Raw genomic sequence first — 57,671 nt, 5'->3', positions numbered from 1 at the left:
TGCGTTTGACAACTCCTTCCGGAAGCAGAGTCCCTTTTTCTGAAATTGCAACTTATGAAATCATAAGAGGAACAGAATCTATTAGTCACTTGGACGGATTGCGTGAAATTCAGGTTAGTGCAGATATGGAGGATCCCAACGGAAGTTCTACTGAAATTCTAGCAGACATTCAGAATAATGTCATGCCAGATCTTTTAAACAAATATCAATCTCTTTCGGTGTCTTATGAAGGTCAAAACAGAGAAGCTGGAAAATTATCAAATTCAGCAAAAGGAGTTTTACCTATTATTTTATTTCTGATTTATGCAACTATTGCTTTTACATTTAGAAGCTATAGCCAACCACTTATTCTTCTGCTGTTGGTTCCATTTAGCATCATTGGCGTAGCTTGGGGGCATTATTTTCATGGTTTCCCTATCAATGTTTTATCCGCTTTGGGAATTATAGCTCTCATTGGTATTATGGTAAACGATGGACTGGTGCTGATTGGCAGATTCAATAATAACATACGAGATGGTCTTTCTTTTGATGACGCCATTTTCAATGCCGGCAAATCTAGATTTAGAGCTATTTTTCTTACTTCTCTGACAACAATTGCTGGTTTGGCACCACTTATTTTTGAGAAAAGCCGACAGGCACAATTTTTAAAACCTATGGCTATTTCTATAGCTTACGGAATTGGAATTGCGACCGTATTAACGCTTATTTTGCTTCCTATTTTCTTATCAATAAGCAATTACATCAAGGTAGGGGCAAAGTGGATTCCAAAAGGGAAAGTAGTAGATAGAGTGACTTTAGAAAGAGCTTATAAAGAACAACAAGGAGAAAAAGCACATGAAGATGAGAAGTAAATTAGTCATCTTATTAGTTTTATTGACAGCTTGTCTTACAGCACAAGAGGTTAGAAAAGATACATTACTGGATAAAAATCAGGCGATTGAATTGGTTCTTAGTAAAAACTTCGACATTGAAGTTTCTGAGAATAACCTGGAAATTGCAGATAATAATCAAGGTATTCTGAATTCAGGATATTTACCTACATTGTCTACAAGCTTTGGTTATGATTTCAGCCTTCAAGACCGACTCGCTGAGGTTGAAGGGCGTGAACCAATAGATCAAAATGATCTGGAGACTCGAAGCTATAGAGCAAGTTTAGATTTAAACTACACAGTTTTTGACGGCTTGGGGCGTCTTTACAATTACAAAAGCCTTAAGGAACAGTACGATCTTTCAGGATTGGAAGTAAGAGAAACAATTGAAAATACTCTTATCCAGATGTTCACAGTGTATTATGAAGTGGCTAGGATTTATGAGAACGTTCAGATCCTTGAGCAAACCATGGAAATTTCTAATGAAAGAGTAAAACGATCCAATTATCAATTTCAATTTGGTCAAAATTCAAAACTAGTAGTTCTTAATGCTGAAGTCGATGCTGCCAATGATAGCATCAACCTCATAAATGCAAGACAAAACCTAGAAAATACACGTCGGGACTTGATGTTAATTTTAAATATTGAATTTGAAAAAGAATTTAAAGTAGATACTCTGGTCAATTTTATTCCAGAACTTCTTATAGCTCAGTACATCGAAAAAGCTGAAGAGAACAATGTCTCTGTTCTTAAAATTGAAAGAAATCTGACCATTAGTGATTACGATATCAAAATCAGCAGATCGGGTTATTTTCCTCAAATAGACCTGTTTGGTTCTTATGGATGGAATAGGAACATAAGTCCAGAATCCCCTTTTTTTCCAGGTTCCACACAAACTTTAGAAGGACTGTCAGCAGGGGTGAGTTTGTCATGGAACTTGTTTGATGGCGGGCAGACTGCCGTTAGAGTACAGAATGCTAAAGTGGGCTACAAGACTCAGGAAGTCTTAAAAGATCAGATTAAGTTTCAGGTCAAACGCGATATCTCAAACGCGTTCAATAACTACAAAAATCGATTGTATATCTTTGAATTGCAAGAGCAAAATGTGATTACAAATAAAAATAACTTTGACCGTTCCAAGGAGCAATTCAGTATAGGTCAGATTACTTCTATCGAGTTTCGACAAGCACAAATCAATTTGATAAATGCACAAACAAGTCGTAATTTAGCTAAATACGATGCGAAGATTGCAGAATTACAGTTGTTACAACTGACAGGTCAACTATTAAATATCGACTTTTAATGTTTGAATATTACTTTCAATGTCCTTATTGCTGGGAAGAAATTAGTATGCTGTTGGATCCGTCTGTGAGGCAGCAAACCTATGTGGAAGACTGTGAAGTCTGCTGTAACCCAATTCAAGTGACAGTTCGTTTTGAAGACGAAGAACTTCAAGAATTCAGGGCTGAAGATATTGAGCAATAAAAGTTGAAGTTTTATTTTGTAGAATTGATAATTCGACTTATATTTGCAGTCCGATATTGACAAATACAACACAAACATATATCGCGGGGTAGAGCAGCAGGTAGCTCGTCGGGCTCATAACCCGAAGGTCACTGGTTCGAGTCCAGTCCCCGCTACTAGCTTAAATCAAGTAAATCAACGGATTGTCTACCACAATCCGTTTTTTTATGTCTTTAAATTTCTTGCTTTTCGAGCCGTAAACGCTAGAGTAAACGATTTGTCCTTGAAACTAGACTTTTCAGAATTCAAAATTTATACCGGTGGTGTCGATATTTCCAACTGGTCATTCCACCATGACTGCATGTGAAAATACCTGTGAGAGATAGGTGTAGAATTACATGAAGATTATCCAGATCTGTTTAAGGGATGAGGTATTAAATTCTATATCAGGTGCTTAATACATTTAGAAGGGAAGAGCATAAGCAGTTATTCGAATTGCTTTAGATTTTTTGAATCACTTTCTACATGTGTGATATACTATCCAGTATAGCTAATAATTTATCCTAAATTTGATTTAATTCAACGTCAGCATTTAATTTTGTAGTAGTAAAAAAATAGACGATAATCTAAGCAATACTTCTTCGGTAATAACAACCAGAACATGTTGCTAACTACAAATCAATGAAAAATTCACCTCAAAGCAGCAATAATGAAAACCATCTTCCTCTTTTACTTTCACTGTTACTCTTAGGCGGTATGGTAGCTGGTTATTTTTTTGTGCCCGGCCTGCAGCAATTTCTGGATGAAGCCTGGCTAGTTCTGACTAGCAACGATGAGCAACGAATTAAAAGCTGGGTGGATGATTTTGGCTGGTATGGCCCTTTAATTCTCGTCCTGGCCATGATAGCGCAGATGTTTTTAATAGTCATTCCAAGTGTAGCTCTCATGGTTGTTTCAATTCTGGCCTATGGTGCGTTTTGGGGTAGTGTTATTATTTTGATTGCTATTTTTGCGGCTTCATCGGTAGGTTACTTTGTGGGCCGCTATTTAGGCCAGACCATTATCATGAAGCTGTTAGGTCAAAAAACTGAAAAAAAAATTGAAGAATTTATAAGCGAATACGGATTCTGGGCGGTCGTCATCACGCGACTCAACCCCTTTCTTTCCAATGATGCCATTAGTTTTGTTGGCGGCATGCTAAAAATGGGTTACTGGCGTTTTATAGGAGCTACCCTGATAGGTATCTTGCCATTAACTGTTTTTATAGCTGTTTTAGGAGAAAACTTAGAGCGCTTGAAGTGGGGATCTTTAATCTTTTTACTTGGCTTTGTTTACTACGTTTGGTGGGATAAGAAACGGCGAAAGCTTAAAGAATAGTCAATTTCCGCTTATGACCACTTCTCATCCTAATATTTCCGACTTGATAAAGACACCGTGCCGGTATCGCTTATAGTTCTTTTAATCATTACCACTGTTCATGTATCGGAAACTTCATAAGCCTCTGCCTGCTAACCATTGTGTTTTCAATCTATCTAATTTCACGATTAGATATGGATACAAACACCCCTTATCAGGTAAAGAACGCGCTTTCAGAGGAAGAGTAAAAGCTATTATTTAACAGGTTTAAACAAGACTTGCATTTCGTTGACCTCAAGCAGAAAAAGCCAACTCATCTTCTGATTAAACGGAATACTTACGTCAAATAAACGTGTAATGGAAAGTCAATATTAAATATGTAATTATTGTATACATTGATTTCTTATATATTGCAGTTCACTACAGACCTGCTTTGTTAAAACAAATTATTCACAAAAATGAATTTGAAGGACAAAATGAAGAAAGCCTGGCCCACAAGGGATGCTATGGAGCAAATTTATACAATGAAACTCTGGGGTAACAACGACTCAGATTTTTATTCAGGGATTGGTTCTCATCATCCTGAAATCGTAAACCCCTACATTGACGTTGTGTCCTCTTATTTAGAGACTTTTGAATCTCCGCCTGTAATTTGTGACCTGGGTTGTGGCGATTTTAATGTAGGGGAAAATTTGGTGCAGTATGCCGATAAGTATATCGGTGTGGATATAGTTGAAGATCTTATAGAGTATAATTCAAGGACTTTTAATCATAACAATTTAGATTTTCAATGCCTGGATATAGCAACAGATGATTTACCAGTTGCTGATATTGTCATTTTAAGACAAGTTCTGCAGCATCTCTCAAATGACGAGATACAAGCTATACTAGACAAATTATACAATTACAGGTTTCTTGTTCTCACCGAGCATTTGCCAAAGGGTGAATTTGTGCCTAATAAAGAAATTATTTCCGGACAGGGCACGAGATTAAAAAAACAAAGCGGTGTAAATTTATTAGCTCCGCCATTTAATTTTAAAGTAAAGGGAGAAAAAAAGTTATTGACAATTACGTCTGAAGATAACAAAGGTGTTATTGAGACAACTCTATATAAAATTTATTAAGTCGGCTTTTGCCGATTTATTAGCTATTTACTGATTGTCTTTGTAATCGTTCAAACTCTTGAGTGCTGCCTTGCGTCCCATTTCTATCAATTCTTCGGCTTTATAAAAATCATATATCTCACAGAAATATCTTGGGGTTTCTATTAAAATATCAGGTGGATTTTTTTCAAGCGTATTCTTAACCATTTCATTCCTCATTAATTCGAATGAGATATTCATGATATCAAAATAGCTTAAATCATTAGGCGTATCGTCCGAGAATAATTTACTCAGATTTTTATTAAATTTATCAATAGTGCTTTGATAAAAAGACTGTTCCTCCTCCTTTTTTTCAAGCTTTTCAGGCTTTTCGGGTATGGGAAGATCTGCATTTACATTTACTGCAATCAGAACATCATTGTCATTTCGCGGAGCATAGGGAATAGGAGTATTATTGATAACGCCACCATCTACAAGGATCGAATCTTCATTTTTCAGTGGGGTTATGACATTCGGAATAGCTATGGAAGCCCGCATTGCCTTATACAGACTTCCTTCCTTGAAAATCACTTGTTTTTTGCTGATTAAATCGGTAGCGGTGGCGCAGAACCGAATGGGTAAGTCCTGAATTTGTTTATCAGGAATGAAGCTTGATAATTCTTCAAAGACTTTGTCTCCTTCAATAAACCCACTTTTAAAAAGCGTGAAGTCCACTAAATTGAAGACATCAATTTTATCGAGTTTTAAGGTCCATTCTTTAAATTCCTTAATTTTTCCTGCTGCATAAATTCCGCCAACCACAGCACCCATAGAAGTGCCTGTTATTGAGTGAATTTCATAGCCCTGCTGTTCCAGCTCCTCCAGAACTCCAATATGGACGAGACCTCTTGCACCTCCTCCAGATAAAACTAACGATACTTTTTTCATTTACTTTTTTGATTATAACCCTGATCACAACAAAATTTAAATTCAAATTTACTTTTAAAAAATTCTCAAATCATCAAAATGTCCTTTTTAAAGTTTAAAAGATTACCGACAGGTATAGAGTGGAGTTTGGATAAATTCATTGTTGTTTTTTTAATTAATCCCTGATAAAAAAGGTTTTAGCTTAACTTTGATTATAACTTTTTCATTTGTCCTGTAAAATCGTCTCCTTATAGCGCTTTGTAGATCGCTCTAAATTATCCGATAAAGATACAAGCCATCCCAGATGGTTAGAGATCAAGTAGGCTTCCTGTAAAGAATGTAGAGTTTCGGTATCCAGTTCTTCATTCCCTAGCTTGATGTTTTCATCTCTTACATGTGCTAGGCGCTTATATTCATTTAGTAATTTCTTATGAGCATCCTCAGCTTTAGTTTTAGCTATGTTTTCCTGTGTTGAAGTCCGTTCCAGACTATCCAGTGCGCCCTGAAGTGTATCTGAGATTCTGTTGATGAGCATATTAAATTCAACAGAAGCAGGAGTGGTTTGATGTTGAGTGATGAAGTTGCCAATAGACGCTATGGCAGAAATGAGCGTCTGGTGAAGCGTTACCATTTCATAAATTAACTGAAATTCTTTTTGCTTGGATTTAGGATCCTGAGTCAGTCTCTGAAAGGCAGCGTTCAATTGACTGATAGCCAGGAATGCCTCTTTTCTCGCAAGATTATAGGCTAATAATTTATCATCAGGGTTTTTATATAGATCCTGGGTAGCGAGAAGATAAGCTTTGTTCGCCTTTAATGCTTCAATAAGAACTTTTTTTAGGTTAAATACTTCCCAGCTGGGCAGCAGGCTATAATTAGCCACTACAGCGATGATCGCACCTATAAATGTATCTATCACCCTATACTGTATAACTTCTAAAGCTTTAGGGTTGATAAAAGAATAGACGAAAACAATACTAATGGTGATAAGGGCTGCAGCCGACTTATAGTTTTGCTGAATTAAGGCAAACGCAAAAACCAGAGATACCAATGCCAAAACCGCATATACTATTTCATTTTGAGTCAGTAAAACAATCCCTACGGCTATGACGGCCCCAATAAGGGTGCCTGTAATTCGATCCTTAGAGCGCTCCTTGGTCAACCCGTAACTTGGACGCATAATTACTATGATGGTAAGTAAAATCCAGTAGGTATTTTGAATTTCAAAAAAGATGCCCAGACTATAGGCGAATAGCATGGCAATGCTAAGTCTTAAGGAGTGTCTAAATAATGTAGAGTCTAAGCGCAAGTTTTGTAACATTACGTTGAACCTATACTCGTGTAAGGTCAAAAACTGACTAGCGTCTTGACGTTTTAAAGATACTTTTGAAGCCTCTTTCACATTATCCATAGCTCTTCTGATAGCTATAATTTCTTCCAGCAACTGTTCCTGGTAATCGTATAAGTTTTTCAAAATCAAAGCGCCTTCTCTGGCTTGAGGCAGTTTAACATTATCAAGGTAGTCGGTTATGGAAGCGTTTGCCCGAGCTAAAGCCGACGTTAAATTCTTTTTATCTGGTAATGGATTCTGCTGCATCAGCACCTCCGACAGGCGAATAAGATGGTTCCCCATAATCTTATTCAACTTCTTTGCTGGTTTTAAAAACTCTTTTCTATCCTTAAAAATTTTATCGATGGTTTCATAATTCATCTGCTCAGCTTCGATGAGTTCAAAAATTTTAATTGTCGAAATAAAAATCAATAATTGTTTCTCTTCGTATCGGGAGCGTCCGGACCGCTTTCTAGCTGTTAATAGAGTCTCTCGAAGGGTTTCGTGCTTATCGTTGATTTGATTTTGAAGACTAAAGTTTCGCTGAACGCGTTGGTCTCTATCTTTTGTACTGGTGAGTAGTTTGGCACGTAGCTTCAAATAATCACCAATCAAATGCAGTGTATCCGATAGCAACTGATTTTGATCTTTATTAGGAAAAATGATTTGAAAAATTAGAGATACTGATAAATACCAGAGACCACCTAAGCCCATCAGGGCCACCTGAATTAAAATAGCAGAAGTTGATGTTTTATCGATTGCAAAGGCAATCACCATGGCCAGTAAACCTGAGAAAGATACCAAAGATGCTCTAAAACCATAAACAGATAGGAGGGATACAAAAAAGGCAATCACTCCCATAGCGATTAATAATAGTGGCAGGTAAGGCTTTGTAAACAGGATGATTGTGGTGATCAGCATGGTTAACCCTGTACTGATTAAAATGGCGTTAACTTTACGTTTTCTACTGCCCGGCATGTCTCCTGGAGCATTTAAAAACGCACCTAACACAATGGGTAGAGCCAATTCGAAATAGCCTAAAGCGTAAAAAACAGCAAATGGTATAGCAAGCGCTACACCCACACGAATTCCACGATCAAAATTGGAACTCTTGAAGAATAATTCGAGCTGTTTGAACGTTTCTTTCAAATTGATTTTTTGATAAAGTTAATTTAATTCATAGTAACAGCCCTGGCTTTTTAATTGTTTTAGGAGTGTCTCTGGTTTTGCAACATTAGATATAAATTGTTGCAAAGCTGTTGCTGCTGATCTAGCAACTATATATCAAAACGGCTTTATTTCCTCCTGAAAGAAACTTCAGTTGGTGAAGATGTCTTTTTAGGATGGAGTATTGGCAGTTGGTCGTGATTTTATCCTGAGCCGTACTACTACCCAAAGGCCTCATTTTGTACAAGAAAATTTAAAACAAATAAAATTTAGCTTTTGGTCTAAGTTCAAGACAAAACGTGAATACTTGTATGGAAACTTAGATAAAGCAAGATTAAAACATGCATTATAATATCTAATCTAAACCCTTTTTTTCTTTTTGGTGGTTTACATTTGAAATTAAAATGATAGACAACTAAGATTTTAAAATTGTCAATGATTTTTGTAAACACTAAGGATTGGATATGAAAAATTACACTAATAAATACTTTGACATTTCAAAACCAGTATTTATTCCATCTGCTCTAATTACGGTTGTTTTCGTAACATTTACCATAATTTTCAACGAACAGGCAGAAGCAGGGTTTTCAACCTTTAGGGCATATATGTCCGAAAACTTTGGGTGGTTTATCAATATAGCTATCAATTACTTTTTATTCTTCGTTGTTTATTTGGCCTTCAGCAAGTATGGTAAAATAAGAATTGGAGGAAGCGATGCCCGTCCCAGCTTTAGTAAATTTTCATGGATTGCTATGTTGTTTTCGGCTGGAATGGGTATTGGTTTAGTGTATTTTAGTGTAGCAGAACCCATGTTGCATTTCAGTAATCCCATTGAAAGCGGTCTGTCCGGTATAGATAAATCTAAATTGGCGATGAAACACACGTTTTTTCATTACGGATTTCATGTGTGGGGAATTTATACTTTGCTGGGGATTGCTTTAGCTTATTTCACATTCAATAAAAATGCTCCTTTATCGATAAAATCAACTTTGAAACCACTATTTGGTAAATACATGAATTCCTTTATTGGTTATGCTATAGATGTCATTGCTGTACTAGCAACTTTATTTGGCCTGGCAACGACACTTGGTTTTGGTGCAGTTCAGTTTACAACTGGTATTTCAGAATTGTCGGGACTGTCGAATTCTGTAAATATTCAAATTCTATCCATCGTTGGAATCACCTTGATTGCTACTGTTTCTGTCCTTTCAGGTTTAAACAAGGGCTTAAAGTACTTGAGTAATCTGAATATAATAATCGCTGGAATACTGTTTATTTTTGTTTTGTTTGTTGCTTCAACAGTCTTTCTATTTGATGGTTTCGTTGAAAGCCTAGGTCTGTACCTGACTGATTTTTTTGAATTGAGCACCTACAGAAATCAATATGGGGAAGAAGGGAAATGGTTTAAATCCTGGTCGATGTTTTATTGGGTGTGGTGGATCTCATGGTCACCATTTGTAGGCACTTTTATAGCCAGAATTTCCAAAGGAAGAACGCTTCAAGATATCGCTATTTACGGTTTATTAGTGCCCTCCTTGTTTTCTATGCTTTGGATGTCTGTCATAGGTGGAACAGCATTGGATATGCAACTTAACAATGTTGCAGACTTAGCCCAAATCGTAACTGACGACAGCTCTTTGGGATTATTCAAAATGTTAGAAAACCTGCCGTATTATAAAATCACTGCAGTTCTGAGTATTTTTCTCGTGGGTACTTTTTTTATTACGTCATCAGATAGTGGCTCACTAGTGGTAGACTTTATGACTTCCGGCGGAAAACTGGACGCCCCAAAAGGTCAGAAGGTGTTCTGGGCATTTATGGAAGGTGCTATAGCGATTGCCTTGTTGGTAGGAGGAGGTTTGTCTGCTCTTCAATCGGCATCCATCTCAACAGGATTTCCGTTTGCTATTATTTTGATTTTTGTGAGTATCTCTCTGCTCAAAAGTCTTAAAAAAGATAAACAGTTAAAAAGTAAGTAGTCAGTGTTTTTAAATTTGAGAACTAAGTCATGCTTATATCTGAAGCGTTGTTGGGACTCACCTGTCTTGAAAATAAGTAGGGAGCTTTTACTAAGTCAGGATCCATCTTACGCCAAAAGAGAAATATGAGGAGTTGGAAACAGCCTATTAATTAAATTTGGTTCTGATTTAAAGTGATAATGAAAAGTAAGTTAATGGAACTGGAAAATTTTATCTATTGTCTTGAAGCCGTTCCTGATGTGGACAGAGTAGAAACGACTGAAGTCGTCAAGATCCTGGAGAATATGGCCTTAACACAGGAAATTTCAAGTATTTATAAGGCTTGTGATACTATTGAAGGTTTAGAGCAGAGTCTGAATTTTTTACTGTATGACGATCATCATTTTCAGGATTATGAAATCATTTATCTGGTTCTTTCAGGTGAAGCTAATACTATTTTAATCAATGGGTATTACTACAGCATAGAGGAGATTGCAGAACTTTTTGAAGGAAAAATGAAAGGAAAGGTTATACACTTCGCCAACCTAAAGGTTCTGGATTTAACTGATGAAGAGTGCCAGTATTTTCTGGACGTAACTGGTGCCCGAGCGATTTCCGGATACGGATTTCACTCAGAAAATATGTCGAGTGCTTATACCCTGGATCGTTTGTTTTTCAGTTTGTTTTATGAAAATGACGATTTGAGAGAGGTCGTTGAACAGATGTTTCAAAAGCATTATAAGCTCTGTAAGTTTTTAGACTTTAGATTGTATTATTAAAAACTTTTAATTCTCTTTACTCAGATATAAATCAATTTAAAACCCAGTCCACTGCAGCATCAAATGTACTAAACGGCTTTGAGTAATAGCCTCTATCTAGAGATTCAACCAGCATTGGGACTACAATATCTTTTGGATTTTCAGTGATTATTGCAATTTTATAATTTCCAAACACATCGATATGTTTTCTGTAAAAATCAGCTATTAAAGTATGTTCATCAATTTCGATATCAAAATTTGATTTCCGATAATCCAAAATAAACCCCTTTTTTTTCTCGGGTATTAAACCATTTTCAAACGCATATCTCCAGGAAGATTCTATATCCTCTATTGTAATAAGTCCATAATAGGTCTTAATTAAAATGCCGAGAGAATCATCAAATTTATATTCAAATTTCTTTTGCATTATTAAAACTATTAATCAGAAGGTTTTTTTATAATTTAAATATCAAAAAATAGTTTTAATAAAAATTGTAATTGATATCTTTTTTCAATGATTTATTCCTGTTTTTTTCCAGGAAAAGCTTCCTGGTGGGGTTTTCAATATTGCATTTAGTAATATTTAAAGCATGTGCAGCACATTATTTCTTCATTTCTCAGGTACTTCTGGAATGATTGTAAAGAGGCTCTGAAAAAAGCTTTTGAGCTTATAAAAGAATAATGTACATTAAATAGTTAATTAATGTACATTACTTAATAAAATAATGTACATTATATAGTTGTAAGTTCTTGAGGGTGATGATTAATCCTCCTTTTCTTATCGATTAATTCTCTTTAGAAAATATCTTATGTGACCAGTTATAGAATCGATATCTAAATAGATCTCAAAACTTCGAATGATGTACCCTTGTTCACTTCAATTTTATAGGAGTAATTTCTAGCCTAAGCATTTAATTACAGTTCAACAAAATGGTTGTAGTTGATTGAGCTTGATTGGGCAGAAGTAACTATCACCTTTAAAGAAATTGTGTTTTTACGAAGATTTAAACACTCAAAAACAGTTGCATAAAAAATTAAATTCTCAAGATTAGAATAATTTAAAAAAGCCATTAACAGGTACTTCAGTGGCATTAATAACCTTGAAACCGGCGGGTCATTTTCTTTTATCCAAACGTCTGGCTACTCTGTTGATAATTAGTAATAATAAGGTAGCCACAACGGAAATCACATATTGTTCTAAAGCAACGGCAATACCGATACCAGCCGAGAAAAGTACTGTGGCGGCTGTTGTAAGATAATAGACTTTGCTTTCTTCACTGGCTTTTAATATGGTTCCAGCCCCAATAAAACTAATTCCCAAAATGATAGCTTCAATAATTCTGGTAGGGTCTGGCTGGATTACGTTTTGCAATCCGCTTTCCATATAATTTTCAACAAGCACTTTACCTAAGGATAGAATCAAAGCTGAAGAGCTCCCAACAATCATATTGGTTCTGAAACCGGCAGGCTTATCTTTCGCTTCTCTTTCCAATCCGACAAATCCAGTTAATACCGCTGCAATAGTTACATTCATTAGTATCAGTAATTCTCCAGTCCAGTCAAATTCAGGCATAACAAAACTATTTTAAGACCCAGGGTCAAAAATGGGTTTAGATGTAATTATATCTAATATAAGATTTTCAAACTAATTTGATTGTTTTGGAAGTATTGAAAAGATCAAAAGTTCATCTTTAAATAAAAATTGAGAGTTGAAAATTCAATATCAAAAACGATTTATGAATTATTAGTTAAGTGAACTCAGGAATCTTTCCTACAACACCCTTATAAAATTTTTGTAAGTCTAGTAAATCCTTTTCATAGTTACCTGTGGCGTAAAAAGGTTTTGAAATCTTTACTGTTTTGGTAGAGTAGTCAAAGGCTACAGCAGTAATTGGCACGTTTGCATTGTAAGCGATGTAGTAAAATCCACTTCTCCATTTTTCCACTTTTTTTCTGGTACCCTCTGGAGCAATAGCAAGACGAAACTCTTCTTTAGAGTTGAATAGCTTTACAATTTGTTCTACTTTATTTTGCTTGGTGGTACGTTCAATGGGTTCACCTCCCATCCATTTGAAATACCAGCCAAAAGGAGAATCAAATAATTCCTTTTTGGCTACATAATGAATGGGTGTGTTTATAATTTTTCTAGTAAGCGCACCAATATAGAAATCATGCCAGCTAGTGTGGGGAAGTACAGTGACAACAGTCTTAGGGATAGCTTTGTCAAATTGTCCTTCTATCGACCAGCCTAAAAGGGATTGAAATATAAATTTTGATAAACGCATTATATAATGTTCTGTTTATAATAAAACATACTTTATAAAATTAGGAATGTTTTTTAATATCAGTATGAATACTAATTAAAAAATTACTGGAAGAAAGAGGTGACAGAGAATTTATGATGATCCTCATTAGATTCATTAAGATTTGCTAAGAAATCAATTAAAAACAATCGCTTTAATATTTCACTACTCTGAAGATTTCAACAGTGGAGTAGGAGTTACAATTGGTTGATCTCTTAAATTAACTCCAATAGCACGTTTGAGTAATTTTAGTAGTCGAGAGCTATTGACATTTGCAAATTTCCCCCGTCATAGGAAAATTGAGCTTCAGAAAATGAAGGAGCACTCATTTTGACTTCAGCACCACTGGAAAAGCCATAGCCCTAAGTAGGTATCCCAAACAGGTTGGTGTCAAGTTCGCCATTCATATTTTAGTCATGGATTACGGCAATGGCATATTTACCTGCTTTAATATCTGAAAATTCAAAACTCGCATCTTTACCTCTTATTTGTGTAATCATGATTTTAGAAGCAGATTTCATAAATTTATTAGGAAACCCTTCCTCAGATTCAAAAATTGCACAGGCGATAACCCCGGTACTATTACTTATATTTTGAATTTTCACATTTATTGTAGGGCATTCTGCTTGGGCAAATCCTTTTGATGGTAACCCTATTAAAATAAGAGCTAACCAAAAAACATGCTTTGAAATATTAGGCATTTTAAAATTTTCGATTTTTTGAAAAATAATAAAAAAGAGATGATTTGACATTTTCATATGTTTTACATCTATAATGTTAATATTTTATCCATTAATATAGTATCGGTAACTTATTTATCACAAATTTTTTGTAGTTCTGTATTGCTTTTACTCCTCTTAAAGTTAAAGAACAGGCGTGGAAGTGCCAATTTTATTTTATAATTTATTTTAGCTGGATAGAACCTTATAGTTCAAACCAAAATAAACTAAGTATGATATCGAAAGACGACCAGTATTGGATGATAAAGGCTGTGGAACAGGCAAAACTAGGGAATACACCTTTTGGAGCTGTAATTGTAAATGAAGAGGAGGAATATACTGAAGCTTATAATACTACAAAACAGGACGGTCCTGTGGCTCATGCCGAAATCAATGCTATTAACAAATTGAATAGTTTGGACTATACTAATGCTGCTAGACTGACACTTTACTCTACTGTGGAGCCTTGCCCCATGTGCATGAGTGCTATTGTTTGGGCCGGAATCGGAAAGGTAGTTTATGGCGCATCCATCGCAGATGCTTCTGAATTTGGAAGGCAAATCAATATTACCTCTGAGGAAGTAGCTAACAAATCCTGGTATAATATCGCTTTAGAATCTGATGTCGAAAGAGAAAAATGCATAGAGCTCCTTAAGAAGTAAGTCTAAATCCAAAAGATTTTCTCTAAAATCTAATCCTTAAGACCACCTACTACTCTTCATTATTTTATTTGAAAACATCAAGAGCCAAACGCTTCATAGGAACTCACCCGTCACTTGAATTAAAGCGTAATCTTAAGCAAAAATCGCTTCAGTAAATTCATTTAAGATACTTAAAATGATAGTGACAATTATGATTTCAACAGCGGGGATGAGGTGTTTAATAACTAACGTTCTTTATTGCGTCTATTTGTTATGGCCGCTTTTTAATAAGGTTTGACCCAATATTGAATAACTTCAACATCGTCTTCTGTGAAGGTGAAAGTTAGGTTCTCCCCCAGAATCATCAATTGAGAAGCTATAAATAACTTGTTCATTGTTGAAGTTGTCAAATATAATTTGATTCTCGGTTATGTCTATTGTAAATTCTCCGTCATATAAACCCGAGTCATCTGAATATTTATAGTCGCCTTTTAAATCATCAGGATTAGAATTGATATAAAAATCTAAAAACCGACAGCATTTTGGTAGCATATCAGAAATCCCGTTTATCGTTTCAGCTGAGATTTCCCAACCACCAATTAAACCGGTTTCATTCAAATTATCATTTTCAATAGTGTGCAATTCATCTTCATTACATTGAAAAGCTATTAATAAAGGAAGTATAATTATCAGTTTTAAATACTTCATAATCAAATCATTAGAATTTAAAAATAATTAAAATGAAATATTGAAATGGGAGGTGCGGTGTTTTTAAATGGTTATTTTATTGTAAAGAGTAAATACTATAACCAGGAGGTTCACAAAGCAACAAGGTCTTCTTAATACATTTCGTTAAACTACTTATTATAAAAATTCTCTGTCTTTTAATGAAGGAAGATTTCAGCTCTGTTTAAATAGGCATTTACTTTATTTCCTAATACAATTTGGATCAACCTAGATGAGCTTCTGAAGTTTATTCAGGCAAGCTTTTACTTGCAAATAATGGTTAATAAACATTATCTGTCACCGGTATATCTTTCAGATTATAATGGATGTCTGTTATTTTTAATTTCAACCACGTCCACTTTGCATTTTCCAGAGTCCAACTTGCCTCACACTCAACAGGTATTTTTATTCCATTTCGTTCTTCTGTTTTTGTGGCGATGACAGTCCATTCAGTAGGATTCAATGCATTTGAATCTTGATAGCGCATTGCTAAATTTTTTAAAATTCCCTTCCTTGTCGAAGTAAAATACACCAGAACCTTTCGTTCCGTTATATTCCAGTGTCGCTTTAGCGGAATAGTTGTCCAAAGTTTCCCAGGTTATATAAGAACTTAAAGATGCAGATGGAAACCAGACTGTTTCTGCCAAATACCTCTGTAAAGTTGCTTGATTTACTTTTTCATGATTTTGAGCATTTGCAACTGGAATAATCGAAAACAATTTTATTGTCATTTCGCCATTACCATTTTCAAACTTGTCTCGCCCCGTAACTTTTAGGCTCGAGTTCAACTGGGTAGTTATACTCCAATTGAATGCAGGGGGGTGAACTGTAAAATATTGTTCAGCTTTACCGGTGTTCCATTCTGTTTGTTCGGGCTTCATTTTAAGTTGTAATTCCTGAACTAAATACACATTTGAAGTATAATGACTGCCAATGACTCCACTGTGGGTCAGCCACCTTTGAACAATTACAGGCAAGCCAGCCAAGGCTTCTTCTGTTACAATTTCTTGGCTGACGTGTTGTGAGTTTTTAAACAGTGTTACCCTTTCTTCTTTGATTTTATTTTTAAAACTGAAGCTTGAATATGCTATTACTATAGCTATAAGTATAATGACATTTGCTAGTGTACCAAATTTCGCATCGCTCCAATAGTTAATAATTAGAAACTGTGAAATGATCACACCTATTATCCCGAATACCCACCAATGACTAGATTGTGTAAATAATAGGACTGTGGTAGTTGCAAACAAAACAAAGCCCAATAACCAGACTTTCCCGAATGTTTTGGAAATAGGTTCTGAAATCGCATTAAATTCAGATATGTCAAATGCTTTAAGAAATCCAAACAAATGGATAATCCCGTGTATCCCAATCAATATGGATAAAGCTATTCTCATCGTTTTCTGTCTTGTGGTAAGCGTTTTATAGCATGCTGTGGTGAGATTGTGAAAAGATTTACTACCAGTTGATAATTCCCTCCAGGTCTTCCAGTAACCGCATCCTTATACCTTTTATTATACTCCATTGCTTTACACATCAAATCTTTTGGTATTTTTCTATGGCATATCATAATATTGTAGGTTTAATATATTTGTTTTTTATCACATCTTCAAATATTTCGCTTGGGTCCACTTTTGGAGGCTTTTAGCATCATTCACATCCTTTTTGAACTAGATCATCTTTAGCCAAAAGTAAAGTACTTACAATTTCCATGATTTTAAAGAGTAACTTTCCTTTATTGGTGGGTATAACTAAGAATACAGATACAGTTTGATGCATTTACTATTTGATTTTGGACTCAGTAAGCTTGAAGTATTTCTCATTTAATTTATTCACAGTCAGAATCTCAACATTATATAATTTTATCTTTTCATTTAGAAAGTACTCTTTGGTTGTTTTTAGCGTTTTTGATGCTATTTTTTCTTAACGTTTTTTGAATTCCTTCAATAAATTTTTTAAAATCTATACTTATATGTATCTAGTTATCAGTTTTTAGCGCCTTAACAGAGGTGTGTTAAAATTAAATTTTTTTTGTTAAAATATTTTTAGTATAAGGAAACACTTCTTAATTTTAATACAAATCAAAAAACATAAAAATGATGATACCACAAATCAGATCACCCGTAACTAAATATAGGACAAGTAATTACTTGTACAGTTTGACCTATTTAATTAAAATACTAAAAACCTAATAAATAATATAATTATGAAAAATTTACTTAAAAATTTAAACTTACTCTTCGTTTGTACAGCGATGGTCTTTATGTACTCCTGTCAGGAAGATGAAATTGTTTCAGAAGAAACAAGCGGTATTGAATTTGTATTTACCGGTGATAGAGTTAGCAATAATGCTGGTGCTAAAGCAGGAGATGTCAAACTTGGTTCTGATGATGGAAAGGAATTCGAAGTTTGCGATATGAGCTTAGCTTCTTATGCGGTAGTTGAAATGGCTGGAATGAGCTATACCATCGACCTAAACGTATGGGGGGATAATTATAAAACAGACCTTGTTGAAGTTGGTCCAGGTAGTTATGAGATTACTAGCTGTATGCTTTATGACAGCGATGATAATCCGCTTTACGCTACACCTATAGAAGGTAGTGAATTTGCTAGATTTGTTGATCAGTCATTACCTTTTAGTGTTGAAGTAGAAAACTACAGAAAAATTGAGTACGACATAGACGTGCTTTGTGTGGAGAACTTCACACCACCTCAATTTGGCTTTGTTTTCTGGGACGTAAACATCAAAGAGGTAAAGAACTTATGTGTATTTGCTAACTTCTGTGAGCCTGAAGTCGGACATCAGGTAGCTACATTAGAGGCATTTGTTTATCCAAATGCAGATGAAACTTCTGAGACAGATTTAATCTGGAGTGGTTCTGCAGATGGTGATTATAATAGTGAAGATGTGTCTAACGAACTTCTTTGCGTAAAATTACCTTATGATTCTAGCTTACCTACGGAAGAGCAGTCTTACTTTATAGAGTTATTTGTAAATGGAGTATTGTTCCAGGGAACTATGCCTTTAGACAGAGTTGATATGATCAATGAAGAAGATGGTTACCTTCACCTGAATGAGGATTGTGATGGAGATTTTGACGTATTCAGTAACTCCTATAATATAGCTTGGGAAGACCTTAATGATGACGGTGCAGAGAACGATTGTGATTATAATGATTTCATTGTTAAAACAACAAGTTTCACAGATATCGCTACTGGTAACTTAAATTTCAGATTTGAGCCAGTTGCAAGAGGTGCTGGATATAGCCATGCCTTCAAATTTTGGTTACCTGGTACAGGTTATGTGATATCAGGAGATGCTGCAAGTGTTCAGGAAATATCTGGCAATACGGCTGTAACTGTATATCCAGATACAAATCAGGCCTTTACACCTAATGGAAATTTTGTAAATTCAGTATGTGGATCCACAACTGGTTTGGGTGAAGTGAGAACAGTTACAATTGAAAGTGCTCCATCAGATTTCGTTTTTTACCTGTTGAATCCTTTTGATGCTAACCTGAATGTGAACGGTGGTCCGAATTACGATTTGACTATAGGAAATCTTTTCCCGTCTTCTACTTTTATAAAAGATGGAGAAACGTTTCATAATGGTTTAATCACCAGTATGGACTGGAAACATGTTCAAGAAGGTGTTGATATTAGAACAGTTTACGGTAATAATTTCGAAACCAATTTTGTTCCTGTAAGTAATATTCAGGATTTATATGAAAACTGTCCATAGTGTTAGTCAATAACCATTGACTATGAGTATAGAGATTGATTTTAAAGTCTCTAAACAGTGAAGGCTGCCTTTTGGCAGCCTTCTTTTTTCTATGCATATTATCACCATCTTTAGAGTTAAAGTTCTGTGAGGAAGCTTATTTTGATGATTAACGATAAGTTGAGTCAAGGATTTGTATTGTATATATAGCTGAGAAGTAAGCCTAAGACAAAAGCTGATAATAATCCTTTAGCAAAGGTTGTCAGATTTGCATTAAAAAAAAATCGAGGAGTTTACACTTAATTTGCTCACAGTCAGACTCTCAACATTATATAGTTTTATCTTTTCATTTAGAAATACTCTTTGTTTGTTTTAGCGTTTTTGATGCTATTTTTTCTTAACGTTTTTTGAATTCCTTCAATAAATTTTTTAAAATATATACTTATATCTATCTAGTTGTCAGTTTTTTAGCGCCTTATCGGAGGTGTGTTAAAATTAAATTTTTTTTGTTAAAAAATTTTTAGCCCGACGAAACACTTCTTAATTTTAATACAAATCAAAAAACATAAAAATGATGATATCACAAATCAGATCACCCGTAACTAAATATAGGACAAGTAATTACATGTAATAACTTGTAGAGTTTGACCTATTTAATTAAAATACTAAAAACCTAATAAATAATATAATTATGAAAAATTTACTTAAAAATTTAAACTTACTCTTCGTTTGTACAGTGATGGTCTTTATGTACTCCTGTCAGGAAGATGAAATTGTTTCAGAAGAAACAAGCGGTATTGAATTTGTATTTACCGGTGATAGAGTTAGCAATACTGCTGATGCTAAAGCAGGAGATGTCAAACTTGGTTCTGATGATGGAAAGGAATTCGAAGTTTGCGATATGAGCTTAGCTTCTTATGCGGTAGTTGAAATGGCTGGAATGAGCTATACCATCGACCTAAACGTATGGGGGGATAATTATAAAACAGACCTTGTTGAAGTTGGTCCAGGTAGCTATGAGATTACTAGCTGTATGCTTTATGACAGCGATGATAATCCGCTTTACGCTACACCTACAGAAGGTAGTGAATTCGGTAAATTTGTTGATCAAGCCCTACCTTTTAATGTTGAAGTAGAAGATTATAGAAAAATCGAATACGACATAGACGTACTTTGTGTGGAGAACTTCACATCACCTCAATTTGGTTTTGTGTTCTGGGACGTAAACATCAAAGAGGTAAAGAACCTATGTATATTTGCTAACTACTGTGAGCCTGATACTGGACACCTGGTAGCTACATTAGAGGCATTTGTTTATCCAAATGCAGAAGAAACTTCTGAGGCAGATTTAATCTGGAGTGGTTTTGCAGATGGTGATTTTAATAGTGAAGATGAGGAAAATGATCTTCTTTGCGTAAAATTACCTTATGATTCTAGCTTACCTGCTGAAGATCAGTCTTACTTTATAGAGTTATTTGTAAATGGTGAATTGTATCAGGGAACTATCTCTTTAGATAGAGTAGATATGATCAATGCAGAAGGTAGTTACCTTCACCTGAACGAGAATTGTGATGGAGATTTTGACCTGTTTGAGTCATTAGAAATTCCTTCTTAATCCTTTCGATACCAGCCTTGATCTGTAATCTAGGTTATAATCTAACAGCTTGAAATCTTATCTTTTCATTTACGTTTATAAAAGCGATGGAAAATCAGTTGAAAAGCAGATTAATAACTGTTATGAACTTGGAAGCGGTATCAAGACGGTAGGGGTATAAAATGTTTATGGAGAAGATGTCAAAACTAGTCGTTTCTATAGACAATTCCCAGGGGTTATTCCAAATCTATGGTCTATAAGCCTTAGAGCGAAAGATCATAGATTAATTGAAGACTGCTGAAGAGCAGTCTTCTTTATTTATTGAATATTTAGGCATAAACCTTCCAGTTTAGATTAGTTATTAGTAGTAAAGCAAAATGAAATTAAACTTGTATTCTAAAATAAAATTGATTGATTTTATAGAGAACTCTTATTTTATTTTTTTCCATTATTTCTTTATTACTGAACTTTTATTAAGTTAATAGACTATTCATTTAAACATTGAAAACTTCCAATAGGACTGCCATCTGGAATGCTTGGTGATGGAATCACTTTAAATTCTTCTGGATCTTCCATAAATTGATCGATGCGGTACAATATTTCTTTTGCTATAGGAGAATTTGATTTGTCAAAGTTATTTCTTAAATCTCGTAAAGTTTTATTAGCAAAGGCTTTGACTTGTGGAATACTTTCATTGCTTGCAGAAAGGTTCATCACGTGCTTCAATACATTGAAATTGATGCTGTTTTGCACTTGAGTTAAATAATCGGAGTTATGTGTTCTGCTGAAGGTATTTTTCACTAATTCCTCCAAGACTTCTCCTAAGCCTAAATTGGATTTGTCCAAAGACTTCTGCTGAATTAACCGATTCGCACGCTCTGGATGTAGCATTAAACCTAAAGTCATGTCACTTGCTGTAGCAGCCGCTCCCAAAGCGTCAAAACTGACGCCCATATTGCTTTTGAAGGATTCCCGGCTTCTGGAATAACCAAAAGCACGTGGCGGGAATAGATCTAAAATACGTTCTGGAATTGCTAAAGTTTCTGCGCCTAGTGTTTTTAAAGCAGCATCAAGTGCTTTTTTTTGATCTGATTTTGAAATAGTCTCGACTCGCTTCAATTCACTTCCTTTGGTAGCGTAGTTGTAATCCAAACCACCAATAAGTTTGACGGTAGCTTCGGTCTGGTAGCGGTGGAAAAAATATAAAGGCACAAATACATCTTCTAAAACTGAATAGGATTCACCAGTTTTAATATTGTCTTCAGAAAAATTTGAAATTGCTGTTTTTCGAAGTTTTAAAACACGGATCAATTCCTCGGAAGCACTTGCTCCGTTATCCCATAAATGTGCATAAGCATGTGCTCCGCCAAGAGGTCGAGCATCTGAATCACTAATAAACTGCAATCCATCATCTTGCGCTTTCTTTAAAATAGAATTTAAATAGTCGCTTTCAGTCTGATTCTGGCCACTATCGCCGTAACTATAAGCCACGGTCACTTTGTCCCACTCTCCAATAGTGGTATCGTAAGCTTCAGAAAAATCTATTTTATTGTCTTTAAATTTCAGTTTTGGATGTGGATAATCCATCACGCTGGCATCTGCATTGGTACTGGCGGCAAAATTATGGGCAAAACCAAGCGTATGTCCCACTTCATGAGCAGACAGCTGACGTATTCTGGCCAAAGCCATTTCCAGCATAGGCTCATAATTGTCATCGGATGTTTCAAATGGACGATTCATCAAAGCCTGAGCAATCATAAAATCCTGCCGAATTCTAAGACTTCCTAAACTCACATGACCTTTTAAAATTTCGCCAGTTCGCGGGTCTGAAACACTGGCACCATAACTCCAGCCCCGAGTAGAACGGTGAACCCATTGGATCATATTGTAGCGCAAATCCATAGGGTCGGCATTGGCCGGAAGCACTTTCACCTGAAAGGCATTTTTGTAACCAATCGCCTCAAAAGCTAGATTCCACCATCTGGCACCTTCCAGCAAAGCAAATCGTATGGGTTCAGGCGTCTCAGAATCTAAATAATAAACAATTGGTTCTTTTGCTTCGCTAATTTTTGCCTCAGGGTTCTTTTTTTCTAAACGATGACGTTTGATAAAACGCTTGGTTAAAGGCTCGTAAATTGGTGTTGCATAATCTTGGTAAGTAATAAAATTAGCTCCACTTCGAGTATCAAATTCTCGTGTTTTGTAACCATCATCTGGCAATTTCACAAAACTGTGGTGTTGTATTACTGTTAAGTTGGAAGCATCTGGAGCAACAGAACGAATGTTTCGGCCTTCGGCATCGCCAGAGAAGGTGAGCAGGGCTTCAAATTCTGTGTTTCTAGGAAAAGCCTTAGTGCGTGGCATCGCCAGAGCGCTTTTGCTTTTATCTAATTTATATGTGCCTTGTTTTTGTTGTTTTAAGCGTTTGGAAATACCATGCGCATCTTGCATTAAAAAAGGTGTGAAGTCGATAAGGAAAGCGTTTTCACTTTCATCTTCAATCTCAAACCCAAACAGCACCGATTTGGCAAAAGCCTGTTCGACGCTTCGGCGCTCCAATTCATTTTCGGTATTGGCTCTATAGTCTTGATTGGGTTGCATCAGTAACAATTTGTTACCCGCCCGTTGAAATTTGACGATGGCCGTTCCGCCTAATTGACCTCGATCCAAACCAATATCGTTGGATCCTAAACCACTGGTCAAGGAATGCACATAGATAAATTCCTGATCGAGCTTGTCAACCAATAAGTAAATCTTATCCTCTTTTTCAGAATACCAAAAATCGAAGAAACCTTCTTGTTTGGTAAGGTTTTCTTTGTCTTTTAAAGTCTCGAAGGTTTGCCCATTCACTAAAGAAGAAAGGAGTAAAACGGCAATGCAAATACTATTTTTCATGAGAATCAGCGTTCAAAAATAAATTCACACCGAATATAAGATTACTGGGAAAACTGAAGGGGTTGGGTTTATATTATTTCAATACATCAAAATTTCCAAAACATCTTCAGAAATCATCTCACCCAGCTGGATGTTAAGGCCAACGTGTTGCTTTAAGCAATGTAGTGTAAAGCATAAAATCTTAGTCAAAGCAAAATCCGCTTACGTGAATTATAGATATAGATTGTGGAAAATTCAATTTGGTTAAGAAGCCATACTCAGGAATAGACATATACTTTTTTATATTCATAACTTTAAATAAAAAAGCTATGCCCGAATTACCTGAAGTAGAAAATTACAAGGTGTATATAGATAGCACCGCTTTACATCAGCGCATTGTTGCGATGGATTGTCGAGATTCGAGATTGCTCAAGCTGTCCCAATCCGATTTTGAAACACACTTAATTGACCAAGAATTTAAAGCGACTCAGCGGATCGGTAAGTATTTATTTATTGAAACGACAGGCGAGAAGCTGCTTGTGATTCATTTTGGAATGACAGGCAGGCCAAATTATTATAAGAGTGAAGACGATCGTCCTAAATATGGTCATATTCAGTTAACTTTTGAAAATGGTTTTCATTTTGCTTTTGAAAATAAACGGAAGTTTGGCTGGTGGAATCTTGCTAATTCGGTAGCTGAATTTAAAGCTGAACACAGCCTAAGCGATGATGCCAGAGATCTGAAGCTCGACGATTTTAAAGCTTCGCTGAAAAATCGAAAGACCGACATTAAGAAAATCCTGATGGATCAAAGTGTAGCTGCAGGTGTTGGAAACTGGATGGCAGATGAAATTTTATATCAGGCCAAAATACATCCAGCCAAAAAAGTGGAAGATATGTCCACTGAAGTAATTGAGCGAGTCTTTGAAGCTATGAAAACCGTGATTGAAGTCGCGATCGAAAAGGATGCACACTACAGCGATTTTCCGGAGCATTTCCTGATGCACTTCAGAAAAGAAGATGCAACTTGTTTTCATACCGGTGCTAAAATTGAAAAAATGAAAGTAGGAGGAAGAACAACCTATTTTTCTCCGGAATGGCAGGAGCTATAAATTCAGGGTAAAATTTTGCCTGCTAGCGTTATTTTTTAAGAAAGTCAGGTTGAGGAAATTAATTGTCATGGTATCAGAGTGCTTCGATATTTATAGTATTTTCATTAAGTTTTTTGTAAAGTGACCAACTAGGGAGGTGCTTGGGGGATACTAAGGGTGAAGTAGGGTAATAAACACGCCAATCCTTAATTTCTTTTTTCATTAAAGTTTTAGACCATCTGGCAGTTTTCTTAGAAGATATTTTCAGTCATTTATATATCCAAGGTGGACCTAATAGGTTTCTGCTTAGCATAAAGCATTGTATCTTATGGTGTTAAGCTAAAAAGGAGTGAAATCTGAAGAAAAGAAACTACCTGACTTTAGGTGTTTTTTCAACAATAGTTCTATGGGGGAATGGAATTTCAACGCCTTCCCTATCAAACCGTTTCTTGATGCTTTCTATCAAGTCGCAATGCATCACAAAAGATTTAGGAGAATTTTCTGCCCAAACCCAGGCTCTTAAATTTACTGATGAATCGCCCATAGACAAAACTCTTACTGTTACTTCAGGTGTATTGTTTTTTATATCTTCTTCTGTGCGAACATCAAAGTAATCAGGATGATGTCGAACTTCCTCAAACATGATTTTTTTGGCTGTATCTATGTCGCTATCATAACTAATTCCCATTTCCAGAAAGCGACATACTTTCTCATCTTTTAAGTCAGAATTGGTCACTGCTTCATTGCTAATCACAGAATTGGGGATGATAATCCTTCGGTTTTCGAAATTCCTGATGACGGTATGCCTCAGTGTAATATCCTCCACAATACCCGACATAGTGTCTCTGATGATGAGACGGTCATTGACTCTGAAGGGTTTGAAGATAACGATGAATATGCCTGAAATGATATTGGATAAGGCTTGCTGTGAGGCAAACGTCACCCCCAGGGCTAATATACTTGCCCCTGCAAGCAGCGACGTGGCAATAGTTTTCAGCTGAGGTACGGATATGATCGCAAAACTAAAACCAATGATGTAGATCATTGCCGTAAGGAAATGTCCTAAAAAACTGTATTTTGTAGGATTGTTTTTAAGGTAAGCAGCTCTCTTTCTTAAAAAGGCAAAATAAAACTTATTGAAAAGTAGCGCTACGATGAAAGTGATCACAACGATCGCTAAAGGCACTCCAAATTTTAATATTTTGTATAAGGATTCGTTGAAAATTTCATTCATAGCATGAGATTATATAAAGATGATGCCTTTTTTCTTTAAAATTTAAAAATCAAATGTATTTATTTTATAAAAAATTAGTTGAAAAAATATTCAGATACTTGTTTGATTTTAAGTTACTTCCTTTCTCAAGACTTCCAGAGGGGGTTTCCTGATGACGCTCAAACTATTGCTTAACCCAATCACAAGGACCAGTAATACAATGCCAGGAAATATAATCAAAAAGGGGATGAGGGATGGCGTAAACGGCGATTCAAAAACCAGCCAGGCCAACAACTGACTGCTGATTAAAGACAATACGACTCCCGATAAGCCTCCGAGTACTCCAAGATAAATATACTCTAGTGCGGTTATGTTGATGATTTGCCTGCCTTTTGCCCCCAGCGTTCGTAACAATACACTTTCTCGAATACGTTGGTATTTACTGGTTCGTATAGCGCCCAGCAAGACAATAATACCAGTTAAAATACTAAAGAAGGCCATAAAGTTGATGATCCAGGAAATTCTTCCCAGAAGCATTTCTATGACATTCAAGACCTGCCTTAAGTCAATGATTGAGACATTAGGAAATTTCTTTACCAATTCTTGCTGTAAACTAGCCGATTTCTCTTCACCTGCTACTTTCGTGGTAAACACATGAAATTGTGGAGCTTTTTCTAAAACTCCTTCAGGAAATACAAGTGAGAAATTCAGTTGCATTCGTGACCAGTCCACAGTCCTTATGCTTCGGACTTCTGCATCCAGCAAGACACCCTGAACATTAAAAACCAGTTTGTCTCCGACTTTAACTTTAGCATCTTCAGCAAAATTTTCACTTATAGAGACAGGAACAAGATCGTTTTCCATGACTTTGGTTGTCCAGGACCCACTTTTAATCGTTTCAGAATCTATTAACGAATCACGATAAGTAGTTCTGAATTCATGATTCAAAACCCATCCATTCACCTGAGAAGTTGAATCTTTTCTTATTTCATTCACCGATTTTCCAGCAATATTTTGAACCCGCATGGTAACGATAGGAATATCGCTTAAGACTGGTAATTCGTTTGTTTTTATGGTTTTTGCTAAAGCTTCTCGCTGATTACTTTGAACGTCCAGTAAAATCATATTTGGACTATCAGTTTCAGACTCTATAGATGCTTGTGCTAGTAGTAAGTCTTTGCTGAAATAAAGTGTACTGATCAAAAACGTTCCTACACCGATCGCGAGGACGAGAGTTAAAGTTTGATTTTGTGGTCTAAAAAGGTTTAGTAAACTCTGCCTGGCTACAAATCCCCAATTATGTGGGAAATACTTCCTGATGGCTCGCATAAATAAATAAGCAATACCTGCTAAAATTGAAAAAGTAACTAAAATTCCACCTACAAAAGCGAGTGAGTATTTCCAATCCTCCAGTAGCCATAACGAAAACAAAAAGATGAATAGGAAAATGCCTACCGAAACCAGAATAATCGCCTTTCTAGATTTTGTAGACTTTTCCTTCACGACCCGTAGCGCCTGTAATGGGGAGATATAAAGTGTTCCAATTAGAGGATATAGGGCGAATAAGACTGACATTAAAATTCCCAGCAGAATTCCCATAACAATTACCTGCAATGAGAAACTGATTTGCACATCCACAGGAAGCAATCCCTCTAGTAGATAAGGAAACAATTGCTGAAGTACCAACCCTAAAGCAGTACCGATAATCCCGCCAATTAATCCCATGACAGCCACCTGAATCAGATAAATTAAAAAGGTTTGTTGTTTGCTTGCTCCTAAACATTTTAACACGGCAACAGCTCGTAATTTCTCTTTGATGTAAATATGAATAGCACTGGCAATTCCAACACAACCTAAAAGCAAAGCAATAAAAGCAACAAGATTGAGAAACTTGCCGAAGTTCTCGTAACGTCTTCCTAGTCTGTCGCTGGTGGAAGTGTGGGTATCGAGATCGGCTTCTTCAGCATCAAGAATTGGATCGAGGTTCTTATCTAATTTTTCCATGTCCATTCCAGGATCTGCTGTGAAATAGAACTCATAATCTATACGACTTCCTGTTTGCACCAATCCTGACTCTTCAATAAATCGATACGGAATCAAAACAGGAGGTGCCACTGAACTAAAAATAGCGGTGCTTCCAGGGACAGAGTTGAGCGCTCCAGTTATAGGTAAAGTAACTTTTCCGATTTTTATGCTATCTCCAGCTTGAATGCCTAGTTGAAGCATCACGGTAGCATCTACCAAAGCTCCACCATCTTTCTGATATGTGTTTGCAGCTTTTGTAGGTTTTGTTTCCAATTCACCATAAAAAGGAAATCCTCCTTCAATACCACGCACCTGCATAAGCTTAGTAGCTTCATTTTGAGGGAAAGCTGCCATGGAAGCAAACTTGATTTCTCTGGCTTTAGCACCGCCAAGCGAATCCATAATTTGTAAGACACGTTCGTTGGGAGGATCGTCGCTATCAATCTTAAAGTCTGCACCCATCAAAGCTTTAGACTGCAATGAGATATTGTCTTTTAAGTTTTCTCCAAAAGATTGTATAGAAACTACTGCGGCAATACCAAGCACGATAGATGCCATGAAAAGTGTTAACTTTTTACCACTGGCTTTCCCGTCACGCCATGCCATTTTAAAGAGCCAGCTTAAGCCTGGCCTAGTAGTGTTGTGTTTACTCATTATGCCTGCTTTTCTTGATTCTCAACAATTCGTCCTCTTTTTAATCTCAGGATATGCTGTGTTTTTTTAGCTAGTTCTATATCGTGAGTGACGATAATAAGTGTGGTACCAGCCTCTTTGTTAAGATCGAAGAGTAATTCTTCGACCTTTTCTCCAGTTTCGGCATCCAGATTCCCAGTAGGTTCATCGGCAAACAGAATAGAGGGCCTGTTTGAAAATGCACGAGCGACAGCAACACGTTGCTGTTCTCCTCCAGAAAGCTGAGAAGGATAGTGATGTATTCGATCTCCTAAGCCTACTTTTTCTAGTAGTTCCTTTCCTATTTTTAAAGCTTTCTTGTCGCCTTGAAGTTCCAGGGGAACAGCGACATTTTCCAATGCAGTTAGGGTTGGCAATAATTGAAAATCCTGAAAAACAAAACCTATATGCTTATTCCTTAGCAAGGCCCTTTCATCTTCACTTAAACTACTTAACTCACTTCCGCATAAGTTTATAGAACCAGAGTCAGGACTATCCAGACCTGCACAAAGTCCTAACAAAGTGGTTTTTCCACTTCCAGAAGGGCCAACGATGGCAAAGGTCTTTTGTTCTTCAACTTCAAAACTGATATCCTGTAATACTTTAAGTGTTTTGGAACCGCTGGTGTAGCTTTTCTCAAGGTTGCTAACGTTTAATATCTTTGTCATCTTAGAAATTGATTATTGTCTTATGTTGAATTGAGGCAAATTAAGGAAACGATTTCGTTATAAACCCCGTTGTTATGAGAAACTTAAGGCATTATTGCACGACTTTATTACTATTTATACTGCTATCTTGTGGTGAAAAAACTGATAAAAAATCTGAAGAGACTTCTACTGAAGAAGTCAAAACTGAAACTAAATCTAAAAAAAGTGAGGAAGATGTTATTCTTTTCTTTGGGAATAGTCTTACGGCAGGAATGGGCTTAGAACCTTCTGAAGCTTTTCCAGCATTGATTCAAAATCGGCTGGATTCGCTTGGTTATGATTATGAGGTGGTCAATGCTGGGTTGAGTGGAGAAACGACAGCCAGTGGTAAAAACAGAATTGACTGGGTATTGAATCAAGAGGTGGATGTGTTTGTTTTAGAACTGGGAGCAAACGATGGTTTACGAGGCATCCCAATAGAGGAAACTCGAAGAAACCTACAGGATATCATTGATATTGTGAAAAAGAAAAACCCTGAGACCAAAATTGTTTTAGCAGGCATGCAAATCCCCCCGAATATGGGACAAGACTACACTTCTGAATTTAGAAATATTTTCCCTGAACTTGCCCAGAAAAATAATGTCGCTCTCATTCCTTTTCTGCTGGAAGGCGTCGCTGGAGATCCAGAGTTAAATCAGCAGGACGGGATTCATCCCACTGCCCAGGGTTATAAAATTGTGAGAGAAAATGTTTGGAATGTTTTGGAAGGAATGCTGAAGGAAAAAAGATAATTTATTTATGGATTCTTGAACCTAGTGCTAATTTATTTAAATCTCAGATATCTATAAATGTGTAGTCATTAATTTTCCTTACAGATATAGATTCATAGGTTTTTGGACTCAATATCTTTTTTTTTACTTATCAACATTATTTTTACTTTTTCGTCTGATTCGATGAAATAGAATCTATATCCAAAGACTAAAAAAACAGGATTAAAGTAGGAGACACGAGAAACATAGGTGAAAATAGTAGTAATTCCAAAAACAACAAAAAAAGCAGTTAAGCCTTTCACACTTAAGGCTACAAAAAAGCAAAATAATTATCCAGAAAATTATTGTCGGATGGGTTTATCGAGATGACTTTGCTAATGACTAATTTTGGTAAAAATTTACATATACTAAGAGAAATCAGCACCGTCAACATATACATCAAGCTATTTTTTAAAAGGATTGATGTCATTTTGAATAAGGAAAACAACCAAAAAGAATGACACCGAACTCAAGGTTAAAATTAGTCTTAGGATAAAATTCATATGGTTTTAACTTGTAAAGTTTTAAACTTAAAGCAAACATTATTCTAATGTTGCGGCAGGGCTGATGTATCAATATTTGGCTTTAACCGTTTTTCTTCAATTTAGGATGCACTTACCAAAAATTATTATGGTATGTCTGTATTACATTGATATTCAAAATGCTTAAATTTAAAATAAACCCTTTAGTAATCATATTAAATTTGTGATTTATAATTTAAAGTCTCATTGAGATCGTATACTTTAAACGCTTTGGAGACAATTGATTAAAAAAATAATTGAGTTTATTTTACAGTATTTGATTGTGTAATTATAATATTGAACTAAAGCTGAGAGTCTCTCCATTCATTTTACTACAAATCTTAATTGCTTATAGGTCTTTAAAACATTTTTGAAATGCAATTGAACTTAATTGCCTATTAACTTTAGCTTAGGTGTTGGCGTAAATTAAATAACTTTAAAAAATATATTATGGACTGGATATATAAATTTGATGACCCACTTTTGGAAACCTTAGAAGGGTATAAATAAGATTCCCTCTTTTCATATAATTATAACATTACCTTCAGGCAAATCTTTCAGTTTTTATGCGGTTCATCCAGTGGCTCCAATACCTAGTAAAATATACCCAGACAATGAAGACGAAAATGAATTGGAATTACTTATAATAGGAAACTTGGTTGCTGAAAATTCTTTACCATCAATTGTAGCGGGAGATTTTAATGATGTTTCCTGGTCACAAACATCAAAAGTGTTTGGTGAAAGTGGAAATTTGAAAAATATAAGAATAGGTAGAGGACTGTATAATTCATTTAATGCAACGTCTTTTTTTATGCGATGGCCTTTGGATCACTATTTTGTAACCGAAGAATTTGCGCTTATGAGGTTAGAGCGACTTTCTAAGTTTGGCTCCGACCACTTTCCACTTTATGCCAAGTTTGCGTTGATACAATGAAATGTTTTTATCGAAGATTCTAATAAATATTCCTCAAGAAATTCTGTAAATCAATACAAACTACGCACTTTTGGGTTTGATTTTGTATCAAAACGGCTCAAGCAGATTTTACTATAAATCTTACCTTGCTCTAATAACTTTAAAAATCAATTATGGCTTCAGGATTTTTTGCACTTCTAGATGATGTTGCTACTTTAATGGATGATGTGGCGGTGATGGGAAAAATCGCTGGAAAAAAAACTGCTGGGTTAATAGGTGATGATTTAGCTGTCAATGCAGAGAAAGCCTCTGGATTTATGTCTGCACGAGAGCTGCCTGTCCTATGGGAAATCACAAAAGGCTCGTTCCTTAACAAACTGATTATTCTTCCATTAGTTTTTTTACTAAGTGCTTTTGTGCCTACTGCAATCACAATTATACTTACTATTGGTGGTCTTTATCTATCCTTCGAAGGGGCTGAAAAAATTCACGAATTTTTCTTTTCTCATGCCAAAAAAGATAATAAGCCTCAGCTTAAAAAACTTTCGAAAGAAGCAGTATTAAGTATGGAAAAAGGTAAAATAAAATCAGCTATTCTTACCGATTTCATCCTTTCCGTAGAAATTGTAATTATTGCTCTAAGCAGTATTGCCAACGTAGATTTACTTACCCAGATTATTACAGTTACTATCATTGCTATTTTAGCAACTATTGGCGTTTATGGACTGGTTGCGCTTATTGTAAGAATGGATGAATTTGGTGCTAAGCTTATTTCTTTAAACGAAAAAGAAAACTCCATTTCAAATAAAACAGGTCGTTTTTTAATAACCGCTTTACCTATAGTTGTGAAGGGTCTTTCAGTTATAGGAACAATCGCCCTCATTCTGGTTTCAGGTGGCATCTTTGTTCATAATATTCCTTTTATACATGATTTACTTGCTGGTTTACCTGCGATTCTTGGTGAGGTCTTAGCAGGTCTTGTTATCGGATTTCTAGTTTTACTGATCATTAAGTTAGCTAGTAAAGTTTGGAAAAAATATAATTAGAGATAAAGGCATAAGCTTAATTTTGCCATTTCATAAAAAAATAGTGATGGAACCTTTAAGAAGTTTCCATCACTAAATAACTAACTAATAAAAAAAAACTTGGCTTAGGATAAAGCGTTAAAGTGGTTAATTATTTATTGTATTTCTACTAATTCATTTACAGAAGTTTTTTCGGTAGCTTCCCATCGTAAATTTTGCTCATATCTCAAGATTTTATTGGAATCTTTAGGGTCAATCACCATTAAATAAATCCATTCGTTATCCAGGAGAGATTTTAGGTTTTCGTTCTTTTCTAAAATGCTTGCAATTCTTTCTTTTGGAGCATGAATGTAAACCGATAACCTTAAAGGTTGATGATAGGGTTTTTGATCTGTCTCGTTTACGGATTGTAATGGAAGTCCTCTTTTTAAGTCGCCTCCATTTCCTTGCATGACGCCGAATCTTCCAGTTACGTTGTGAGTGATTTTAGAGCCACCACCGTAGTTGTCATTATCTACAGATGAGAAGTAATAATGGTTGTTAATCCACTGCGTGACAACCATTGGGCCTTGCATAATACCTTCCAGAGCTTTTCCTTCATTGTCCATTTTCCAGTCGTAAGAATGCAGAAAACAGTTTCCTTTCAAGTTCATGTTTTTGGTTAAAGATCTTGGACCAACAATGAATCCGGCATTTTTGGCAAGCCCCCATTCAGGTCTGGTTTCCGACCAGTCATTGGTTTTTATGTGAGCTGCGTTGATGCTGTTTTTGGATTTTCCTAAACGTTCTGATGTTGCTGAACCTTGAGCTTTAATCAGACTCTCCTTCAGTTTTAACAATTGATTCTTGTGAGAATCTGGTAATTCAGAATCGAATAACACAATCTCATCTGTCGTGGTGTTGTGTTCTGCTCCCATAAAGAATGTAGAGTCTGGAATATTTATATGGTGGTCTTTCAGAGCTTGTTTCACTTCGGGTTGGTTGGCGAGTTTGGCTAGCATTCTGGCATTATGCCTTCCAGGACTTGCAGCACAAGCACCACAATCCAAACTAGAACCAAAAGGATTGTTAGCAGAGTGGCTACCGTGTCCTACAAAAAGAACTAATGGAGAAAAGGTTTTCCACCCCGTTAAGTTAAATGCAGATTTGACGATAGCGATCTTTTCTTCTAGACTTATTTCTGCTAAAGAAGATGAATCGCTTATAGAGTGTAAATGCGGATTACAATTTCTTTCAAAAGACTTTTTTTCTATTTTTTTTGAATCATAAAGCCGTTCTGGCATTAGCGTTCTAAGAAAAAGAAAAATACCATAAAAAAAACCCGAGCCTTCCACATAACCAAAAGCTGAAGGGAGCATGTGTTTCATCCGCTTCAAAAAATAATGTGTAAATTTTTCTCTTTCCTGGCGTTTGTTATAGGTATCTACTTCTTGCTGACTTCCGTTTTTTGCTTGTTCTGATACTTTATAGGATGAAGCTAAAATGGGCGGACATGATTTTTTGACCACACCATCGCTTAAGTTTTCATAATCCATTGCTATCCCAAAAAATCCAGCATAACCAAAGGTTTCATAATTACCTTTTGACTCGACGTGTCTTCGAATCAATTCTGATCTTGTGTCGATACAAAAAACTAGTTGTGCTTCGGGTATTTCATCCGTTTGATTTGATTGAAGGTTTGCATCAGAAATTTGAAAAGTCTCGTTAAAATCTTTAGATAATCGTTTTTGCCAACTCTTTTCCCAAGCTTTTAGCCACAAATATTGAAGTCTTCTTTCTTCATTTTTGTTTTCATGAGTCTCATTAGTTGTCAGTAAATCCATATCCAAATTCTTAGCAATGGATAATCTTACTGCTAGATAATCTTCCAAAGTAATGTTGAACTTTTTTTGCCATTCTGAATTTGTTTCTGCTCTATATTTTATGTAGCCGGTCCAACCTGGTAGGGCAGATAAATGCTGTTCCAAGATGTTAATCTGATCTTCTTCGGAATAATTAATTAATAATTCATCCAAAGCTTTTAGGCTGTCTTCTGGAAGGGCAACCAAAGGCTTTAAGTTGAATTCTTTATCATACCGGATTAGAGATCTCCATGCTTTATAAAACCCTTTTTCTTTATTAGGCATGCTCCATTCAGCAAGTCCTTCATCCATGAATGCCATTAACCATTTTATGAGAAGCCTATCAATTTCATGATGCTGGTTTTCGAGTTCAGCAGCTTGAGATCCCATTTCGTTAAGGCTTTCTTCTGGAGAAAAACCTATTCCATTTTTTTTGAAAAGATCACTTAACTCACCTTTGTCAATTTCTCCTTTTTGCCATGCATTTCTGAAGCTGGAAACCTGTGGAAAAAGATGCCCGCCAGCCAGTTGTTCTGCTTCTATTATGGCCTGTTTGAAATGTCTATTTTCATAACCTGTTAGCGGATTGGATGTCACAAAAGCGTAAAGTGGCCATGTTTTCCCAATCACATGTGAAGCAGAATCAATCTTCTGAAGAATTGTGTCTCGTTTCATAAACTTATTTTTTGTAGTAATGAATGGTTTTTTTGTAAGGCTGTGATAAATTCAAAAGGTTGACGTAGAGCCAAGGTGATTTGCGGTGTACACCAAGTTTCATGATGAAAAATCCAATGAGAAAGATAATTCCAAAAATAATCTGAAGTACATCAAGACTTTGCGGGACTTGAATCATTGGCATTTCGGACATCAAGTGAGTAATTCCATTGAAAAGAAGTGCATAAACACTTATTCCAACAATAAAAAGAACTGCAGAAACCCCCAGTTTTTCAATGTAAGTAAAGCTTTTTTCCTTTACAATATTGTAAGTGGCTTGCCCTACGGTTATGGCCACTATAAGTGTAAGGAATATACTGCTATCGCTGATACTTGTTTTACCAGTTAGATAAGTAAACAACAGCGCTCCCAAAACTCCAAAGATCCCAACGGCTATGGCTTGTATTACTGTTATTTTCAGTTGTGGAGATTCTTTTGGCGAACTTTGCATGACTTGCTCTCCTGAAGACAGGAATAGATAAGCTTTATAAAAACCATGCAAAATCAAGTGGGCCACCGCAGCATTAAAAAAACCTAAACCACATTGCATGATCATAAATCCCATTTGAGCAATGGTAGAACAGGCGAGTTTATGCTTCACATTTACCTGTATCAATTTCTGAAATTGAGCTAGAATTGCTGTAATCCCACCAATGATAAATAAAATCCATAACATATTGGACAGGATAAGCAAGGGCGCAAATAAGGTAAGTAATATTCCGGAGCCATTTACAAAACCAGCATGCATAAGTGCAGATGCGGGTGTTGGTGAGGTCATCGCCGAGAGCAACCATTTATGAAATGGGAAAATCGCAGACTGTATAATTGCGGCGACGATAATCAATAGTGAGGAAATCACTAAGAATGAATTCCCAAATTCAATAGTGGTTATCAATCCATTTAAAGTAAATTGATTGCTATCATAACAAAGCAGAAGAATTCCAACAGACAACACCAGAGATCCAGACATAAAATACTTTAAAGAAAACTTTTCTGCTTCTCTGGCTTCACCCCAGTTTTTATTAACACCTATCAATTTTGCCATGAAAAACCCCATCGCGAACCATGAAATGAGTAAGGCTGAAATGTGATTTGACATCACAAACAGCATAACAGATAGAGTAAAGCCTATGCTTAAAAGTGAGAAGCGTTTTTGGTATCGGAAACCTGCTAGATAATTCTTGGAATAACTGCTTACTATTGAACTAAAGAAAAGTACAGTCGTCCAAATAAGAAGTGTGAACCCGTTTATTCTAAAAATTTCTGAGTACCCCCAATTTGGTGAATACACTTGATAATAAATCAAGCCTAAAATGTTTGCAATTAATAAAATCCAATGTATTAAAGAAGAGATTCTAGAAAGTAAAGGAATAGGGCTGGATTGCTCTTGCGTTTGGTTTTCAATTGCGGATAGAGTATGACTTTCCATAGGTAATTTTAAAAGGTTTTGATTAAATCCTAGATTAGCTTTGATGATTAATCAACAGCTTTTACTGTTAAAATGCCATTTATACAAAGCTTTTTACCTTCTTGTTTGATTTCGGTGATAAAGCGATCGATAGTTTTTTTTTCTTCTTCTAGCTCTTTAATTCTTCTGATGTAAGGCTTAGAATCATTGTTGTGATCTTGCTCCCAATGTTGTAGATTTTCAATTTTGTGATAGTTTATTTTTTGATCAATTAAGGCGTTTAGAATGTCTGAAGCTTGAGTTGGAGTAAATTCTCCGTCTACTAATTTTACCTTTTTGTCTTTGATTGTTAAAGTTTGATTTGATTCCATAGTTAATTTGATTTTGATTTATGGTACAAATATTATAATTTAGATTCATAAATTTTTATTTATATACTTTATATAAAGCATTAAAATATATTATGGATTACACTTTGCATCAGTTGATTATTTTTTCAGAAATAGCTAATAGTAAGAGCATTACTAGGACAGCAGAAAAACTTCACTTAACACAGCCAGCTGTTTCCATTCAGCTAAAAAATTTTCAAGATCAATTTTCAATTCCCTTAACTGAAATTGTAGGGCGACAACTCTATGTGACAGATTTTGGAAATGAAATTGCAGAAGCTGCCAAAAAAATTCTTGATGAGGTGGAGGCTATCAATTATAAAACTCATGCTTTCAAAGGAAAATTATCTGGAAGGATAAGAATATCAGTTGCGTCAACAGGAAAATATGTAATGCCTTATTTCTTGTCTGAATTTATGAACCTACATGGAGGTGTAGATTTGATCATGGATGTTACAAACAAAACAAAAGTGATAAGAAGTTTGGAGAAAAATGAAGTTGATTTTGCTCTTATTTCGGTTTTACCCAAGAAATTAAAGGTCAATTCCGTTGAACTTATGCGCAATGAACTTTTTTTGGTAGGAGGGAAACAATTATCTCACGATCAATTGGCAGAAAAAGAGCAGTTGCTTACAAAATTTCCTTTGCTATACAGGGAGGAAGGCTCTGCTACACGAAATGCTATGGCAAATTTTATTCACAAAAATGGGTTTCAAGTTAGAAAGAAGATTGAATTAACATCAAATGAAGCTGTAAAACAAGCGGTTATTGCAGGTTTGGGTCTTTCAATAATGCCACTTATTGGTATAAAAAATGAACTTAAGGCAAAAGATCTTCAAATTATACCTATTGATAGTCTTCCGATTTCTACAATGTGGCAGGTAACTTGGTTAAAATCAAAAAAATTAACACCTGTCGCGCAAGCTTTTTTGGATCATTTAGAACTTGAAAAACAAAAAATTACTCAAAACCATTTTTCCTGGATAGAGTCTTATAATTTCTAATTTCTTCAAGTTATATCGACTAACTTTAAATAATTAAAAATCAATATATTATGAAACAGAATTTCAAAAACTTAAAAGCAGTATTCCTTAACTGCACTTTAAAAAAGTCACCTCAAAAAAGTCATACTCGTTTATTGATGAATGTATCGATTGAGATCATGAAAAAGGAAGGCGTAGAGGTGGAAGTGATTCGTCCAGTTGATCATCATTTACCAGTTGGAGTCCAGCCAGATATGGCTGAGCACGGTGAAGAAAAAGATGATTGGCCAGAACTATTCGATAGAATTATAAACGCAGATATTTTGATTTTAGGAACGCCTATTTGGTTAGGCGAACGTTCTTCAATAGCTTCTAAAGCAATTGAACGCTTATATGCGATGAGTGCTAAACAAAATGAAAAAGGGCAATACATATTTTATGGTAAAGTGGGAGGCTGTATTATCACTGGAAATGAAGACGGAGTAAAGCATTGTGCCATGGGAATGTTGTATGCTTTGCAACATTTAGGTTACAGTATCCCACCACAAGCAGACGCGGGATGGATTGGTGAAATTGGCCCTGGTCCAAGCTATGGAGATACAGAGTGGGATGGAGAAAAACTGAATAAACCAGTAGGTGTAGATTCTGAATTTACTAATAGGAACATCACCTTTATGACCTATAATTTATTGCATCTAGCAAGCATATTAAAATCTTATGATGGTTATCCAGTCTATGGAAATTCCACTAAAGATTGGAATGCTGGCACACGATGGAATTTTGAAAACCCTGAATATCGCTAGACTTCATTCTGTAGCTTTTTGTAAAGTTCATCAAAGTCTTCACAAATAAGATTCGGTTTTTTAGCTTTAGGGTAAACGAATTTCCCCTTTCTTTTTATAAAAGCGGTTTGCATTCCCGTACTTTGAGCTCCAGCAATATCCCAGGCATGAGCAGCGATGAGCAATGCGTGTTCAGCTTTGGTTTGTTCTGCTTTCAAAACGTGATTATAAGTATCTGGATGAGGTTTGAACTTTCTCACAGATTCAACACTATATAAAGCATCAAATATTGAATCCAATCTAGAAAATTTCATCTGTTGTTTTAAAGTTTCCATGCTTCCATTAGTTAAGGCAACAAGTTTAAAACCTTCAGATTTTAAAACTTCCAAAGCCGATTTTACTTCAGGGTAAGGTTGCAGTTCTTTGATGATTTTCAACGAGAATTTTATCTCCTCTTCGGATATGTTTTTCTGAAATTTTTCAGCAGTCATCTTTAAAGTGGCAACACCAATATCTCCAAAATCTGAATACTTTCCTGCCAAAGTTTCAACCATCGCAAACTGAATCAGCTTCGAAAACCAGTCATCAAAAGCGTTTTCAGAGCCTAAAAGTTGATTGATACTTTCTTTCAATGGAGTAAGATCCAGCAAAGTTTCATTCACATCGAAAATAAGAAGTTTTGGCTTCATACTTTAGGATTACATAGCTCTGTGTTTTTCAGTTCTCTCTTTGTAAGCGTCGTAATTTTCTTTAACAGATTTATCAATTTGTAAAGGGTGATTAAAATTTGTATCGATGTCCTTTAAACGTTGATCACCACCTAAAATCACATTTATTTCTTTATTTAATAAACCATCAACAGATTTCTTGGCAACCAATTCAGGACTATCCATTTTATCCACCTTTGCAGTCGTCATCATGCCAGTGTCGGTTGCCGTAGGATAAACGGTCATAACATGAATATTTTTAAAAATCAATTCTCTTCGCATCGCTTCGGAAAAATGTCTTACACCAGCTTTGGTTGCTGCATAAACCGAATAAAAAGGCTTAGCAATATAGCCCAATCCTGAGGAAATATTTATGAGTCCAGCTTCTTCGCTTTTCATGAGTAAAGGCAAAGTTTTTTTAGTTAATAAGATAAGACCCGTAAGGTTGATATTGATTTGGTTGATAATGTCTTCATCAGGCATCTCTTGTAAAGCATCAGCACTTACAACTCCTGCATTATTGATGAGTAAGTCTACGCAATCCCATCTTGAACCTACTTCATCAATCAAACGGTTTATGTCAGCCAACTTTGAAACATCACCTGCTACAAGTATAAAATTTATATTTTTAAACTCTTCCTTAAGAGCGTTGAGCTTATCTTGTGATCTGCCAATGACTGCAAAGTCTTGTACGCCGTGAGCTATTAATTCTTTAATTAATGCCTTTCCTATTCCTGCACTTCCTCCTGTGATAAGAGCTTTTTTATGTTTAAGATTCATAGCTTTAATTTAATTAATGCTTTGAAGATAAAAAGTATGACTTAAACAAAGAAATCTTTAGCTTTATTTTATCTCGTACAAATATTGGTAAGGCATAAAAAAATCCTGATTAAATAAATAATCAGGATTTTTAAATTTATTTCAAAATAAATTAGTCATCACCAAGCATGGCGAAAAACTTATCTAAATTTGGCATTATGACAATTTGTGTTCTACGGTTTTTAGCCATATTATCTTTATTATTATTTGGAACAATTGGATCATAACTTGATCTTCCAGCCACAATTAATTGCTCTGAAGGAACATTAAATTTACTCTCCAATCGTCTTACAATTGCAGCACTTCTTCGCGCACTCAAATCCCAGTTGTCAACAATATAACTGTCTTCTTTTACAGTTCTGCTATCAGTATGACCTTCTACTAAAACTTCTAATGAAGGCTCAGATTTTACAACCTCTGCAATTCTAGAAAGGATATCATCCGCATCGCTTCCAACTCTATAACTACTATCTCCAAAAAGAAGATTGTCGTCAATGTTTATTTTCACCATTGTTTCTTCAATAGAAACATTGAGATCTTCCCCAGAATTTCCCATTTTCTTAGAAATATTGTAAGAAATGGCGATGTTTAATGAATCCTTAAGTGAAGTTGCTCCTGCTAGTTTTGATGCAGGAACATTTTTTAAGGTTTTTCGCATGGTTTGTTTGTTTTTCTCTGAAAGAACCAAGCCCTCGTTTGGAACACTGACCATCATTCCGTCCTTTTCAGTCTGTAATGAAGCAATCTTGGAATTGTAGCGATCTACACGCATTTCAATTTGATCCATTTGAGTTTCTAATTTTTCTTTCTCAACTCGGGTTTGCATTAATTCTGACTTTGTACCATCTAAATTATTTTCTAATTCAGTGTATTTCTTTTTAGAAACACAGCTCGACAGAAAGATTACAGCACTTAAAACTAAAAGTATTTTACTGGTTTTCATAGGTTTGTTTTTTTAATTGTTGGTGTAAATAACGCAATTTTGCTATAGCATATTACATTTGTATACTTAGAATTTCGTTAAAATCTCAGATAAGTGTCTATCGCCTTGTTATTTATCTAATTATCTGGATAACAATGCTTTAATTTATTGGGTGGTACGCCGAGTTTGAATAAAATCACAAGTAGCGTATCAATCATTAATTGATAAATCACTCCGTTTTTTTGAAATCTTCTATTAGAAGTAACGACAGAAGATTTTAGCTTTCTGAATTTTCCCTGCTTTCGAAGTCGTTTTTGAATTTCGACATCCTCCATAAAGTCTATATTTTTATAACCGCTTATAGTTTTAAATGTTTTATTTATTATAAAGATACCGTGATCACCATAGGTGAAAAACTCTGTGCTAAATTGACTACACCATCTATAAAATTTAAAAATGGGATGTTTATCTTTCATAATAAGTCTGAAACTTCCAGCGATGACCTTATCTTGTTGACATAATCCAATAATGGAAGCATAAGCGTCTTCAGGTAAAAAGGTATCTGCATGAAGAAATAATAAAATTTCTCCGTGTGCATGTTGAGCCCCATAATTCATTTGGTTTGCTCTGCCTTTTGAGGTTTTCAGAACTTTTACAGATTCGAAAGCTTTAGTAAGACTGATTGTTTGGTCATGACTTCCGCCATCTACTACGATGATTTCGAAATGACCTGAAAGCTCTAAGCAGTGTTCAAGTACTTCAGCAATATACTTTTCTTCATTTAACGCTGGTATGATGATACTAATGAGCATAAAGAAATGTATCTAAAGTCATAAAACTAACTTGTGTCAAATTCAAAATAAAAATTCTCTGTATTGAATCACTTTATAGCAGAAAATAATCATAAATGCTAAAGCACCCACAAACTCTATAAACGTAGAGGTTAAAAACCCAATGAATGAGCCAAAAGCTGCTCTTAAGGCCTGATCTCTGTCCATCTTAGAGAAAATAACTTCGCTTAGATAGGCCCCTAGAAATGAAAAGATCAAAAAATCAAAAGGGATAGGGGTAAACAAGCCTATGACTAGTCCAATACCGGCTCCGTATACACCGTATTTGCTGCCCCCATATTTATTGACACCGAATATTGGAATAAGATAATCCAGGATAAAAATGACAAGGGTAATGGTAAAAGTGATCCAAAGCATACTTGAACTCACCTCCACTTCGGGTACGAAATAAAGTAGTAAAATACATATCCAAGAAATGGGTAAGCCTGGTAAAACTGGTAATAAACTTCCAATAATTCCCACAATACAACAGATAAATCCCAAACTGATCAAAAGTATACTCATGTGTTTTATTTCTCTAAAATCGAACTTAAACATAAAGAATTCGATTAAGTAAATCATACTTTTGAAGAAATAAATTCGATGAGTTCACTTTACATTCATATTCCATTTTGTAAGCAGGCTTGCCACTATTGTGACTTTCATTTTTCGACCTCTTTAAAACATAAAGCTAAACTGGTAGAAGCAATTTGCAAAGAACTCAGTATGCGAAAAGATGAACTTTCCAGTACAATTGAGAATATTTATTTTGGTGGAGGAACACCGAGCTTGCTTTCAGAATCTGACTTGACTTCTATTTTTGAAACCATTTATAGCGAATATCATATCGTTGATTATCCAGAAATCACTTTGGAAGCCAATCCAGATGATTTAAATTTCGACTACTTGAAAATGTTGTCCAGAACTAAAGTGAATAGACTGAGCATTGGTGTTCAATCGTTTTTTGAAGAAGACTTAAAACTGATGAATAGAGCTCATAATGCGGAAGAAGCAGAGTCCTCAATCTTGCTGGCAAAGCAGTTTTTTGATAACATTTCGATTGATTTGATTTATGGTATTCCAGATATGAGTGTAGATCGCTGGAAAGCCAACTTGGCTAAAACCCTTGAACTCGACATTCCACATATTTCCAGCTACGCCTTAACTGTAGAACCTAATACGGCTCTAAAGCATTTTATAGACAAAGAAATCATCCCTCCAGTCGATGATGATCTGGCTAAATTGCATTTTGATATTTTAGTAGAAACCATGCAAAAGAATGGTTTTGAAAATTATGAATTTTCCAATTTTGGAAAGTCGGGTTACTTTTCTCAAAACAACACTGCTTATTGGACTGGAAAATTTTATTTAGGAATAGGACCTTCTGCGCATAGTTTTGTCAATACGACTCGAAGTTGGAACATCAATAATAATCCAAAATACATTAAAGCCATCGAAACTGGAGAACTCCCTGCTGATCGAGAAGAATTATCCACTACCGATCGCTACAACGAATACATCATGACACGTCTGAGAACTAAGTGGGGCGTGGATTTGAAAGTGGTCGAAAATGAATTTGGACTGACTTACGCAGCCTATCTGATGGAGCATATTAAAGACTTTCAACAGCAAGGTTTGTTAAAACTTAAAAACGATGTGTTGAAAGTTACAGATGAAGGTAAATTCCTATCCGATGGAATTGCTTCAGAGTTATTTATGCTAAATTTAAAATAGTTTTTTATACAATTAAAATGAATATCGAAGAGCTGCGAGACTATTGCCTTAGCAAACCCGAAGCGACCGAGGATTTTCCATTTGATAATGACACCATTGTTTTTAAAGTCAGAGGTAAATTATTTGCACTCACCTCTTTAAAAAAGTGGGAAGCTGGCGACCATAGTGTCAATTTGAAATGTGATCCCGAAAAAGCTATTGAGTACAGAGAGAAATATCCAGACGAAGTCTTTCCTGGTTAAAATATGAACAAAAAGCACTGGAATACAGTAGTTGTCGATGGCTTACGACTTTCCCAAAATTTCATTCAGCATCTCATCAATCACAGCTACGAGCTTGTGGTAAGTAAACTGCCGAAATCTCAACGACAAGGCTTACAAACTTAAGTATAGAAGATAATTTCTTACTTCTTTGCCTTAGATAGAGCAATAACTCTATTTTTGTAATTCAATTTGATGCTTATGCCAACTCCAGAATCTATTTATTCTGAATTTATTTCTCGATATACCTCTGATTTAAAAGCGATAAAAACACAATTATTTTGGTCGAGTATGCTACGTTTAGCCGTTTTTCTAGCGATAGCCTTTGCAGTGTATTTTTTCTGGTCGTCCACAAGAATTGTGATTGGTTCAATAATTCTTGGAATAATCATCTTTCTCATCTTAGTCACCAGACACTCTAAAATTCAGTACAAAAAGGCTAAGTTGAAAGCCTTGCTTCAGCTCAATGAAACCGAAATTAAAGTTCTAAAAAGAGAATTCACCGACTTACCAACTGGCGATCAGTACAAAAATCCAGAGCATGAATTTAGTCAAGACATTGATATTTTCGGTAATCACTCTTTTTTTCAATACCTCAATAGAACAGCTTTAAAAGAAGGTGAAGAAAATTTGGCAGCTAAGCTAACATCCAATTCAATTAATAGTATAGAATCCAAGCAAGAGGCGATTCAAGAATTGTCAAAAAAAATAGAACTAAGACAAAACTTTACCGCCGATGCTAAGCTGGTAGACACTGAAACAAAAGCCAGCAGCATTGTGAATTGGATCACCAATTACAAAACATTTATCCCTAAATGGATGTCATGGTTTCCAATTGTATTTTCGATTATCTCTCTGGTAGTGATTACAGCTTATTTCTTTAATTTCATTTCTGGAGCTCAAATGTTACTTTGGTTTGTCATTGGTTTGGGGATTACCGGCGCTTTCTTAAAACGCATAAACGAGCTTTCTAGCCATGTGAGTCAGGCGCAAAGCACGTTTCAGCAGTATTTTAAATTATTAAAATTGATAGAAGATGCTGAGTTTAATTCAAGTTTACTGAAATCCTTTCAGTCGAAAATCCATTCGGACGCTGCAAAAGCGAGTCAAATTTTAAAAGTGCTATCCAAACATATCGATGGTTTGGATCAGCGAAATAATATTTTGCTTGGTATTGTTTTAAATGGATTTATGCTTCGCGATCTTACTCAATCACTGAAGATTGAAAAATGGATCTCAGCCCATGCCGATCAGGTGCAGAATTGGTTTGAGGTGATCGCTGAGGTGGATGCTTACAATAGTTTAGCTAACTTTCACTTCAATCATCCCGATTATGTCTTTCCAGAAATTAAAGAAAGCGGAAGCTTTACCAAAACCAAAGGTGCTGTCCATCCCTTAATCGATCCGGAAGATGCCGTAAGAAATGATTTTGAAATCAAAGACAATCAGTTTTTCATCATCACAGGTGCTAATATGGCCGGGAAAAGTACCTTTTTGAGGACAGTTTCTGTTCAGATTGTAATGTCAAATGTCGGACTGCCTGTATGCGCTACTTTCTGTGAATATGTCCCAACCAAACTCATCACCAGCATGCGTACAGTCGATTCTTTGGCCGATGAAGCTTCATATTTCTTTGCTGAACTGACCCGACTCAAGTACATTGTCGACGAAATTCAAACCGACAAATACTTCATCGTCTTGGATGAAATTCTAAAAGGCACCAATTCTACCGATAAGGCTATTGGCTCCAGGAAATTTGTAGAGCGATTAGTCAAAGCCAATGCCATTGGCATCATCGCCACTCACGATTTAAGTTTGTGTGAAGTTGCCGAGGATTTACCTCAAGTACAAAACTATTATTTCGATGCTGAAATTATCGATGACGAACTCAACTTTGATTACACGCTAAAACGCGGTATCTGTAAAAACATGAACGCATCTTTCTTGTTGAAGAAAATGGACATTGTGGAGTAGATGTTTTAAAGTTTAAATATTGTACATATATTTGTACATATAAAAACACGTTATTATGCAAATCACAACTGTTTCAGATTTTAGAAAAGATATGAAGGCCTATTTGGATAGAGTCGTGAAAAATGTTGAAACTTTAATTATTAACAGAGGCAAAGATTCAGGAATTGTCGTGATGTCTTTAGAGGAATATAATTCGTTAATGGCAACAAATCACGAATTATCATCCAGAAAAAATGAATCAAGATTAGATTCAGCGATTGACAAATTGAAATCAGGTAATACATTTAGCAAAGATTTAATCGAAGATTAAAATGAAGTATGTTTTTGTTGACGAGTCCTGGGAGGATTATTTATACTGGCAAAAAACAGATAAAAAAAAGCTGAAGAAAATAAATCAACTTTTGAAGGATATTGCTCGAAACCCTTACGGTGGAATAGGAAAGCCAGAACCCTTAAAACATAAATATTCTGGATTTTGGTCAAGGCGAATCGATAGCGAACATAGACTCATCTATCAATACAAAGAAGATGAAATATTAATAGCTAAATGTAGATTCCACTACGATTGATTTTTTTAACTATATTAATTTTATCTACTAACTCTACTTCTTCACCCGTTTTTCATTCTTTTTGACAAACGCATCCCAGCCAGTATAAGACGTGCCAATATTCGGTTGACCACTATTGTAGAAATGACAAACGGCTGCCGCCAGTCCATCCGTAGAGTCGAGGTTTTTGGGGAGTTCTTTTATTTTTAGCATTTGCTGAAGCATCTTGGCCACCTGCTCTTTGCTAGCGTTTCCATTGCCGGTAATCGCCATTTTTATCTTTTTGGGAAGATACTCTGTGATAGGGATTTGACGAGACAGGCCAGCTGCCATCGCCACGCCTTGAGCTCTTCCAAGCTTCAGCATAGATTGTACGTTTTTACCAAAAAAAGGCGCTTCAATTGCAATTTCATCAGGATGGTAAGTATCGATAAGCTCTATGGTACGCTCAAAAATCAGTTTTAATTTAGTGTAGTGATCGTCGTATTTTTTAAGCATGAGTTCGTTCAATTGAACAAACTTCATTTTTTTGTTTTCAATTTCGATCACCCCAAAACCCATAATAGTGGTTCCTGGGTCAATGCCTAAAATGATTCTTTCTGTCGCCAATCTCTTATTTATTCGTTATTTTGTAAGCATGAAGTCGCCTCACAAAACTAATCAATTCTGGAGTCTAGCCATCAAACTTTTGGTAGTAAGTCTAAGTTTTGTTGTGATTTATAAGGCAGTTCTAGAAGTGAACACCTCACAATGGCAATTTATTTATAATTTTTCTCAATCTTCAAATTTGCTCTGGATCGGATTTTTTCTATCTCTTCTGAATTGGTCACTGGAAGCTTTGAAATGGAAAACTTTAATTAGTAATACACAAGCTATCAAAATTTCAAGTGCATTTTCTGAGACATTGAAAGCTCATGCGGTCAGTATAATAACCCCTAATAAAATTGGAGAATTTGGTGCAAAAGCTAGTTTTTATTCAAAAGCTAAAAGACCTAAAATTTTAAAACTAACGCTGACAGGTCAGCTTTATCAGCTATTAACGACTTGTCTTTTCGGTGTTTTGGGCTTGATATTTATTTACTCTCAATTATTGTTCGAGTTAAAATTATCTATTGGAATTGTTTCAGGATTAATTCTAGTTTTAATTTTAATTTTTCATTTAATGAAATTAAAGTATGACTGGCTGACAAGGCTATATAAGTATTTGACTTCTCTTGTTAAACTATCAGGTAGTAATAACACGAAAGTTTTTATGCTTTCCATTTTGAGGTATTTGTGTTTCAGTCATCAGTTTTACTTGCTATTGTGGTTATTCCAGCCAGAACTGAATTATATACAAGTTATGCCAATTATTTTTTCGATTTATTTTATCAGTTCGTTTGTGCCTACATTTTTATTACTTGATGCCACTTTAAAAGCTGGTTTAGGTTTAGTTTTGCTGAAGGGTTTTCTAGCTTCAGAATTTATTTTAGCTGTAACCTTATTGATGTGGATATTCAATTTTGGGATTCCTGCTCTTTTTGGAAACCTATTACTTATGAAGCCTCAACGAATCCCATTTCAACCTAAACAAGCCTAATGATGACTTGGATTCTTGGGTTTTATCTGATTTTAGTTCTATATCTGATTTATATCATTTGGATGACTTTGGGCTTAACTAGGTTTTTAAATCAAAAGCATCATAAATTTAAAAATCCCAAAACCAAATTTTCGATTGTTATTCCCATGCGGAATGAATCTGATAATCTTCCTGCTTTGTTCAGATCAATTTCAGAATTATCCTATCCCAAAGCACTATTCGAAATTATTTTAGTGGATGATGACTCTCAAGACGACTCTTGGAAATTGACTAGAGAATTTCAAACACACTATCCTGATATCAAAGTCTATCTGATATCAAATTCAGAAGGGAATTTTACACCCAAAAAAAATGCAATTCATAAAGCGATTTCCATTGCTTCAAAAACCTATATCCTGACTACTGATGCGGATGTTCTTCTTCCAACTCACTGGCTCGAAATCTACGATTCAACCCTTCAACAGACAGATGCAGACTTGCTTGCTGGCGGAGTAGTGGTGGCAAAAAGGGCTTCTTTTTTATCTCATTATCAACATTTTGATATGTTGAGTTTACAAGCTTTTGGTTTGGGTAGTTTTGCTAGAAATCATCCCGTGATTTGCAACGGTGCCAATTTATGTTATAGAAAACAAGCTTATCTAGATGCTGATGTAAATCTCGGAAAAGAAAAAATCGCTAGCGGAGATGATGTGTTTACTTTACAAAGTTTCAAGCGAAAAGGCTATGCAATCGAGTATTTATCAAATCCTGAAAGCGTTGTATGGACGATGGCTCAGGAGTCTTTTGGAGAGTTTTGGCAACAGCGCAGACGCTGGGCGAGAAAGACGACTTCTGTGGATAGTTGGTATATGAAGGGCGTTGGAATATTAGTGACTTTGATGCAACTTGCTTTGGTGTTAAGTATGTTTTTAGGCTTTTGGAATCAAGCTTTTTTTGGTTTTCTGGTAAATGCTTTCGTGTTCAAGTTTGTGGTCGATGGTTGGAGTTTGTCCAGAATGGCAAAGATTCAAAACTTGAGTTTTTGCTGGATGGATTTTTTAAAAGTGAGTTTGGTTTATCCTTTTTTTACACTATTTTTTTCTTTGACTAGCTTGTATGGAAAGTTTGAATGGAAAGGAAGACGGTTTGCTAAATGACTACTTTAAAATTATCGGTAACTGAGTATGTAAAGGAATTGGAACACTTCTTTTCTGAGCGGGATAAACTTCTGGAAGGCCAGAAATAGCATCATTTAACCAATTTTTAAGTTCAGGATTTTGAGAAGAGATTTCACTAGAAATCTTAATGTTTTTAATTCTAGTCTCACCTTCTGTAGAGATATAAAGTTCTAAGACTACAGTGTCTTGAACGGAGTTTGTAGTGATTATTTGTCGCTGACTTAGCTGATCTCTAACTGCTTTTTTTATTTCAGTTTCGAAACAAGTTTTACTTTGCTCCTTGGAAGTGATGACACCACAATTATCAAAAGTTGGATAAAAATCCACTTCCTTCCAATTGATAGATTTTAATTCTTCTTGCAATATTTCATCTGCAGATTGTTTTTTGAGATTTAAATCATTGCAAGAACATAATATCAATACTAAAAAAATAGGAGTCCAAAACTTCATAAAGTAAAAGTAATCAAAAGCATTTTAAGATGAAGTTTTGTTTTTGGATTCTATCCACAAAGACATGTATTTAGTACTCTGAGTGGTATGGTGCATCAAAATCTGACCTACAAAGTTTTGTTGTCTATGCAGATTCAAATCTGATTCCAATTTTTTAACTCGCTTAAAAAAATTGGCTGCGAATACTCGACGCTGGAAACGTTGATTTATAATTTTGAAACCATTCTTTTGACCAATCTTCCAGCGTTTTGGCATTTTGTAAAGCAAGATGGCTTGTTTGGCAATTTCATCTGGAGAATTTGCTATTTCTCCACACCAGGGCAAATCACCGCAAAGTCCTTCGGCTCCAACAGTAGTTGTTATAGAAGGTGTTCCAGCCCTCATAGCATCTATAAATTTACCTTTTAAGCCAGCTCCAAACCGAAGTGGACCTAACAATACTCTTGCTTGCTTTATAGCGTCTATAGCATTTGGCGCTCTACCTTTTATTAAGAATCCCTGTTGTTGATTATGAAGTTGCTCTACCTTTTGTGAGGTATAAGCTCCGTACACATGAAGTTCTGCTTCTGGCAATTCTTTCTTGATGAGTGGCCAGATTTCTTCTTTTAAGAATAAGGTCTTATCCCAATTGGGTGCATGCAAAAAATTGCCAATACTGATAAAATTCTGGCGTTCCTCAAAACTTGGAAGGTTTTGAATGTCATTGTCTTTCATTGGTTTAAGAAGGAAGGGGAGATAAAGCAAAAGATTTTTATTGACTTTAAATTCATTGACCAACAAATTCATTTCAGATTTTGAAATGATTAAACTTATGTCAGTGCGTAAAATAGAAGCTATTTCTCTTTTAGCAATGTCTGTGTACAAATATTTCTTTTTGAAAGTCTTTTTCTCTTTATATGCTTGCTGTCTTGCTTTTCTCAAAAAATGTAGATCTTCTGTATCCAAAATTCTTATCGCTTCAGGACAGTGTTCTGCAACTCTCCAACCAAATTGCTCTTCCATCATAAATCGATCGAAAAGCACATGAGTTGGTTGTTCTTTTTTTAAGAATTCGTCAAACTCAGAGTTATTGACTTGTATCTGTTTTTGTGTAATACCAAGATGTTCTAAATCTTCTGCGTTTTCAGAATACTTAGCAGGTGAAGCATAAATAACTTCAAATTTTCGTTTTAAGAAAAGATCAATCAATTGCATCATTCTTCCGCCAGCAGCAGATGAATTTGGTTCTGGCCAAATAAATCCAATAATCAGTAACTTGGCTTTACTCATACTTTCAAATTTTATCCTTTGCGAAAATCGATAATAAAGCTCAACTTTTAGTTATTAAGCTGTTATTTTTTAAGAAGAGATATTTTGCAATGAATGTAGTTATAAGTCTATAAAAAGAAATTCCATACAAGCCCAAAACGAATAGCAAAGTCTCTATAAGGTTGTCTTGGAGCTGCAAAATTGGAATTACCTTCAAAAAGGGTTGTGAAGTTTTCCAGCTTAAAATAGATTCGAGCCTCCCTTACTTTAGCATTTATAAAGAAATCTGCTGTATAGAAACCATCCAGCTCTTGGAAATCCTGAATTGCAAATTCTGAAAGAACAGGATCATAGGCTTTACTCATAAAGCTTGTGAAGTAATTGAATGTAAATCCAGTTTGAAGATATAAAGCTCTGTCAAAAAGGTAGTTATCATAAAAAAGTGAATTTCTAGTCACAAATTCTGGTACAGGGAATACGGACTCGCCTTCAAGCACATTTTGATACATTACAGTATTCGCTAGATTGAAGTGGCCGTATTTAAAATCTTTTTCAGCTTTAATCTTAAGATATCGAATTTGAAGATCAGTTTGAAACGGTCTGACTAAGCTATCAGCCTCAGAGCCGTCTGGTGCTTTTTCAAATCCAAAATAAGCATGATTATCTATTTGTGTAAAAGAAGCTGTCACTTTTCCGTAAACTTCAGACTTTGCCTCAACTCCAAGATGTTGAGTATTTACGTTATCAAAATCTGGGTTATACCAATTGTAATTTTCATAATCACTTTGATTCAAAATCCAGTTGAAATTAGGGGCTGATGAACTTAAATCTACTCTCGCAGAAAATTGAAGTGAATCTGAGATTTTTGTACTTGCTTTACCATGAATTTCGTATCCACCATCATAATCCCCAGTTATGTTATAAGCAGCTTTACCCTCAAGTTTAAATCCTTTATAAGTTTTTAAATACGTTCCTCCTAAGCTTATAACGTCTGTTTTTAGTCGGTTAGGAACACTGTTTTCTTCATAAATTATAGTTGTATTATATCCATAATTTAAGTTAGTATGTTTGGCCATAAAGCCAATGCGTCCAAGATATTTTTGATAATAGGATAACACCATAGTGTTTGATACATTTTGGTACTCAACCTCATTATTTAAGTCAGAGTTTTCAAAGGGAATCCCAAAAAACTGAGGAGTAGAGCTAGCTTGAGTAAACGAGTATTCTTTATCTGTAAAGTCAAAAATATGTTTCAAGTGCACTTGTCCATTTTGAGTTGAATCATTTCCTGGCCGGATATTGTAATATTGATTGAGATAAAATCGCTTGGCATCCATTTTATTTTCTGCATTTCTAAGTCTTATTTCAGCAGAAGCTCTATTTTGGATTTCTTCAATTTCATCAATGAACTGTTGGTTTGCACGATCTGTAAGACCACCATTTTCTTCATTGAATATGTCTTGAGTAGCAAAATGGGTTCTCACAAAATAGCGATTGTTTTTTGTTCTGTAATTAAGCCCAATCCTTAAGTTCCCCGTACTTGTTAACTCTCTTTGGTAATTTCCTAAAGAACGTAATCCCTTGTAAGCTATAGAAAAATTTAAGTTGGGCTTTAAATTGATAGCAAACTTTGCATCCAGAGCTTGACCTTGTTGAAAAACAGTTCTGAAGTAAAGTTCAGTCAAAGGCGTAGGCACTTCGTAATAGGGGATGTCTTCTGCTTCTAGATAAAAGAAATGTTTTGCTCTTGCTCCAAAACGAGGTAAAGCCTGTAAATCGTTAAAAGAATACCCCAATTCTGTGTAAGGCCTGCCAATATTAGAAAAAGGCAATAGTTCAAAATCATCCTTTCTTAAGTAATTGTAAGCATAGTCCTTTCGTATGCTTAGTGTTGTATCCACATAAGTTGTGTCGTTACTTATGCTTATGATTTTATATTTAGAAATATGAGGCTTTTCTCGGTCGCTTTTTACAGAAGTTGTTTTTTCTCCGCGTGAATTGTTTAGGTTTATTTTACCTTGACCTTGGGCACCGTCAGTAGATCTTAAGCCCTGAGCTTGAGACCAAGTCGAAAATAAAAGGATGAAAATAAGATAAATTACCGACTTCATTAGCATTTTTAAAACGTGAGCAAAAGTATCATTTTTAGTTTACTTAAGTTTTAATGTTATTTAGAAATCAATTTAGAATGTTAGAATTTATATTTTTGCTTCTGAAATTGATTATGCTTCAACTCAACTATCAAGATAAATACTTAGAATGCGGAACAGATGAAGCTGGCCGAGGCTGCCTAGCTGGGCCTGTGACAGCAGCGGCTGTTATCTTACATGAAGATTTTACTAATGAAATTCTTAATGACTCTAAATTACTTACTTCCAAAAAACGTGAATTTTTAGAAGTTATTTTAAAAGAAACTTCAGTAAGTTATGGCATATCACACATATTTATGGAAACGATCGACGAAATAAATATTTTGAACGCGTCAATTTTAGCTATGCACTCTTCAATTAAAAAGCTCAATCCACAGCCTGAAATGATTTTGGTAGATGGGAATAGGTTTAAGTCCTATGAAAAAATTTTTCACGAGTGTATCATTAAAGGTGATTCTAAATTTTTAAGTATTGCCGCCGCTTCTATTTTAGCAAAGACAGCAAGAGATGCTTTCATGAAAAAAATAGATAAAGAATTTCCTATGTATGGTTGGGCTAAAAACAAAGGATATCCTACAAAAGCTCACAGGAAAGCTATTCAAACTTATGGAATTACTAAATATCACAGAAAAAGCTTTAAGTTGTTGCCAGATCAGATGGAATTAAAATTGTAAACCGAGGCTTTTTCTCTGTTTTAATTCTAATTTTCAACTTAATTTTGTGTTTTGAAATTCTTCATATATGCGTTATCTTTTTTTAATTATTTGTTTTTCAATAGGTTTGAGTTCTTGCGATTTCGATTCAGATTCTACTCAGGGTAAACTCATAGATTTTATTCCTTCCAAGTCAATTTTGATATTAGAATCCGAAAATCTTTCTCAATCTCTTGAAGAGTTGACCTCTACAGAGTTATTTCAAAATAATGATTCTTCACCTATTTTTCAAGAGATTAAGGATAATTTTAAATTCACCAGATATTTCCAGCAAGACGCTGAAGCTTTTTTGGCAGTGACTCCAATTGGTGAACGTGAACTCGCTACTTCATTGATTATCGAAGACAAGTACTTAAAACTAGATTCCATTCAGCTTAAAAAGCAAAGTAAAATAGATTATGCTGGCAAAGAGATTTCAGAGTTCAAGCTAGAAAATGCAACATTTTACTCAACACTTATTGAGAAAGTTAGAATTTCTTCGGAGTCTAAGCTCATTATTGAAAACGTCATAAGAGCTTACAATAACCAATTCAAATTTAATGAGACTTTCTATAAAGCTCATAAAGCGGCGACGGGAGAGACTTCAATTTTTATTGATTTGAAAGAAGCTGACTATCTTTATAAAAATGAACTTAAAGGTTTAAATCCTAAATCATTAAAGGGTTTAGGAAAATGGCTTAGTCTAGATGTAGAGGTTTCCGAAGGAAATTACACATGGTCTGGAGCTATATTAACCGAAGAAGCAACTGATAAATTAAATCTATTTAATGGAACTTCTCCTAAATCTTTTAGGCTTCATGAAGTTACACCTGTGAATGCAACTGGATTTTTAAGCCTGTCTTTTTCTGATTTCAAAAAGCTGCAGGGGAATAGGTCTGCACAAAACTACAAAGCTACATCTCCTTTAAAATTTATCTTTCAAAATGCTAATGAGGTTGGAGCAATAGAATTGGAAAATGGAGCGTTGGTTTACGACATGATAAGCTCTAATGTGACTAAAACATTAGATTCACTATCTACAAAAATACAACAGGAAACATCATTCAGAAACCAAACCATCTATAGTTTTGAAGCTGAAAACGTTTTTGCAGATTTCTCTCCGCTCTTATCCAATCATAAATTTTCTGTATTTACAGTTTACGATAGTCATTTTTTATTCGCTAAAAATCAAGAGGTTTTAGAAAATATGCTTGTCAATATCAATAATCGCTCAGTATTGAGTGAATCTTCATCTTTCCAAATGGCTTTAAATAAAATGAGTTCTTCTGCCCATATGGTTTGGGGTGGACAGCTGGACGCTATTGTCAATCAGTTGGAAAAGTCGGCGACAGAAGACTTTCTTCCAAACCTTAAAAACTTCAATACCAATGGCTATAGCTCCGTAATGATGCAAGCCACGCAGGAAGATAATTTTGCTTTTGTGAATGGAATTCTTTCTAAAAATAAAGCAGAAACTGAATCAGGTGAAGCAATACAGGCCAAACGAGTAAAACTTGAAAACACCATTACATCAGACCCTTACTTCTTTACAAATTGGAGAACTCGCCAAAAAGATATTGCAGTTCAGGATGAAACAAATACACTGCATCTGATAGCAAAAGATGGAAATACAATTTGGAAAAAAGCTTTGGATAGTAGAATTGTTGGCGGTATCCATACCTTCGATATCTACAGAAATACTAGATTACAGATGGCCTTTACGACTCAAAATAAGCTTTATGTCATCGATAAAAATGGTAACAACGTCAATCCATTCCCTCTAGACTTCAATGATTTTATAACTGAAGGGCTCGCTATTTTCGATTATGACAATAATGGAAAATACAGATTTGTAGTAGTTCAAAACGATGAGGTCTTGATGTTTAACAAAGAAGGTAAGTTGGTGAAAGGCTTTGATTATAAATCTCAAGGCAACATCAAACGCACACCAAAACACATAAGAATAGGTCGAAAGGATTATATTTTAGTGGAAAATGATCAAGGTCTCAAAATTCTAAGTAGGACAGGAGCAGAGCGGGTAAAACCCAGACAAAAAATTTCAACATCTGGAAATGAGTTTGGCTTGCATAATAAGAGTTTTGTAGGATCTAATGGAGACGGAGACTTATTGAAAATTTCTGAAACTGGTACGGTAAAAACAACGGAATTGAACTTATCTGATAATCATTTTATTACCGTAAGTCCGAAACACGTAGTGACTTTTTCGGAAAACAAACTGAGTGTCAACGGTGTGAGCAAAACTTTGGATTATGGCTTGTATTTACCACCTCAAATTCACGAACAGGCCAACAGGACATTCTTTAGTATTGTGGATCAACAGGCGAGTAAAGTGTATTTGTTCGATGAGCAAGCAGAGCTTGTTTCTGGTTTTCCAGTCTATGGAAACTCACAAATTGATTTGGATTTAAAAGTTCCTAATGAGATCAATTTCATCGTAAAGGGAGATGATAATGCTGTGTTGATTTATAATAAAAATCTTTAAGAATCCATAAGCTTTGCTTCAAAAAGCTCAGCAAAGTGTTTTTTGAGTTTAACTTTTACTTCATCCACAGGAATCTCAGCTTTCCCAAGTTCCACGTTGAGTGAGGTCACGGCTTTATCTTTGATGCCACAAGGCACGATGTTATCAAAATAGCCTAAATCTGCATTCACATTAAAAGCAAAACCATGCATGGTCACCCAGCGAGATGCTCTTACGCCCATAGCGCAGATTTTTCTGGCAAATGGAGTTCCTACATCTAGCCAAACACCAGTTTCGCCTTCACTTCGCTCAGCTTTAAGTCCGTATTCTGCTAGAGTCAAAATCACCATTTCTTCAAGAAAACGGAGATATTTATGAATATCGGTAAAGAAATTTTCAAGATCTAAAATCGGGTAACCCACAATTTGCCCTGGTCCATGATAAGTGATATCACCCCCGCGATTAATCTTATAAAAAGTAGCCCCTTTTTCCGCTAGCTGCTTTTCATCGAGAAGTAAATTGGTCAAATCCCCACTTTTACCTAAGGTATACACATGCGGATGCTCAACGAAAATCAGGTGATTTTCTGTAGCTAAATCGGTTGATTCACGTCGGTTTTGGACTTTTATGTTGAGTACTTTCTGAAACAATTCTTCCTGAAAATCCCAGGTTTCTTTATAATCGCGCTGTCCCAATTCCAGGACTTTTATCTCTTTATTCATCGGTTTCAAATTCTTATACAAATGTAAACTTTATAGCGGAGACCTTTGTTTTATTTTGAATTTACCTCCATTTCCTTAACAGTTTTGCGACAGCCAGCATAGATGCTTGGCGTTCATTATGTGATCCGTCTGTTGAGCGTGAAGATTGAAATTCAACTTATTAAAATATATTTTAAGGTAAGCTGAAGGCTTTACTTTTTGAAATATATACGGTTTTCCCGTAGTAAAAGTACGGTCGGACCGTAATTCTTTTAAATCTTAAAGTTTTACTATTGCCTCGTTAATAATTTACAAAATGATTTTTCACACACACACACACACAGCAAAAACTGTTCGACTTTATGAAAGAATAGCCTTTATCTATGGGTTTACTTAGTTGTGAGTTTTACTCCCAGGAAACTATATAACTAACAAAATCACATATTTAAAATGAAAACTATACCCATAAAAATATTACTTCTAATTTCAGTTTTATTTATAGCCATAGGCTGTGAGAAAGATTTGATTCAGATTTCTAAAAAAGAATCAGAGATACAAACTATCGATTACGGGATATCAGCGGAAGAACTTAAAGAATCTCAAAGTTTTCAAAAGTCTTCTAAAGCTATTTTAAAATCGAAGAGGGTAGATAAAAATAGTTCAAGGACGAGCCTGATTGAAAGACTAGATCTCGACAATGCATATTATCATAAAGATAAAAATGTTGAGGTTCTCACTGTGCCATTTAAGACGTTTGGCACTTACAAAAGAGTACTTTTTAGTTTTACAAAGGCTGAAAAAAACACAAATTCTTATTTATTTACTTATCCAGATCCTGATAACCCTAACGAGTATTATGTAAGCAATTTAGACGGTCAAGTGTTACAAAAAGTTTT

51 protein-coding genes, 1 tRNA gene and 2 pseudogenes (2 of these 54 cut by a window edge) are annotated in these 57,671 nt (G+C 35.2%); 27 read left to right on the top strand and 27 right to left on the bottom strand.

What is annotated here, in order from left to right; translation table 11 throughout:
* From ACFQ0R_RS08695 to ACFQ0R_RS08670, 6 genes are all read left to right on the top strand, one after another.
* Nucleotides 1-851: the 3' portion of an efflux RND transporter permease subunit gene (locus ACFQ0R_RS08695; RefSeq protein ID WP_379657981.1), read on the top strand. Its footprint begins 2,356 nt before the window's first position; 851 of the gene's 3,207 nt are visible here — the last part of the coding sequence; the start codon falls outside the window, past its left edge; it ends in the stop codon at nt 849-851.
* Complete coding sequence (locus ACFQ0R_RS08690) at nt 841-2,172, top strand: TolC family protein (RefSeq protein ID WP_379657980.1); 1,332 nt, start codon at nt 841-843, stop codon at nt 2,170-2,172. The genes ACFQ0R_RS08695 and ACFQ0R_RS08690 overlap by 11 nt, the downstream gene beginning before the upstream one ends.
* Nucleotides 2,172-2,354: a CPXCG motif-containing cysteine-rich protein gene (locus ACFQ0R_RS08685; protein ID WP_379657979.1), complete on the top strand. Its 183-nt coding sequence runs from the start codon at nt 2,172-2,174 to the stop codon at nt 2,352-2,354. The genes ACFQ0R_RS08690 and ACFQ0R_RS08685 overlap by 1 nt, the downstream gene beginning before the upstream one ends.
* Before the next feature lie 82 nt (nt 2,355-2,436).
* Nucleotides 2,437-2,509, top strand: a tRNA-Met gene (locus ACFQ0R_RS08680).
* 505 nt (nt 2,510-3,014) lie between these two features.
* Complete coding sequence (locus tag ACFQ0R_RS08675; protein WP_379657978.1) at nt 3,015-3,710, top strand: TVP38/TMEM64 family protein; 696 nt, start codon at nt 3,015-3,017, stop codon at nt 3,708-3,710.
* Nucleotides 3,711-4,147: 437 nt separating this feature from the next.
* A complete protein-coding gene (locus ACFQ0R_RS08670) occupies nt 4,148-4,813 on the top strand; it encodes a class I SAM-dependent methyltransferase (RefSeq protein WP_379657977.1) in 666 nt (221 codons plus the stop codon).
* 27 nt (nt 4,814-4,840) lie between these two features.
* Here ACFQ0R_RS08670 and ACFQ0R_RS08665 read toward each other — a convergent pair whose 3' ends face one another.
* Nucleotides 4,841-5,719 carry a patatin-like phospholipase family protein gene (locus tag ACFQ0R_RS08665; RefSeq protein WP_379657976.1) on the bottom strand — a complete coding sequence of 293 codons (879 nt, stop codon included), beginning with the start codon at nt 5,717-5,719 and terminating at the stop codon, nt 4,841-4,843.
* Between the two features lie 202 nt (nt 5,720-5,921).
* Nucleotides 5,922-8,177 (bottom strand): FUSC family protein, encoded by a 2,256-nt coding sequence (locus ACFQ0R_RS08660; RefSeq protein WP_379657975.1) that lies wholly within the window; start codon nt 8,175-8,177, stop codon nt 5,922-5,924.
* Nucleotides 8,178-8,659: 482 nt separating this feature from the next.
* On the opposite strand from ACFQ0R_RS08660, the gene ACFQ0R_RS08655 reads away from it, so the two are divergent.
* Together ACFQ0R_RS08655 and ACFQ0R_RS08650 are read left to right on the top strand one after the other, a co-directional pair.
* Nucleotides 8,660-10,174, top strand: a complete 1,515-nt coding sequence (locus ACFQ0R_RS08655) for a BCCT family transporter (protein WP_379657974.1) — start codon at nt 8,660-8,662, stop codon at nt 10,172-10,174.
* Between the two features lie 194 nt (nt 10,175-10,368).
* On the top strand, nt 10,369-10,932 hold the full coding sequence (locus tag ACFQ0R_RS08650; protein ID WP_379658069.1) for a DUF6642 family protein: 564 nt from the start codon (nt 10,369-10,371) through the stop codon (nt 10,930-10,932).
* Between the two features lie 31 nt (nt 10,933-10,963).
* On the opposite strand, the gene ACFQ0R_RS08645 is transcribed toward ACFQ0R_RS08650, so the two are convergent.
* The 4 genes from ACFQ0R_RS08645 to ACFQ0R_RS08630 form a co-directional block, all read right to left on the bottom strand.
* Nucleotides 10,964-11,338, bottom strand: a complete 375-nt coding sequence (locus tag ACFQ0R_RS08645) for a hypothetical protein (RefSeq protein ID WP_379657973.1) — start codon at nt 11,336-11,338, stop codon at nt 10,964-10,966.
* 687 nt (nt 11,339-12,025) lie between these two features.
* Nucleotides 12,026-12,484, bottom strand: coding sequence for an MgtC/SapB family protein (locus tag ACFQ0R_RS08640; protein ID WP_379657972.1), 459 nt, complete (start codon nt 12,482-12,484; stop codon nt 12,026-12,028).
* A gap of 175 nt (nt 12,485-12,659) precedes the next feature.
* Complete coding sequence (locus tag ACFQ0R_RS08635) at nt 12,660-13,196, bottom strand: 1-acyl-sn-glycerol-3-phosphate acyltransferase (RefSeq protein ID WP_379657971.1); 537 nt, start codon at nt 13,194-13,196, stop codon at nt 12,660-12,662.
* A gap of 428 nt (nt 13,197-13,624) precedes the next feature.
* Nucleotides 13,625-13,966 (bottom strand): DUF2141 domain-containing protein, encoded by a 342-nt coding sequence (locus tag ACFQ0R_RS08630; RefSeq protein WP_379657970.1) that lies wholly within the window; start codon nt 13,964-13,966, stop codon nt 13,625-13,627.
* Between the two features lie 200 nt (nt 13,967-14,166).
* Here ACFQ0R_RS08630 and ACFQ0R_RS08625 point away from each other — a divergent pair, with 200 nt between their 5' ends.
* A complete protein-coding gene (locus ACFQ0R_RS08625) occupies nt 14,167-14,595 on the top strand; it encodes a nucleoside deaminase (RefSeq protein WP_379657969.1) in 429 nt (142 codons plus the stop codon).
* A 294-nt stretch (nt 14,596-14,889) separates the two neighbouring features.
* Here the strand turns inward: ACFQ0R_RS08625 and ACFQ0R_RS08620 are convergent, their stop codons facing one another.
* From ACFQ0R_RS08620 to ACFQ0R_RS08605, 4 genes and pseudogenes are all read right to left on the bottom strand, one after another.
* Complete coding sequence (locus ACFQ0R_RS08620; RefSeq protein ID WP_379657968.1) at nt 14,890-15,282, bottom strand: hypothetical protein; 393 nt, start codon at nt 15,280-15,282, stop codon at nt 14,890-14,892.
* 298 nt (nt 15,283-15,580) lie between these two features.
* Nucleotides 15,581-16,697 (bottom strand): annotated as a pseudogene (locus ACFQ0R_RS08615) (DUF6920 family protein).
* On the bottom strand, nt 16,694-16,870 hold the full coding sequence (locus ACFQ0R_RS08610) for a hypothetical protein (protein ID WP_379657967.1): 177 nt from the start codon (nt 16,868-16,870) through the stop codon (nt 16,694-16,696). Before ACFQ0R_RS08610 ends, ACFQ0R_RS08615 begins: the two are co-directional and overlap by 4 nt.
* 80 nt (nt 16,871-16,950) lie before the next feature.
* Nucleotides 16,951-17,079 (bottom strand): hypothetical protein, encoded by a 129-nt coding sequence (locus ACFQ0R_RS08605; protein ID WP_379657966.1) that lies wholly within the window; start codon nt 17,077-17,079, stop codon nt 16,951-16,953.
* Nucleotides 17,080-17,506: 427 nt separating this feature from the next.
* On the opposite strand from ACFQ0R_RS08605, the gene ACFQ0R_RS08600 reads away from it, so the two are divergent.
* Together ACFQ0R_RS08600 and ACFQ0R_RS08595 are read left to right on the top strand one after the other, a co-directional pair.
* A complete protein-coding gene (locus ACFQ0R_RS08600) occupies nt 17,507-19,042 on the top strand; it encodes a DUF4842 domain-containing protein (protein ID WP_379657965.1) in 1,536 nt (511 codons plus the stop codon).
* A 670-nt stretch (nt 19,043-19,712) separates the two neighbouring features.
* On the top strand, nt 19,713-20,636 hold the full coding sequence (locus ACFQ0R_RS08595; protein ID WP_379657964.1) for a hypothetical protein: 924 nt from the start codon (nt 19,713-19,715) through the stop codon (nt 20,634-20,636).
* 465 nt (nt 20,637-21,101) lie between these two features.
* Here the strand turns inward: ACFQ0R_RS08595 and ACFQ0R_RS08590 are convergent, their stop codons facing one another.
* Nucleotides 21,102-23,510 carry a zinc-dependent metalloprotease gene (locus ACFQ0R_RS08590; protein WP_379657963.1) on the bottom strand — a complete coding sequence of 803 codons (2,409 nt, stop codon included), beginning with the start codon at nt 23,508-23,510 and terminating at the stop codon, nt 21,102-21,104.
* A 308-nt stretch (nt 23,511-23,818) separates the two neighbouring features.
* Here ACFQ0R_RS08590 and ACFQ0R_RS08585 point away from each other — a divergent pair, with 308 nt between their 5' ends.
* Nucleotides 23,819-24,601, top strand: coding sequence for an Fpg/Nei family DNA glycosylase (locus ACFQ0R_RS08585; protein ID WP_379657962.1), 783 nt, complete (start codon nt 23,819-23,821; stop codon nt 24,599-24,601).
* 349 nt (nt 24,602-24,950) lie between these two features.
* Here ACFQ0R_RS08585 and ACFQ0R_RS08580 read toward each other — a convergent pair whose 3' ends face one another.
* The 3 genes from ACFQ0R_RS08580 to ACFQ0R_RS08570 form a co-directional block, all read right to left on the bottom strand.
* A complete protein-coding gene (locus ACFQ0R_RS08580; protein WP_379657961.1) occupies nt 24,951-25,814 on the bottom strand; it encodes a mechanosensitive ion channel family protein in 864 nt (287 codons plus the stop codon).
* Between the two features lie 108 nt (nt 25,815-25,922).
* Nucleotides 25,923-28,472: an ABC transporter permease gene (locus ACFQ0R_RS08575; protein ID WP_379657960.1), complete on the bottom strand. Its 2,550-nt coding sequence runs from the start codon at nt 28,470-28,472 to the stop codon at nt 25,923-25,925.
* Nucleotides 28,472-29,158, bottom strand: coding sequence for an ABC transporter ATP-binding protein (locus ACFQ0R_RS08570; protein WP_379657959.1), 687 nt, complete (start codon nt 29,156-29,158; stop codon nt 28,472-28,474). Before ACFQ0R_RS08570 ends, ACFQ0R_RS08575 begins: the two co-directional genes overlap by 1 nt.
* A 74-nt stretch (nt 29,159-29,232) precedes the next feature.
* Here ACFQ0R_RS08570 and ACFQ0R_RS08565 point away from each other — a divergent pair, with 74 nt between their 5' ends.
* The 3 genes from ACFQ0R_RS08565 to ACFQ0R_RS08555 all read left to right on the top strand — a co-directional run bounded on the left by ACFQ0R_RS08565 (nt 29,233) and on the right by ACFQ0R_RS08555 (nt 32,426).
* Nucleotides 29,233-29,928, top strand: a complete 696-nt coding sequence (locus ACFQ0R_RS08565) for an arylesterase (protein ID WP_379657958.1) — start codon at nt 29,233-29,235, stop codon at nt 29,926-29,928.
* Nucleotides 29,929-31,047: 1,119 nt separating this feature from the next.
* The gene (locus ACFQ0R_RS08560) at nt 31,048-31,401 is read left to right on the top strand and encodes an endonuclease/exonuclease/phosphatase family protein (protein ID WP_379657957.1); all 354 of its coding nucleotides are present in this window, start codon (nt 31,048-31,050) and stop codon (nt 31,399-31,401) included.
* Nucleotides 31,402-31,553: 152 nt separating this feature from the next.
* On the top strand, nt 31,554-32,426 hold the full coding sequence (locus tag ACFQ0R_RS08555) for a DUF808 domain-containing protein (protein ID WP_379657956.1): 873 nt from the start codon (nt 31,554-31,556) through the stop codon (nt 32,424-32,426).
* A 134-nt stretch (nt 32,427-32,560) separates the two neighbouring features.
* Here the strand turns inward: ACFQ0R_RS08555 and ACFQ0R_RS08550 are convergent, their stop codons facing one another.
* Genes ACFQ0R_RS08550 through ACFQ0R_RS08540 form a run of 3 tightly spaced genes read right to left on the bottom strand, consistent with a single transcriptional unit; the run spans nt 32,561 to nt 36,739 of the window.
* Complete coding sequence (locus ACFQ0R_RS08550; RefSeq protein WP_379657955.1) at nt 32,561-34,921, bottom strand: DUF2309 domain-containing protein; 2,361 nt, start codon at nt 34,919-34,921, stop codon at nt 32,561-32,563.
* 4 nt (nt 34,922-34,925) lie between these two features.
* Nucleotides 34,926-36,389 (bottom strand): proton-conducting transporter transmembrane domain-containing protein, encoded by a 1,464-nt coding sequence (locus tag ACFQ0R_RS08545; protein ID WP_379657954.1) that lies wholly within the window; start codon nt 36,387-36,389, stop codon nt 34,926-34,928.
* 47 nt (nt 36,390-36,436) lie between these two features.
* Nucleotides 36,437-36,739, bottom strand: coding sequence for a hypothetical protein (locus tag ACFQ0R_RS08540; protein ID WP_379657953.1), 303 nt, complete (start codon nt 36,737-36,739; stop codon nt 36,437-36,439).
* Nucleotides 36,740-36,831: 92 nt separating this feature from the next.
* Here ACFQ0R_RS08540 and ACFQ0R_RS08535 point away from each other — a divergent pair, with 92 nt between their 5' ends.
* Both ACFQ0R_RS08535 and ACFQ0R_RS08530 read left to right on the top strand, forming a co-directional pair.
* Nucleotides 36,832-37,761, top strand: a complete 930-nt coding sequence (locus tag ACFQ0R_RS08535; RefSeq protein ID WP_379657952.1) for a LysR family transcriptional regulator — start codon at nt 36,832-36,834, stop codon at nt 37,759-37,761.
* 50 nt (nt 37,762-37,811) lie between these two features.
* Nucleotides 37,812-38,543 (top strand): flavodoxin family protein, encoded by a 732-nt coding sequence (locus tag ACFQ0R_RS08530; RefSeq protein ID WP_379657951.1) that lies wholly within the window; start codon nt 37,812-37,814, stop codon nt 38,541-38,543.
* On the opposite strand, the gene ACFQ0R_RS08525 is transcribed toward ACFQ0R_RS08530, so the two are convergent.
* The 5 genes from ACFQ0R_RS08525 to ACFQ0R_RS08505 form a co-directional block, all read right to left on the bottom strand.
* Nucleotides 38,540-39,211, bottom strand: a complete 672-nt coding sequence (locus ACFQ0R_RS08525) for a haloacid dehalogenase type II (RefSeq protein WP_379657950.1) — start codon at nt 39,209-39,211, stop codon at nt 38,540-38,542. The two genes, ACFQ0R_RS08530 and ACFQ0R_RS08525, sit on opposite strands and share 4 nt — an antisense overlap.
* A gap of 9 nt (nt 39,212-39,220) precedes the next feature.
* Nucleotides 39,221-40,009 (bottom strand): SDR family NAD(P)-dependent oxidoreductase, encoded by a 789-nt coding sequence (locus ACFQ0R_RS08520; protein ID WP_379657949.1) that lies wholly within the window; start codon nt 40,007-40,009, stop codon nt 39,221-39,223.
* Nucleotides 40,010-40,160: 151 nt separating this feature from the next.
* Nucleotides 40,161-40,991 (bottom strand): OmpA/MotB family protein, encoded by an 831-nt coding sequence (locus ACFQ0R_RS08515; protein ID WP_379657948.1) that lies wholly within the window; start codon nt 40,989-40,991, stop codon nt 40,161-40,163.
* A 116-nt stretch (nt 40,992-41,107) separates the two neighbouring features.
* Nucleotides 41,108-41,782 carry a TIGR04283 family arsenosugar biosynthesis glycosyltransferase gene (locus ACFQ0R_RS08510; protein ID WP_379657947.1) on the bottom strand — a complete coding sequence of 225 codons (675 nt, stop codon included), beginning with the start codon at nt 41,780-41,782 and terminating at the stop codon, nt 41,108-41,110.
* Between the two features lie 42 nt (nt 41,783-41,824).
* Nucleotides 41,825-42,325 carry a DUF456 domain-containing protein gene (locus ACFQ0R_RS08505; RefSeq protein WP_379657946.1) on the bottom strand — a complete coding sequence of 167 codons (501 nt, stop codon included), beginning with the start codon at nt 42,323-42,325 and terminating at the stop codon, nt 41,825-41,827.
* 78 nt (nt 42,326-42,403) lie between these two features.
* Between ACFQ0R_RS08505 and hemW the strand changes: the two genes are divergently transcribed.
* The 5 genes and pseudogenes from hemW to ACFQ0R_RS08480 all read left to right on the top strand — a co-directional run bounded on the left by hemW (nt 42,404) and on the right by ACFQ0R_RS08480 (nt 46,337).
* On the top strand, nt 42,404-43,534 hold the full coding sequence (gene hemW / locus ACFQ0R_RS08500) for a radical SAM family heme chaperone HemW (RefSeq protein ID WP_379657945.1): 1,131 nt from the start codon (nt 42,404-42,406) through the stop codon (nt 43,532-43,534).
* A 17-nt stretch (nt 43,535-43,551) separates the two neighbouring features.
* Nucleotides 43,552-43,920, top strand: a pseudogene (locus ACFQ0R_RS08495) (MmcQ/YjbR family DNA-binding protein).
* A 75-nt stretch (nt 43,921-43,995) separates the two neighbouring features.
* A complete protein-coding gene (locus tag ACFQ0R_RS08490; protein WP_379657944.1) occupies nt 43,996-45,768 on the top strand; it encodes a MutS-related protein in 1,773 nt (590 codons plus the stop codon).
* A gap of 55 nt (nt 45,769-45,823) precedes the next feature.
* Nucleotides 45,824-46,078 carry a type II toxin-antitoxin system Phd/YefM family antitoxin gene (locus tag ACFQ0R_RS08485; protein WP_224463557.1) on the top strand — a complete coding sequence of 85 codons (255 nt, stop codon included), beginning with the start codon at nt 45,824-45,826 and terminating at the stop codon, nt 46,076-46,078.
* A gap of 1 nt (nt 46,079) precedes the next feature.
* Nucleotides 46,080-46,337 (top strand): Txe/YoeB family addiction module toxin, encoded by a 258-nt coding sequence (locus ACFQ0R_RS08480; RefSeq protein WP_379657943.1) that lies wholly within the window; start codon nt 46,080-46,082, stop codon nt 46,335-46,337.
* 33 nt (nt 46,338-46,370) lie between these two features.
* On the opposite strand, the gene ruvC is transcribed toward ACFQ0R_RS08480, so the two are convergent.
* Nucleotides 46,371-46,925 carry a crossover junction endodeoxyribonuclease RuvC gene (gene ruvC, locus ACFQ0R_RS08475; RefSeq protein WP_379657942.1) on the bottom strand — a complete coding sequence of 185 codons (555 nt, stop codon included), beginning with the start codon at nt 46,923-46,925 and terminating at the stop codon, nt 46,371-46,373.
* Nucleotides 46,926-46,953: 28 nt separating this feature from the next.
* On the opposite strand from ruvC, the gene ACFQ0R_RS08470 reads away from it, so the two are divergent.
* Together ACFQ0R_RS08470 and ACFQ0R_RS08465 are read left to right on the top strand one after the other, a co-directional pair.
* Entirely contained in the window at nt 46,954-47,895 is a 942-nt protein-coding gene (locus ACFQ0R_RS08470; protein WP_379657941.1) for a hypothetical protein, read from the top strand.
* Nucleotides 47,895-49,031 carry a glycosyltransferase gene (locus tag ACFQ0R_RS08465; protein WP_379657940.1) on the top strand — a complete coding sequence of 379 codons (1,137 nt, stop codon included), beginning with the start codon at nt 47,895-47,897 and terminating at the stop codon, nt 49,029-49,031. The genes ACFQ0R_RS08470 and ACFQ0R_RS08465 overlap by 1 nt, the downstream gene beginning before the upstream one ends.
* On the opposite strand, the gene ACFQ0R_RS08460 is transcribed toward ACFQ0R_RS08465, so the two are convergent.
* From ACFQ0R_RS08460 to ACFQ0R_RS08450, 3 genes are all read right to left on the bottom strand, one after another.
* Nucleotides 49,032-49,502 carry a hypothetical protein gene (locus ACFQ0R_RS08460; protein WP_379657939.1) on the bottom strand — a complete coding sequence of 157 codons (471 nt, stop codon included), beginning with the start codon at nt 49,500-49,502 and terminating at the stop codon, nt 49,032-49,034.
* A 24-nt stretch (nt 49,503-49,526) separates the two neighbouring features.
* Nucleotides 49,527-50,771 carry a glycosyltransferase gene (locus tag ACFQ0R_RS08455; protein WP_379657938.1) on the bottom strand — a complete coding sequence of 415 codons (1,245 nt, stop codon included), beginning with the start codon at nt 50,769-50,771 and terminating at the stop codon, nt 49,527-49,529.
* 107 nt (nt 50,772-50,878) lie between these two features.
* On the bottom strand, nt 50,879-52,861 hold the full coding sequence (locus tag ACFQ0R_RS08450) for a putative porin (protein WP_379657937.1): 1,983 nt from the start codon (nt 52,859-52,861) through the stop codon (nt 50,879-50,881).
* 113 nt (nt 52,862-52,974) lie between these two features.
* On the opposite strand from ACFQ0R_RS08450, the gene ACFQ0R_RS08445 reads away from it, so the two are divergent.
* Together ACFQ0R_RS08445 and ACFQ0R_RS08440 are read left to right on the top strand one after the other, a co-directional pair.
* A complete protein-coding gene (locus tag ACFQ0R_RS08445) occupies nt 52,975-53,574 on the top strand; it encodes a ribonuclease HII (RefSeq protein WP_379658068.1) in 600 nt (199 codons plus the stop codon).
* Between the two features lie 67 nt (nt 53,575-53,641).
* The gene (locus tag ACFQ0R_RS08440; protein WP_379657936.1) at nt 53,642-56,095 is read left to right on the top strand and encodes a hypothetical protein; all 2,454 of its coding nucleotides are present in this window, start codon (nt 53,642-53,644) and stop codon (nt 56,093-56,095) included.
* On the opposite strand, the gene lipB is transcribed toward ACFQ0R_RS08440, so the two are convergent.
* Nucleotides 56,092-56,796, bottom strand: coding sequence for a lipoyl(octanoyl) transferase LipB (gene lipB / locus ACFQ0R_RS08435; protein ID WP_379657935.1), 705 nt, complete (start codon nt 56,794-56,796; stop codon nt 56,092-56,094). The two genes, ACFQ0R_RS08440 and lipB, sit on opposite strands and share 4 nt — an antisense overlap.
* Nucleotides 56,797-57,225: 429 nt before the next feature.
* Between lipB and ACFQ0R_RS08430 the strand changes: the two genes are divergently transcribed.
* Nucleotides 57,226-57,671, top strand: partial view of a hypothetical protein gene (locus tag ACFQ0R_RS08430; protein WP_379657934.1) — the beginning only. 1,282 nt of this gene lie beyond the right edge of the window; only the first 446 of its 1,728 coding nucleotides appear in the window; the start codon lies at nt 57,226-57,228; the stop codon falls past the right edge of the window.

It is taken from the genome of Psychroflexus salinarum, assembly GCF_042677225.1.
Lineage (GTDB): Bacteria > Bacteroidota > Bacteroidia > Flavobacteriales > Flavobacteriaceae > Psychroflexus > Psychroflexus salinarum.
Note: the sequence above shows the minus strand (reverse complement) of the source record. Positions and strands in the feature narration are given on the sequence as shown.

Bases quoted from the DNA above. Each gene is read 5' to 3' on its own strand.
- ACFQ0R_RS08690 (WP_379657980.1), top strand. From the start codon at position 841: ATGAGAAGTAAATTAGTCATCTTATTAGTTTTATTGACAGCTTGTCTT.
- ACFQ0R_RS08685 (WP_379657979.1), top strand. From the start codon at position 2,172: ATGTTTGAATATTACTTTCAATGTCCTTATTGCTGGGAAGAAATTAGT.
- ACFQ0R_RS08675 (WP_379657978.1), top strand. From the start codon at position 3,015: ATGAAAAATTCACCTCAAAGCAGCAATAATGAAAACCATCTTCCTCTT.
- ACFQ0R_RS08670 (WP_379657977.1), top strand. From the start codon at position 4,148: ATGAATTTGAAGGACAAAATGAAGAAAGCCTGGCCCACAAGGGATGCT.
- ACFQ0R_RS08665 (WP_379657976.1), bottom strand. From the start codon at position 5,719: ATGAAAAAAGTATCGTTAGTTTTATCTGGAGGAGGTGCAAGAGGTCTC.
- ACFQ0R_RS08655 (WP_379657974.1), top strand. From the start codon at position 8,660: ATGAAAAATTACACTAATAAATACTTTGACATTTCAAAACCAGTATTT.
- ACFQ0R_RS08650 (WP_379658069.1), top strand. From the start codon at position 10,369: ATGGAACTGGAAAATTTTATCTATTGTCTTGAAGCCGTTCCTGATGTG.
- ACFQ0R_RS08645 (WP_379657973.1), bottom strand. From the start codon at position 11,338: ATGCAAAAGAAATTTGAATATAAATTTGATGATTCTCTCGGCATTTTA.
- ACFQ0R_RS08640 (WP_379657972.1), bottom strand. From the start codon at position 12,484: ATGCCTGAATTTGACTGGACTGGAGAATTACTGATACTAATGAATGTA.
- ACFQ0R_RS08635 (WP_379657971.1), bottom strand. From the start codon at position 13,196: ATGCGTTTATCAAAATTTATATTTCAATCCCTTTTAGGCTGGTCGATA.
- ACFQ0R_RS08630 (WP_379657970.1), bottom strand. From the start codon at position 13,966: ATGTCAAATCATCTCTTTTTTATTATTTTTCAAAAAATCGAAAATTTT.
- ACFQ0R_RS08625 (WP_379657969.1), top strand. From the start codon at position 14,167: ATGATATCGAAAGACGACCAGTATTGGATGATAAAGGCTGTGGAACAG.
- ACFQ0R_RS08620 (WP_379657968.1), bottom strand. From the start codon at position 15,282: ATGAAGTATTTAAAACTGATAATTATACTTCCTTTATTAATAGCTTTT.
- ACFQ0R_RS08610 (WP_379657967.1), bottom strand. From the start codon at position 16,870: ATGATATGCCATAGAAAAATACCAAAAGATTTGATGTGTAAAGCAATG.
- ACFQ0R_RS08605 (WP_379657966.1), bottom strand. From the start codon at position 17,079: ATGCATCAAACTGTATCTGTATTCTTAGTTATACCCACCAATAAAGGA.
- ACFQ0R_RS08600 (WP_379657965.1), top strand. From the start codon at position 17,507: ATGAAAAATTTACTTAAAAATTTAAACTTACTCTTCGTTTGTACAGCG.
- ACFQ0R_RS08595 (WP_379657964.1), top strand. From the start codon at position 19,713: ATGAAAAATTTACTTAAAAATTTAAACTTACTCTTCGTTTGTACAGTG.
- ACFQ0R_RS08590 (WP_379657963.1), bottom strand. From the start codon at position 23,510: ATGAAAAATAGTATTTGCATTGCCGTTTTACTCCTTTCTTCTTTAGTG.
- ACFQ0R_RS08585 (WP_379657962.1), top strand. From the start codon at position 23,819: ATGCCCGAATTACCTGAAGTAGAAAATTACAAGGTGTATATAGATAGC.
- ACFQ0R_RS08580 (WP_379657961.1), bottom strand. From the start codon at position 25,814: ATGAATGAAATTTTCAACGAATCCTTATACAAAATATTAAAATTTGGA.
- ACFQ0R_RS08575 (WP_379657960.1), bottom strand. From the start codon at position 28,472: ATGAGTAAACACAACACTACTAGGCCAGGCTTAAGCTGGCTCTTTAAA.
- ACFQ0R_RS08570 (WP_379657959.1), bottom strand. From the start codon at position 29,158: ATGACAAAGATATTAAACGTTAGCAACCTTGAGAAAAGCTACACCAGC.
- ACFQ0R_RS08565 (WP_379657958.1), top strand. From the start codon at position 29,233: ATGAGAAACTTAAGGCATTATTGCACGACTTTATTACTATTTATACTG.
- ACFQ0R_RS08555 (WP_379657956.1), top strand. From the start codon at position 31,554: ATGGCTTCAGGATTTTTTGCACTTCTAGATGATGTTGCTACTTTAATG.
- ACFQ0R_RS08550 (WP_379657955.1), bottom strand. From the start codon at position 34,921: ATGAAACGAGACACAATTCTTCAGAAGATTGATTCTGCTTCACATGTG.
- ACFQ0R_RS08545 (WP_379657954.1), bottom strand. From the start codon at position 36,389: ATGGAAAGTCATACTCTATCCGCAATTGAAAACCAAACGCAAGAGCAA.
- ACFQ0R_RS08540 (WP_379657953.1), bottom strand. From the start codon at position 36,739: ATGGAATCAAATCAAACTTTAACAATCAAAGACAAAAAGGTAAAATTA.
- ACFQ0R_RS08535 (WP_379657952.1), top strand. From the start codon at position 36,832: ATGGATTACACTTTGCATCAGTTGATTATTTTTTCAGAAATAGCTAAT.
- ACFQ0R_RS08530 (WP_379657951.1), top strand. From the start codon at position 37,812: ATGAAACAGAATTTCAAAAACTTAAAAGCAGTATTCCTTAACTGCACT.
- ACFQ0R_RS08525 (WP_379657950.1), bottom strand. From the start codon at position 39,211: ATGAAGCCAAAACTTCTTATTTTCGATGTGAATGAAACTTTGCTGGAT.
- ACFQ0R_RS08520 (WP_379657949.1), bottom strand. From the start codon at position 40,009: ATGAATCTTAAACATAAAAAAGCTCTTATCACAGGAGGAAGTGCAGGA.
- ACFQ0R_RS08515 (WP_379657948.1), bottom strand. From the start codon at position 40,991: ATGAAAACCAGTAAAATACTTTTAGTTTTAAGTGCTGTAATCTTTCTG.
- ACFQ0R_RS08510 (WP_379657947.1), bottom strand. From the start codon at position 41,782: ATGCTCATTAGTATCATCATACCAGCGTTAAATGAAGAAAAGTATATT.
- ACFQ0R_RS08505 (WP_379657946.1), bottom strand. From the start codon at position 42,325: ATGAGTATACTTTTGATCAGTTTGGGATTTATCTGTTGTATTGTGGGA.
- hemW (WP_379657945.1), top strand. From the start codon at position 42,404: ATGAGTTCACTTTACATTCATATTCCATTTTGTAAGCAGGCTTGCCAC.
- ACFQ0R_RS08490 (WP_379657944.1), top strand. From the start codon at position 43,996: ATGCCAACTCCAGAATCTATTTATTCTGAATTTATTTCTCGATATACC.
- ACFQ0R_RS08485 (WP_224463557.1), top strand. From the start codon at position 45,824: ATGCAAATCACAACTGTTTCAGATTTTAGAAAAGATATGAAGGCCTAT.
- ACFQ0R_RS08480 (WP_379657943.1), top strand. From the start codon at position 46,080: ATGAAGTATGTTTTTGTTGACGAGTCCTGGGAGGATTATTTATACTGG.
- ACFQ0R_RS08470 (WP_379657941.1), top strand. From the start codon at position 46,954: ATGAAGTCGCCTCACAAAACTAATCAATTCTGGAGTCTAGCCATCAAA.
- ACFQ0R_RS08465 (WP_379657940.1), top strand. From the start codon at position 47,895: ATGATGACTTGGATTCTTGGGTTTTATCTGATTTTAGTTCTATATCTG.
- ACFQ0R_RS08460 (WP_379657939.1), bottom strand. From the start codon at position 49,502: ATGAAGTTTTGGACTCCTATTTTTTTAGTATTGATATTATGTTCTTGC.
- ACFQ0R_RS08455 (WP_379657938.1), bottom strand. From the start codon at position 50,771: ATGAGTAAAGCCAAGTTACTGATTATTGGATTTATTTGGCCAGAACCA.
- ACFQ0R_RS08450 (WP_379657937.1), bottom strand. From the start codon at position 52,861: ATGAAGTCGGTAATTTATCTTATTTTCATCCTTTTATTTTCGACTTGG.
- ACFQ0R_RS08445 (WP_379658068.1), top strand. From the start codon at position 52,975: ATGCTTCAACTCAACTATCAAGATAAATACTTAGAATGCGGAACAGAT.
- ACFQ0R_RS08440 (WP_379657936.1), top strand. From the start codon at position 53,642: ATGCGTTATCTTTTTTTAATTATTTGTTTTTCAATAGGTTTGAGTTCT.
- lipB (WP_379657935.1), bottom strand. From the start codon at position 56,796: ATGAATAAAGAGATAAAAGTCCTGGAATTGGGACAGCGCGATTATAAA.